Raw genomic sequence first — 56,839 nt, 5'->3', positions numbered from 1 at the left:
CTTCAAAGCAGGATCGCCAAAGGAGAGTTCCGGAATGCGTGAGATCATCTTCGATACGGAAACCACCGGCCTCGACAATCGCCTGGACCGGATCATCGAAATCGGCGGTATCGAGCTCTTCAATCATTTCCCGACGGGCCGGACGATCCATATCTACATGAATCCCGGCGACCAGAAGGTCCATCCGGACGCGCTCGCCGTTCACGGCATCACCGACGAATTCCTCAAGGACAAGAAGGGCTTTGCCGACGTCGTCGAGGAGATCATCGAATTTTTCGGCGATGCGAAGTGGATCGCTCATAACGCCACCTTCGATATGGGTTTCGTGAACGCCGAGCTCGCCCGCATCGGCAGGCCGCCGATCCTGCCGGAACGGGTGATCGATACGCTCTCGCTTGCGCGGCGCAAGCATCCGATGGGACCGAATTCGCTCGACGCCCTTTGCCGGCGTTATGGCATAGACAACTCGCATCGCACCAAGCACGGCGCCTTGCTCGACTCCGAACTGCTGGCCGAAGTCTATATCGAGATGATCGGCGGCCGGCAGACGGCACTGGGGCTCGGCGTTGCGGCGGCGGCCGGATCTGAAAACACCGTTGACGAAGCAGATGACGTCATCTTGGCAGTGCTGGAAAGGCCGCGGCCACTGGCGAGCCGGCTGAGCGAAACCGAAGCGGCGGCGCATGACGCGCTGATCGCCAAGCTCGGGACCAAGGGCATCTGGTCGAAATACGATCGTCCAAACTAAAAATGCCCGGCTTCTGACCGGGCATTTCGAATTTCGTCAGCACAAATCAGATCAGTTCGTCTGAACCTTGGCGCGGGTCTGCTCTTCGGCAACGCGCTGCGCAAACATCTGCGCGAAATCGATCGGGTCGATCATCAGTGGCGGGAAGCCGCCGTTGCGCGTCACGTCGGCAATGATCTGGCGGGCAAAAGGGAAGAGCATGCGCGGGCACTCAATGAAGAGAACCGGCAGCATGTGTTCCTGCGGGAAGCCGGCGATGCGGAAGACGCCGCCATAGACCAGCTCGGTGTGGAATACCGTCTTGTCACCATCCTTGGCTTCCGCGTTCAGCGACAGAACGACGTCGAAATCAGTGTCGGACAGCGGGTTGGCGTTGACGTTGACGCTGATATTGATGGCCGGCGCGGTGTCGCGGGCCTGCAGCGAACGCGGTGCGCCCGGGTTTTCGAAGGAGAGATCCTTCGTGTACTGAGCGAGAATGGTGAGGCTCGGGCTTACTGCACCGGCGCCGTTGTTTTCATCAGCCATTGGATTTTCCTCGAAGGGGCATTTTGATGGTGCCGCCATCTACCATTTCGTGGAAAGGCTTACAACCCTGAGCAAATTCAGCGTTCAGTCGCCAAGCCGCTTGCCCGACCAGGGAGAATTCGGGTCGGGTTGCCGCGTGAAATCGTCCTCGTCGAGATCGACCACCTTGCCTCCGGCAGGGCCGCGGGGACGAAAATCGCCACCCGATCCTGCTGACGCAGTAAAGCCACTGGTTCTGCCGACGACGACGAAACGGCGGCTGACATATTTCCATGCCAGATCGCGCACCGCCGGAATGCAGATCAGAAGAGCGATGATATCAGAGATGAAGCCCGGGATGACGAACAGCAGCCCGGCAATGACAAGCATGGCAGGCTTCAAAAGTTCGCGGCCCGGAGCAACGCCGTTCCGGCCTTCGGCGGACATGCGCTGCAGGATGCCGAGGCCGTGGCGGCGCAGCATCGACATGCCGACGACCACGCCAAGAACCACCAGTCCAAGCGTTGCCAGAACACCGATTGCCTTGCCGACAATCACGAAGCTCGCGATTTCCGCCAGGGGCAAAAGCAGCATGAAACCGGGAAGCATCGTCAATCGCATCGTTTTCAACCCGCAAGCTTGCGGGCTCCTATTTGAATCATCTGTCTATGCGGACTATATGGGAGTAGAAATTTGGGATGTTAACTGCAATCGCGGGACAATATGAGTTCAAACGACTTCATCACGTTATTTTTCCTGGTAGCGGCAGTGCTGATTTTTTTCCAGCTCCGCAGTGTTCTTGGCCGTCGCACCGGAAATGAAAAGCCGCCGCGTGATCTCTACACGCCCCGTGATGCAGCCGGCCAGGAGCCAGCCGATGCCGGAAAGGTCGTGACCCTTCCGCGCCGCGACGGCAATGGCGAGGAAGAAGATCGCTTTGCCGCCATCGATGCCTTCGCTCCGGCAGGCACGCCGCTCAACGAAGCGCTGCGCGCCATGAACAAGGCCGATCCGTCGTTCACGCCGAAGGAATTCCTGAATGGCGCCAAGATGGCCTACGAGATGATCGTCATGGCTTTTGCCGACGGTGATCGCAAAACCCTCAAGAACCTGCTGTCCCCTGAAGTCTACGATGGCTTCGATGCGGCGATCGCCGATCGCGAAGCAAAGGGTGAAAAGGTGAAATCGACCTTCGTCGGCATCGACAAGGCGGAAATCACCAATGCCGAAGTCAAGGGCAGCGAAGCGCAAATGACCTTGCGGATCTCCAGCCAGCTGATTTCGGCGACCTACGACAAGGATGAAAAGTTGATCGATGGCAACGCCGAGGATGTTGCCGAAGTCAACGACATCTGGACCTTCGCCCGCGACACCCGTTCGCGCGATCCCAATTGGAAACTCGTGGCAACCGAATCGGAACATGAGTGACGGTCTGGCAGATTTCACGCTGCACCCCATCAGCTTCGATGAATTGAAGGGCTGGAAGGATGATGATCCTTCCAGCCTTTTTGAAGTCATGGAAGCATGTCGCCGGCAGATCTCCGGCGTAAAGCATTATCGCACCGGTTCGCTAGGCCTGACCGCCGAGGACCTTCTGTCGCTTCTTGAGAAGGCGCGGGATGCCGACGTTTCAAACGCGATGCAGGCGCGCCGCTTCTTCGAACAGAACTGCCGGCCGTTTCTGATCAGGAAGAGTGACGGGATGCCGGGCTTCGTGACGGCGTTCTACGAGCCGGAAATCGCCGTTTCGGCCAAGCCGGATGACGTCTATCGTTTTCCATTCTATCGGCGCCCCGATGATTTGATCGATCTCGACGATACGAACAGGCCAGCTGGGCTTGATCCCTATTACGCGTTCGGCCTGTTGTCGAAGGGCTCGATCAGCGCTTATCCGGACCGGCGGGCAATCGATCAGGGCATTCTCTCCGGACGCGGCTTGGAGATAGCCTGGGCGAAATCGAAGGTCGATGTCTTCTTCGTCCACGTCCAGGGTGCGGCTCGCTTGCGGTATCCCGATGGTACGATGGGCCGCATCACCTATGCCGCAAAGGCTGGACACCCCTTCTCGGCGATCGGTAAGCTTCTCATTGACCGGGGCGAGATCGATCGCAGCCAGATCTCCATGCAGGCGATCCGCGCATGGCTTGCCGCTCATCCAGACCAGGTCGACGAGGTGCTCTGGCACAACAGGTCCTACATCTTCTTCCGCGAGGCGGAGACAGCCGCGGCAACAAGCGGCCCGATTGCCGCCGCCAAGGTTCCGCTCCTTGCCGGCCGTTCGCTTGCAGTCGATCGCCTGATCCACACATTCGGCTTCCCGTTCTTCATCCGCTCGGAAAGCCTTACCCATCTGGATGGCGGACGCGGCTTCGCGCGATTGATGCTGGCGCTCGATACGGGCTCGGCGATCGTTGGACCCGCACGCGGCGATATCTTCACTGGCTCTGGAGATGATGCCGGTGAACAGGCGGGAACGGTCAGAAACGATGCGGATTTCGCCATCCTGATACCCAATGAAGCCGCGGGGCGTTTCCTCTGATGGCTAGGGATCGCAAGCTCAGCACCGACGAGCGCATTCTTTGGGGCAGGGTGGCCCGCAGCACCCGCCCGATGGCGGGCAAGACCGGCGAACTGACCGAACTCGATGCCTTCCTGGCTGCCGCCGAGGCGGAAATCGAAGCGACCGAAAAGCAGCGCATGGCGACGGCGTCTGTAACGCCTCCGGTCCAGCAACCCGCCGCCAAGCCGTCCTCCGGTCAGCACCATCCACTCGAGCGCCCGGTCAAGCGTAAGATCGCCAAGGGACGCCTGGCGCTTGAAGCCCGCATCGACCTGCACGGACTGGTGCAAAGCGAAGCCCATGTCATCCTTCTCGACTTTCTGATCCGTGCCCATGAGCGCGGCATGCGGCATGTGCTGGTCATCACGGGCAAGGGAAGCTCGCTCGGCAGCGAAGGCGCCTTGAAACGCGCCGTGCCGCTATGGTTCTCGAAGCCCGAGTTCCGCTATCTGATCTCGTCCTACGAGTCGGCGGCGCAGCATCACGGCGGCGAGGGCGCTCTCTACATCCGTCTCGCCCGCCGGGCGGGAGATCGCTCATGACGACGCCCTTCGGCGAGGCTGTCCGCAAGCTGCGATCCCGCAAGGGCGTTTCGCAGAAGCAGATGGCGGCGGCGCTGAATGTGTCGCCTGCCTATCTGTCGGCGCTGGAGCACGGAAAGCGCGGCCTGCCGACCTTCGACCTGCTGCAGCGGATCGCCGGCTATTTCAACATCATCTGGGATGAAGCAGAAGAACTCTTCCTTCTGGCGCGCTCTTCCGACCCGCGTGTCGTCATCGATACGTCAGGTTTGCCGCCCGAATATACGGCCTTTGCAAACCGTTTGGCGGGTCGGATCCGCAGCCTTGACGCGCCCGTCCTGGCGGAGCTCAACGCGGTGTTGGAAAAAGGCGGAAAAGCGGACGGAAAACCGTCATAATCCCCTGCTTAATGCCGGATTTCAGGGCTCCGGCATTGGGATTGGCGCGCAAAAACCCTATATTCCGGAATAAGAAACGCCGGTGATTCGCAAGGTCATCCAGGCCGTTACAACAGGGAAATTCAAAGACAGTATGACCGATACACCCGCGACGGAAAACGGCGTTAGCACCGAGTATGGCGCAGATTCCATCAAGGTCCTGAAGGGCCTCGATGCGGTGCGCAAGCGCCCGGGCATGTATATCGGCGACACCGACGATGGTTCCGGCCTTCACCACATGGTCTACGAAGTCGTCGACAACGCGATCGACGAGGCGCTGGCCGGGCATGCCGACATCGTCACCGTGACGCTCAATGCCGATGGCTCCGTCACCGTCACCGACAATGGACGCGGCATCCCGACAGACATTCACACCGGCGAGGGCATCTCTGCAGCCGAAGTGATCATGACCCAGTTGCATGCCGGCGGTAAGTTCGACCAGAATTCCTACAAGGTCTCGGGCGGCCTGCATGGCGTCGGCGTTTCGGTCGTCAACGCGCTCTCTGTCTGGCTCAAGCTGCGCATCCGCCGTCAGGGCAAGCTGCATGAAATGAGCTTCACCCATGGCGTTGCCGATGCGCCGCTGAAGGTGATCGGCGATGCCAGCGAAACCGGTACTGAAGTCAGCTTCATGCCGAGTGGTGAGACCTTCACCATGACGGAATTCGATTATGGCACGCTGGAACACCGTCTCCGGGAGCTCGCCTTCCTGAATTCCGGCGTTCGCATCCTGCTCACCGACAAGCGCCATTCCGATATCCGCCAGGAAGAGCTTCTCTATGATGGCGGCCTCGAAGCATTCGTTGCCTATCTCGATCGCGCCAAGAAGCCGCTGGTCGATAAGCCCGTTGCCATTCGCAGCGAGAAGGACGGGATTACCGTCGAAGTCGCCATGTGGTGGAACGATAGCTATCACGAGAACGTGCTGTGCTTTACCAACAACATTCCGCAGCGTGATGGCGGCACCCACATGGCCGGCTTCCGCGCTGCCCTGACCCGCCAGATAACCTCCTATGCGGATAGCTCGGGAATCACGAAGAAGGAAAAGGTCTCGCTGACCGGTGATGACTGCCGCGAAGGCCTGACGGCGGTTCTGTCGGTCAAGGTTCCCGATCCGAAATTCTCATCGCAGACGAAGGACAAGCTGGTTTCCTCGGAAGTTCGTCCCGTCGTCGAAAACCTTGTCAGCGAAGCGCTGAGCACCTGGCTCGAAGAGCATCCCGCGGACGCCAAAATCCTGGTCGGCAAGGTGGTGGAAGCCGCTGCCGCCCGCGAAGCGGCCCGCAAGGCACGCGAACTGACGCGCCGCAAGGGCGCGCTCGATATCGCATCGCTGCCCGGCAAACTCGCTGACTGCTCCGAGCGTGATCCGTCGAAATCCGAAGTCTTCCTCGTCGAGGGTGATTCGGCAGGCGGTTCGGCAAAACAGGGCCGTTCGCGCGAGAATCAGGCTATCCTGCCGCTGCGCGGCAAGATCCTGAACGTCGAGCGTGCCCGTTTCGACAAGATGCTATCCTCGGCGGAAATCGGTACGCTGATCACCGCACTCGGCACCGGCATCGGCAAGGATGAGTTCAACGTCGAGAAGCTGCGCTACCACAAGATCATCATCATGACGGACGCTGACGTCGACGGCGCCCATATCCGTACATTGCTGCTCACCTTCTTCTTCCGCCAGATGCCTGAGCTGATCGAGCGCGGCCATCTCTATATCGCCCAGCCGCCGCTCTATAAGGTCGCGCGCGGCAAGTCGGTCCAGTACGTCAAGAACGAGAGTGCACTGGAAGACTACCTGATCGGCCAGGGTCTCGAAGACGCTGCGCTGAAGCTTGCAAGCGGTGAGGTGCGCGTCGGCCAGGACGTGCGCGAAGTCATTCAGGACGCTTTGCGCCTGCGCACGCTGCTCGATAATCTTCATTCGCGCTACAATCGCGCCGTTGTCGAACAGGCAGCGATCGCCGGCGCATTGAATGCCGAGGCCGTCAGCGATCGCAGCCGTGCCGAAGGGCTGGCTGCCGAAGTCGCAAGGCGTCTCGATATCATCGCCGAAGAAACCGAACGCGGCTGGGAAGGCGGACTGACGAGCGAAGGCGGTCTTCGTCTCGAGCGTATGGTCCGCGGCGTCAAGGAAGTCGTCGTGCTCGACATGGCGCTGATCGGCTCGCAGGATGCCCGCCTTATCGACCAGCTGTCGGCACGCCTCAAGGAAATCTATGACGTCCCGCCAAAGCTTTCGCGCCGCGACGGTGAAGTCGAACTTGCCGGGCCTCGCGCTCTTCTCGAGACGATCTTTGCCAGCGGCCGCAAGGGGCTGACGATGCAGCGCTACAAGGGTCTTGGCGAAATGAATGCCGAGCAGCTCTGGGAAACGACGCTCGATCCGAACGTCCGCTCGCTGCTGCAGGTCAAGGTTAACGATGCGACCGATGCCGATGGATTGTTTGCCCGTCTGATGGGCGATGAAGTCGAGCCGCGCCGCGAGTTCATCCAGGAAAATGCGCTCAGCGTCGCAAACCTCGATATCTAATTGATATCAAAGAAAAAGGCCGCGCAGCGAGAGCTGCGCGGCCTTTTTTGTTTTGGTTTAGTTGGCGACAAATTTGCCGTTGAAGGTAACTTCTGCCAGCGGCTTGCGCTGGCTTGGAAACTCGCGTGCCTGGTTACGCTCCGAAAGCACGCTTTTGTCCGCAAGGCGGCCAAGCGCGATGCCGGCTTCGACGCGGTAGCCTTCGGGGATAGCAAACGTCGTCATGATCTCGTCGTGCTTGATGCCGCCCATGCCGTGGGCATAGAAGCCGGAGAAGCGTGCCTGCATGGCAAAATGGCCCCATGCGGCACCGGCGTCGAAGGAATGCGTGTAGCTTTTCTTGCCCTCTGAAAAATCACCGCTGAAGCCGCGCGAAACGACGAAAAGCAGGGCTGAGGCGTTCTTGGCCCATTCCTGGTTGGCTTCAGCAAGCAATCCAAGCGCGGTTTCGAAATGCTCGGAACCCTTCAGCGCATAGATGAAGCGCCAGGGCTGCTGGTTGGCAGAGGAGGGCGCCCAATGCGCGGCGTCGAGGATCGTAAGGAGCTGCTCTTCGCTGATGGTTTCGCCGGTGAAAGCGCGCGGCGACCAGCGGTCGAGAAACATGGCTTCGATGGGAAATTGGGATTCGCGGCTATTGCTTGTGGTCATGGGGGGCTCCGGTCCATTCTGCCTATGGTCATATTTCCCGGCCCCCTCACTTGGCAAGCGCCGGTTTCGCGATCGCATGACAGTCTGTTTCCAAAAACAGGGCCTCCCAGCCATGCGAACACGCGGTATCTATTCGCTTCGCGCGATGACGAAGGAGCCGGTGATGCTGGTGAATGGAAAATGGACCGAGGATTGGCAGCCGGTACAGGCGACAGATGCCAAAGGCGGCTTTGTGCGCCAGACATCCAGCTTCCGCAATTGGGTCACACCGGATGGATCGGCAGGTCCGACAGGCGAGGCGGGTTTCAAGGCCGAGGCCGGCCGCTACCATCTCTATGTCGCCTATATCTGCCCCTGGGCATCCCGCACATTGATCGGACGGACTTTGAAGGGCCTCGACGACGTCATCAGTGTTTCCATCGTCGAGCCGGCGCTCTCGAAGCAGGGCTGGCGCTTTGGTGATTATCCGGGAGCGACCAGAGACGCCGTCAACAGCGCCACCTATATGCATGAGATCTATACGAAAGTTGACCCAGATTTCACCGGCCGGGCAACCGTCCCTGTACTTTGGGACAAGCAGAAGCAGACGATCGTCAACAACGAATCGGCTGATATCCTGCGCATGCTGAATAGCGGATTCGGCGATCTCGCGAACAATGCGATCGACCTTTATCCGGATAACAAGCGTCCGGAGATCGATGCCTTCAACGACCATATCTATTCGCGGCTGAACAACGGCGTCTATCGCGCCGGATTTGCGACGACACAGATCGCCTATGAAGAAGCTTTCGCCGATGTCTTTGCCTGCCTCGATTGGGTCGAGCCGCAATTGCAGGGACGGGCCTTCCTCTTTGCCGATCATCCGACCGAGGCCGACATCCGCCTCTTCGTGACCCTGGTGCGTTTCGATCCCGCTTACCACGGCCTCTTCAAGTGCAACCTGCGCCGTGTCGCAGACTATCCCAATCTCAAGGCATTCTGCCGCCGTATGCTGGATTGGCCGGGCATCGCTGCCACCGTCAATATCGATCACATCAAGCGTGGCTATTATTCGATCGAGAAACTCAACCCAACCGGGATTGTGCCGGCAGGCCCAGATTTGTTGGAGATTTTTTAAAGCCTCGTACCGCTTCGGGGAAAACCCGTAATGACATGGTTGGACAACTGGTCCATAGCTCTTTGCGAATTCTTTTCGATGAGGAGGACGTCCCATGAAACTGATGCGTGTAGGCGAAGCGGGTAGCGAGAAGCCGGCGATTCTTGATGCAGACGGCAAAATCCGTGATCTTTCCGCCCATGTTTCCGATATTGGTGGTGCGGCGATTTCTCCCGAAGGGCTGAAGAAGATCGCGGCGCTCGACCCGAAAAGTTTGCCGGAAATCGCGCCGGGCCGTATCGGCGCTTGCGTCGCCGGCACCGGCAAGTTCATCTGCATCGGCCTGAATTTCTCCGACCATGCCGCAGAAACCGGCGCCACAGTGCCTCCCGAGCCGATCATCTTCATGAAGGCGACCTCCGCCATTGTCGGTCCCAATGACGATGTCGTCATTCCGCGCGGCTCGGAAAAGACCGACTGGGAAGTCGAGCTCGGCGTCGTCATCGGCAAGACCGCGAAATACGTCTCGGAAGCCGAAGCGCTTGATTATGTTGCCGGTTATTGCGTTTCCGACGACGTCTCCGAACGCGCCTTCCAGACCGAGCGCTCCGGCCAGTGGACCAAGGGCAAGTCCTGCGACACCTTCGGCCCGATCGGCCCCTGGCTCGTCACCAAGGATGAGATTCCCGATCCGCAGAATCTCGGCATGTGGCTGACCGTCAATGGCGAGAAGATGCAGGACGGCTCGTCGAAGACCATGGTCTATGGTGTCGCCTTTCTCGTTTCCTATCTCAGCCAGTTCATGTCGCTGCATCCCGGCGATGTGATTTCGACGGGCACGCCGCCTGGCGTCGGCATGGGCCAGAAGCCGCCGCGCTATCTCAAGCCCGGCGATGTGGTGGAGCTCGGCATCGAAGGTCTCGGCACCCAGAAGCAGACTTTCGTCGCTGATATCTGACCGAGCCTGTCTCTTAACAATTGAAGAGCATGATGATGCCGGGGATGCGATGCCCCGGCATTTCTTTTGCGGTGCTCACACCTATGTTGCTATGCAACAAAAGCCTGTTAATCTGCGTTGAAGTGCCAGCAGAGATAATGGAAAGAAATGTGTGCCAGCCCCCAAGGCGCCGTCTTTTCCGGTAAAGAAAGGTGGCGCATCTCATGTTTTATCAGCTCTACGAACTGAATCACGCTGCAATGGCGCCGTTTCGCGCTGCCGCCGATGTGATGCGGATGGCCTATGCCAATCCGCTCAATCCCTGGTCCCAGACCCCGTTCGGCCGCACGATCGCTGCCAGTCTCGAAATGTTCGAGCGCACCACGCGCCGCTATGGCAAGCCGGAATTCGGCCTCCCCGAAACCGTTGTCGATGGCAAGAAGATCAAGGTCCGCGAAGAGATCGTCTGGTCGAAGCCGTTCTGCAATCTGCTGCACTTCTCGCGCAATCTGCCCGCCAATCATCGCGATCCGCGAATCCTGATCGTCGCGCCGATGTCAGGCCACTATGCGACGCTGCTGCGCGGCACAGTCGAAGCTCTTCTGCCAAGCGCTGATGTTTACATCACTGATTGGATCGATGCCCGCATGGTGCCGATGACCGACGGCACCTTCGATTTCGACGACTATGTCGATTACGTCATCGAGATGCTGCATTTCCTGGGCCCCGACACCCATGTTGTCGCCGTCTGTCAGCCCTCTGTACCGGTCCTTGCGGCCGCTGCCGTCATGGAAGAAGCAAATGATCCGCTCTCTCCGGCGTCGATGACGCTGATGGGCGGCCCGATCGATACGCGCATCAACCCAACGGCCGTCAACAAGCTTGCGAAAGACAAGCCGCTGGAATGGTTTGCCGACAACGTGATCATGAATGTTCCGTGGCCGCAGCCGGGTTTCATGCGTCCCGTCTACCCGGGCTTCCTGCAGCTCTCCGGCTTCATGTCGATGAACCTTGACCGCCACCTCGTGGCGCACAAGGAGTTCTTCATGCATCTGGTGAAGAACGACGGTGAGCCGGAAAAGCACCGCGATTTCTATGACGAATATCTGGCGGTCATGGATCTGACGGCGGAATTCTACCTGCAGACCGTCGATCAGGTTTTCATCAAGCACGCGCTGCCGAAGGGTGAACTGGTGCATCGCGGCAAGCTTGTCGATCCCAAGGCGATCCGCAACGTTGCCTTGCTCACCGTAGAAGGCGAAAATGACGACATATCGGGCGTCGGGCAGACGCATGCCGCGCAGACGATCTGTACGAACATTCCGGACAGCATGCGCATGCATTATTTGCAGCCGGATGTCGGCCATTACGGCGTGTTCAATGGCTCGCGTTTTCGCAAGGAGATCGCCCCGCGGATCGTCAATTTCGTCAGGGAGCATGCGCGCTCCTCGAAACCTGCGGTCAAACGCGTCATCAAGGGCGGCAAATCCGGCTAGTTAGCTATCGCTGATTTAATCCTTGTCATTCAAGGCATTGTCCGATTTCGCGGGCAATCGTCTTGAAGGGCCGGGGAGCGGTAACCACATCGATTTCCAGCATTCGGTATTCTGCCGGATGCAGAAAGCGAGGATACCGCACGATGAACCAGTCAGCATTGCTTCGCCCGGATTGGACTCCGGCTACCATTGCCCTGATGGTGCTGGGCTTCGTGGTCTTCTGGCCTCTCGGCCTGGCCATGCTTGCCTATATCATCTTCGGCGAACGCCTTCGCGGCTTCAAGCGCGATGCCAACAACGCTGCCGATGGCTTCTTTGCCAGCTGCCGCCGTTCGACGCATGGCCGCCACCGCCCGCATTTCTCGACAGGCAACGTCGCCTTCGATGACTGGCGGAAAGCCGAGATCGACCGCATCGAGGAAGAGCGCCGCAAGCTCGACGAGATGCGCGAAGAGTTCGACAACTACATGCGCGAGCTTCGCCGCGCCAAGGACCAGGACGAATTCGACCGCTTCATGCGCGATCGCAAGAACGCCAAGCGCGACGACAACGGCCCGGTCGCCGAATACCAGACGCCTTGAAGGCTCTGGTGAAGAACGAGCGAACCGGCATCACCGATGCCGGTTTTTCTTTGTCTGGAATTGCCCGAATCGTATAGAAAAGCACCATGTTTCCGCTTCTTTCCAAGCCGCGGCGCCCGTCCGTCAGAAAGCCTGCTCCGCCGGAGACGCGGACGCTTGATGTCGCCGGCCGTTTGATGCCGCTGACGATCAAGCAGCATGATCGCGCCACGCGGATCACGCTGCGGATCGAACCCGGTGGCCGGGCGCTGAAAATGACGGTGCCGCGCGGACTTGCCCAGCGCGAGGTCAACGCCTTCCTCGACCGCCACCAGGGATGGCTGCTGACGAAGCTCGCCAAGTTTTCACAGGACACCGGGCTTCAGGATGGCGGCGAGATCCTCCTTCGTGGCATCCGCCACCGCATCAGGCTTACCGGCAGCCTGCGCGGCTTAACGGAAGCGGTCATCGTCGATGGCGACCATATCCTGAGGGTCAGCGGAATGCCCGAGCATCTCGGCCGGCGGGTCGCCACCTTCCTGAAGAAGGAAGCCCGCGCCGATCTCGAACGCCTGGCGCATTTCCACGCCCGGTCTATCAAGGCGCCGATCAAGTCGATCTCGATGAAGGATACGCGCAGCCGCTGGGGATCCTGCTCTTCCGAGGGAAATCTGAGCTTTTCCTGGCGCATCGTCATGGCGCCGCCTTCCGTGATCGATTATCTCGCCGCCCATGAAGTCGCCCATCTCAAGGAGATGAACCACGGTCCGCGCTTCTGGGCTTTGTGCGAGAAGCTCTGCCCCGATATGGACGATGCCAAGGGCTGGCTGAAGCGCCACGGAAGCCTGCTTCACGCCATCAGTTTCGACTGAGCGGAAACCGCGCGAAATTAAGCCTCCATCGCAAATTGGCTCGACTCTTTTGCCTTTTCGTGTCACTTCGCTGCCATGAAACCGGACATCAAAATCTGTGGTCTGAAGACGGCCGAGACGATCGATCGCGCGCTTAAGCGCGGCGCGACCCATATCGGCTTCATCTTCTTCGAAAAGAGCCCGCGCTATATCGAGCCTGACGTCGCCGGAAAGCTGGCCGATGCCGTGCGCGGCAAGGCCAAGATCGTGGCCGTCACGGTTAACCCAACAAACGACGATCTCGATGAAATCGTTGCACTTTTGCGCCCCGATATTATCCAGCTTCATGGCGATGAAAGCCCGGAACGCGTTTTGACCATAAAGGCCGTTTACGGTCTTCCTGTCATGAAGGCCTTCTCGGTGCGCACCTCCGACGATTTGAAGCGGGTCGAGGCCTATATCGGTATCGCTGATCGCTTCCTCTTTGATGCGAAGCCGCCGAAAGGCTCCGAATTGCCCGGCGGAAACGGGGTTTCGTTCGATTGGAGCCTGCTCGACTGGCTTGACGGAAGCGTCGATTACATGCTTTCCGGTGGACTGAACAAGGACAACATTGCCGACGCGCTGATCATCACCAAAGCGCCGGGCATCGACGTTTCCTCCGGTGTCGAGAGTGCACCGGGCGCGAAAAGCGTCGCGATGATCGATGAATTTTTCGATGCGGTCGAGAAGGCGTATCAGCCTGAAACCGCTTCAGGGAGTTAAGAGTGAACGAGACGCCTAAACCGAATTCCTTCCGTTCCGGCCCTGATGAAGATGGCCGTTTTGGCATCTATGGCGGCCGTTTTGTCGCCGAGACGCTCATGCCCCTCATTCTCGACCTGCAGGCCGAGTGGGACAAGGCGAAGGACGATCCGGAATTCCAGGCGGAACTGAAAAACCTCGGCGCCCACTATATCGGCCGCCCGAGCCCGCTGTATTTTGCGGAACGGCTGACGGCCGAGCTCGGCGGCGCGAAGATCTACTTCAAGCGCGAAGAGCTGAACCACACAGGTTCCCACAAGATCAACAATTGCATCGGCCAGATCCTGCTCGCGAAGCGCATGGGCAAGACCCGCATCATCGCTGAAACCGGTGCCGGCCAGCATGGCGTTGCTTCGGCAACCGTTGCCGCCCGTTTCGGCCTTCCCTGCGTCGTCTATATGGGCGCCACCGATGTCGAGCGCCAGGCGCCGAACGTTTTCCGCATGAAGCTCCTGGGTGCCGAAGTGAAGCCGGTCACGGCTGGACACGGCACGCTGAAGGACGCCATGAACGAGGCGCTGCGCGACTGGGTCACCAATGTCGACGACACCTATTACCTGATCGGCACCGCCGCCGGCCCACATCCCTATCCGGAGATGGTTCGGGATTTCCAGGCGGTGATCGGCACTGAAGCCAAGCAGCAGATGCTGGAAGCCGAGGGACGTCTGCCGGATCTCGTCGTTGCCGCCGTCGGTGGCGGCTCGAACGCCATCGGCATCTTCCATCCGTTCCTCGATGATGAAGGCGTCAAGATCGTCGGCGTCGAAGCGGGCGGCAAGGGTTTGCAGGGTGACGAGCATTGCGCCTCGATCACCGCCGGTTCGCCGGGCGTTCTTCACGGCAACCGCACCTACCTGCTGCAGGATGGCGACGGCCAGATCAAGGAAGGCCATTCGATTTCGGCCGGCCTCGATTATCCCGGCATCGGCCCGGAGCATTCCTACCTGAACGACATCGGCCGTGTCGAATATGTGCCGATCATGGACCACGAAGCGCTCGATGCCTTCCAGACGCTGACGCGCCTTGAGGGCATCATTCCGGCGCTGGAACCGTCGCATGCGTTGGCCGAAGTCATCAAGCGCGCGCCGAAGATGGGCAAGGACGAGATCATCCTGATGAACCTCTCCGGCCGCGGCGATAAGGACATCTTCACCGTCGCCAAGATTCTCGGAATGGATGCTTAAGTCATGACCGCACGTATGGACAAACGCTTTGCCGATCTGAAGGCCGAGGGCCGCCCGGCGCTGGTCACCTATTTCATGGGCGGCGACCCGGATTACGACACGTCGCTCGGCATCATGAAGGCGCTGCCGGAAGCTGGTTCCGATATTATCGAGCTCGGCATGCCGTTTTCGGATCCGATGGCCGACGGTCCGGCAATCCAGCTGGCCGGTCAGCGCGCCCTGAAGGGCGGCCAGACGCTCAAGAAGACGCTGCAGCTGGCTGCGGACTTCCGCAAGTCCGATGATGCGACGCCGATCGTCATGATGGGCTACTACAACCCGATCTACATCTACGGCGTCGAAAAGTTTCTCGACGATGCGCTGGCATCCGGCATCGACGGTCTGATCGTCGTCGATCTGCCGCCGGAGATGGATGACGAACTGTGCATCCCGGCGATCCGCAAGGGCATCAACTTCATCCGCCTGGCAACGCCGACCACCGATGAAAAGCGCCTGCCAGCCGTTCTGAAGAACACCTCCGGCTTTGTCTATTATGTTTCGATGAACGGCATCACCGGTTCGGCTTTGCCGGATACGTCGCTGGTCTCGGGTGCCGTCAAGCGCATCAAGGAGCACACCGATCTGCCTGTTTGCGTTGGCTTCGGCGTTAAGACCGCCGACCATGCAAAGGTCATCGGCGCTTCGGCTGACGGCGTTGTCGTCGGTACTGCCATCGTCAATCAGGTGGCCACAAGCTTGACCAAGGACGGAAAAGCGACAGCTGATACGGTTCAGGCCGTCGCCACGCTGGTCCGCGGTCTTTCATCGGGAACGCGTTCGGCGCGCCTTGTTGCTGCCGAATAGTGTCCCCACATTGGCTGTCGTCAATCAGGAGTTTTCGACTTGAACTGGATCACCAACTACGTACGCCCGCGGATCAATTCCATGCTGGGCCGCCGCGAAGTTCCTGAAAATCTCTGGATCAAGTGCCCGGAAACGGGCGAGATGGTCTTCCACAAGGATCTGGAAGACAACAAGTGGGTCATCCCGGCCTCCGGCTATCACATGAAGATGCCGGCCAAGGCCCGTCTGCTCGATCTGTTCGATAATGGCGAATACGAAGCGTTGGTGCAGCCGAAGGTGGCTCAGGACCCGTTGAAGTTCCGCGATTCCAAGAAATACACCGACCGTTTGCGCGATAGCCGTCTGAAGACTGAGCAGGAAGACACGATCGTCGCCGGCGTCGGCAAGGTTCGCGGCCTGAAGCTCGTGGCCGTCGTGCACGAATTCAACTTCATGGGCGGCTCGCTCGGCATCGCTGCCGGTGAGGCGATCGTCAAGGCATTCGAACGCGCCATTGCCGAGAAATGCCCGCTGGTAATGTTCCCGGCCTCGGGCGGCGCCCGCATGCAGGAAGGCATTCTCTCGCTGATGCAGCTGCCACGCACCACCGTTGCCGTCGACATGCTCAAGGAAGCTGGCCAGCCCTATATCGTCGTTCTGACGAACCCGACGACGGGCGGCGTAACCGCGTCCTACGCCATGCTCGGCGATCTTCATCTGGCGGAGCCGGGAGCGGAAATCTGCTTTGCCGGCAAGCGCGTCATCGAGCAGACGATCCGCGAGAAGCTGCCGGAAGGCTTCCAGACGTCGGAGTATCTGCTGGAACACGGCATGGTCGATATGGTGATCAAGCGTCACGATATCCCCGATACGCTGGCGCGGGTCCTGAAGATCCTGACGAAGAAGCCGGCAAACACCGTCGTTACCAACGGCAGTGCGGTCGCGCTAACAGCGAGCGCCTGATCGATCCAGAACCTGCCTGAGCGGAGGGCCGAATGATACCCAGAGGTCAGACCGTCGTGAGCGAGGCAGCACAGGAAATAGACAAGCTTTTGGGATTGCATCCCAAGGGCTTCGATCTGTCGCTGGAGCGGATCACCCGCCTGCTGGAAGTTCTCGGAAATCCGCAGGATAAGCTGCCGCCGGTAATTCATGTCGCCGGAACCAACGGCAAGGGTTCTGTCACTGCCTTCTGCCGGGCGCTCCTCGAAGCTGGTGGCTACAGCGTTCATGTCCACACTTCGCCTCATCTGGTGAATTGGCACGAGCGCTACCGCATCGGCGTCAAGGGCGGACGCGGAGAGCTGGTTGAAGACGCGGCTTTCGCCGATGCCGTACGCCGCGTTGCCGAAGCCAATGGCGGCCAGAAGATCACCGTTTTCGAAATCCTGACGGCGGTCACCTTCCTGCTGTTTTCCGAACAGCCTGCCGACGCGGCAGTTATCGAAGTCGGCCTTGGCGGCCGCTTCGACGCGACGAATGTCATCTCCGATCCGGCCGTTTCGGTCATCATGCCGATTTCCCTGGATCATCAGCCCTATCTCGGTGACCGGGTCGAGCTGATCGCCGCCGAAAAGGCAGGCATCATGAAGGCGAAGCATCCTGTCGTCATTGGCCAGCAGCCTTATGACGCAGCGCTTGAGGTGCTGATGTCGACCGCCGAGCGGCTGCATTGCCCGACCGCCGTCTATGGCCAGGATTTCATGGCTCACGAGGAATATGGCCGTCTCGTCTATCAGGATGAATTCGGCTTGGCCGATCTGCCGCTACCGCGCCTTCCCGGCCGCCATCAGTATGCCAATGCCGCTGCTGCCATCCGCGCTGTCAAGGCCGCCGGTTTCGTCGTCACCGAAGCGATGATGGAGAAGGCGCTTCAGGGAGTGGAATGGCCCGGGCGTCTGCAGCGGCTGACCGAGGGGCGGCTGATGTCGCACGCACCTGCCGGTGCGGAGATCTGGGTTGATGGCGGACACAATCCCGGCGCCGGCGAGGTGATCGCCGAGGCGATGGCGAACTTCGAGGAAAAGCTGCCAAGACCGCTCTATCTGATCACCGGCATGATCAACACGAAGGATCCCGTCGGTTATTTCAAGGCGTTTGCCGGACTGGCGGAGAAAGTCTTCTGCGTTCCGATCCGTGGAAGTGATGCGATGATCGACCCGGTCATTCTGGCCAATGCAGCCTATGACGCCGGTCTGGTGGCCGAGCCGATGTCGAACGTTGGAGACGCGCTCGATGCGATCAAGGAAATCCTCGATCCGGCCAAGCCGCCGCCACGCATCCTGATGGGCGGCTCGCTCTATCTGGTCGGCGACGTTCTCTCGGAGAACGGCACGCCACCGAAATGAAAAAAGCCCGGTCGAAGCCGGGCTTTTTCGTTGAATGCGAAAGCGTTTTAGGCCGCGCTGGAAATCCAGCTCGAAAGAGCCGTCTTCGGAGCCGCGCCAACCTTGATGTCGGCAACTTCGCCAGCCTTGAAGATCGCCAGCGTCGGGATCGAGCGAACGCCGAACTGAGCAGCCAGTTCCGGGTTTTCATCGATGTTGAGCTTGGCAACCTTGACCTTGCCTGCCAGTTCGGTCGCGATTTCTTCGAGGCTCGGGGCAATCATCTTGCACGGGCCGCACCATTCAGCCCAAAAATCCACAACAACAGGTTCTGCAGATTCCAGAACTTCCGACTGGAAGTTATTGATATCGACTTTCACGGTAGCCATAGGCTGCTCCTTCAGGGGAATTATCGTTGAACCACATGTGATGGTGCGGTGTCATAATTTCAATGTCCGGTATTTCACTTTGTCTTGAGTGCCGCAAGCGCCAATTCAAGGGTCCGCTCGGTGAGGCGGTGAACCGTCGCGTTTTCAGTATAGACGAGCACGCACTCGATTTCCGTGCCGGGATAAAGCGGTTTCAGGATTTCCCGGTAGATCGCGAGCTGCGCCTTATGTGCAAAGGGAACGCTCTCCTCGGTCTCCGGCGGAACACGATTGGTCTTGTAATCGAGGATAACGACCCGGTCTGTCAGTACCGCGAGACGGTCGACCCGGCCCGATACGGCATAGTGCTTTCCGTCGAGGTCCAGCGTGCCCATGATCGAGACTTCAGGTTGCGCATGGGCTGCAAAGACCGGCTGCAGGCTGTCTTCACCCAATAGTTTCAGAACCGAATCGACAAGCCGGCGCCGCTCCGCGTCCGGCCAGAAGCGCGCCGCGCGCCCGGCATAGCGCTCGGCGGCAAGCTGGCGCTCCTGAGGCAGGATGTCAGGCAGCATCTGCAGCATGCGGTGGATCAGCCGGCCTTTTTCCAGCGACCTGTCGGACCGCTCCGGGGTGCTGAACAAAGGCGAGGTCACCAGAAGGTCGTCGGCTTCCTCATCGATGACGGTGCCCGCGCCCGAGGGGCTGAGCGGTCGCGGCAGCGCTCTCTGCGGTGGCAGAGGCTTGAGTATACCAGCTGGCAGGACGTCCTTTTCGCGCTTTTCCGCCACCTGTTCTGCCCGCTCGAAGCTGCGCTCCACCTGCGGAACCCGCCAGGTCACGCCTGGCCAGCTGCCGTCCGGTCCTTCGAATTCGACAGCGTTCACCTGCGGATGGCTTTCGCTCATCGCGGTGGAAATCATCGCATGCCACGTATCGGTATTGGCGCGCACGCCGCGATAGCCGCAAACGATCAGCCGGTCGGCCGCGCGCGTCATCGCCACATAGAGCAGTCGGCGGTATTCCTCTTCCGCTAGCGTCTGGATGCGGGCGGCGTCGGTCTGCGTGCGCGAATTGGCGAGATCGCCGACCGGCACCCAGACCGGCATCGGATCCTCGTTCGCTGTCTCGAGCAACCTCAGTTTCGGCATATGCGTATGAGTAAACGCCTTGCCGCCGCTATCGACCAGAAAGACGATCGGCGCCTCCAGGCCCTTCGAGGCATGCACCGTCATGATGCGCACTTCGTTTCGCCCTTTGTCCTGCTCGCGCTTCACCTCGGGTGCCTCGAGTTCGAGCGTCGAGATGAACGATTGCAGCCCGGGAAGGCCGGAATTCTCGTGATCGAGCGTGAAGGTCAGGAATTCGTCAAGAATATCGCTGACTTCGGTGCCGAGCCGCGCCAAGAACTGGCTGCGGCCACCGTGGACGCCAAGTACACGGGCGTAGAAGTCATGCACGGACAGGCTTCGTGATTGCTCCAGGAAAAGCTCAAGCCGTTTCGCCGCCGCCACGAAGCGCTCGTGGCCGTCGGCGGCGAAGCGCTGTAGATGGCTCCAAACGCTCAGATGTTCGCCTCGAAGCGCCGCCAGTGCAAAGATATCGTCTTCCGTGAGATCGAAGAGCGGGCTTTTCAGCACCGCTGCGAGCGAAAGATCGTCCTGCGGCAGAAGCAGGAAGCGCCCGAGCGCCAGCAGATCCTGCACGGCAATGTGGCTCGTCAGCTTTAGGCGGTCGGCACCGGCGACCGGAATATTGTTTCGCCGTTTCAGCGCCCGCGTCAGCGCGTTGACGAAACTGTCACGCTTTCGAACCAGCACCAGAATATCGCCGGCCTCGATCAGCCGTTCCTTGCCCTTCTCGACGATCGTTTCGCGTCCGACCAGCGCCTCGATCGTATGCGCCATGCGTCGCGCGAGGATCGCCGGCGGTGCGCTCTCGGGCGTGGCATCGAAAGGTGCCGTCCAGTCCTCTTCCTTGACGGCGACTTCGGGCGCTACCATTGCCCAGAGATCGACTGCGCCTGGATGGCCGATCCGGCTTGACCGGTGGATGACCGGCTCGCCCTCGGCGCTCAGCCCACGCGCATTTTCAGGTGGTGTGAAGACATGGTCGACGGCGGCGAGAACGTCGGACGTCGAACGGAACGACAGCGGCAGGCGCACCGGCGTGAATTGCTGGCCGCTGGCCTGCACCTTCCGCTGCGTCCGTTTGCTTTCTTCCGAAAAGCGCTCCGGCCGGGCGCCCTGGAAGGAATAGATGGATTGCTTTTCATCACCGACGGCAAATAACGTCCGGATCACCGGCCGGGCGCTCTCGCCCGAGAAGAAATCCTCCGCCAGCGACTGGATGACGCTCCATTGGATCGGGCTGGTATCCTGGGCCTCATCGACGAGAATGTGGTCGATGCCCTGATCAAGCTTGTAGTGGATCCATGGGCCGATGCCGCTTTTCGTTAGCAGATCGGCCGTGCGCGTGATCAGGTCCTCGAAATCGAGGTGGCTGCGCTGCTTTTTCAGGGAATCATAGTCACGGTTCAGGCGCTCGGCGAGCACGAGCGCCGCATGCGTCGCGGTATACATCCGCATGATTTTCAGGCGGTCACGGCAGGCGACGACGTGATCGCGGGCAGCCACGATCGCCGCTGTCAGTTCTGGCGCATCGGCCAGCATCGCCTTCACGGTGAATTGCGAATCCGTTTTCGGCTGCCCGTCCACCTTCAGGAAGATCTTCTCCAGAAGTTCGGCCCGCTTCGACGCGCTTCGCTCGTTCGAGGTCTGGCGAAGACCGTAGGCAACCTCCTGCGCCTTGGCGCCGCCTTTCTGTGCCGCCAGCGTCATGTAGAGATCGAGCGTTAGCCCGGAAAGCTCCGGTAGCGGCCAGTATTGCTCGTCGATGCTGGCTTCGCTCTCCGTATCGGAAAGCTTCAGGTTCTTGCGCAGTGCCGCGGCGATCCCGCCATTCGCTTCGGCGGCCTGCGTGAAGCGGCGGATGGCGTTGCGATTGGCGACGATCTCTTCGAGCAGCGCTTCCAGCCCGCTTTCGTCGCCGAGGTTGAGAACGTATGAGAACGCTTCGGCAAGCGTCTGATCGTCTTCCGGTCCCGTCGCCGTCAGCAGCGAACGGCGCGCATCCGCGAGAAGGGTCGCCGCTGCCCGGTCGTCGAGAACCGAGAAGTGACCGGCGACATTCGCCTCCAGCGGAAACTGATGCAGCAGCGCCTCGCAGAAGGCGTGGATCGTCTGGATCTTCAATCCGCCGGGCGTCTCCAGCGCCTTGGCAAAGAGCCGCCGTGCTTCGGCGAGCTTGACGCGATCGGGTGTTTCTCCCTCGATCAGCGCGATGCGCTTGCTCAATTCCTGATCCGGCAGAACCGCCCATTCGGCAAGCCGCGCGAAGACGCGGTTCGACATTTCGGAGGCCGCGGCCTTGGTGTAGGTCAGGCAGAGGATCGCCGAAGGCCGGGCACCGGCCAAAAGCAGCCGGATCACGCGTTGCGTCAGGACGTGCGTCTTCCCGGATCCGGCATTGGCCGACACCCATGCCGAGCGTAAGGGATCGGAGGCGATCGCCTGCTGAATGGTCGTCCAGCCGATCCAGACGCCCGGATCGTCGCTATCGGGGAGAGCGGTAATGTCATTCATCGCCGCTGGACTCCTCGTCTTCTGCCGTCGACCATTCCGAGACCCGTGCCAGATGATCGTAGTCGCCGCCGAACTCGAACTGTTGTGCCGGGATAAGCCGCGATGTGAAGCCTCGCTCGCCGGATTGCAGCAGGGAGACAAACTTGACGAGTTGATCGATCGATTCCTCGGCAAGATCGAGCGCCGACTTCGCCTTGTCGCTGCGTGTCGAATTCTCGTTGTTGACGGTATCGGCCCGGAAGCGGCTGCCGGGCCGCAACCGGACGTAAAGCAGATCCTGCGGAATGAGGCTGCCGGCATCGCGGAAGGCACCGGCGCTCAGCGCGGCAGCTTCGAGAGCCAGCTGTGGGTCGAGCAAGGCGCGCGCTTGCGCAGGCGAAGGATTGTAGCCGGTCTTGTAATCGATGATATCGGCAGATTTCGGCCCGGTAATATCGATCCGGTCGGCGACGCCGGTTAGCCGGATGTTGATCGTCTCCAGCTCGACGCTGCCGCGAACTTCGGTCACTGTCTTGCGGATGCCCGGCCGCCGCTCGGCTTCCCACGTCAGGAAGCTGCGGGCCACCTCGCGAAAGCGCGGCCGCCAGACCGCGTCGATATGGGCGGGCAGTTCTTCGCTGTCGAAAAGATCGTTCAGGATAGCCTCCATCGCCCTTTCGCCGTCAGGCGTTCCGGCGATGTGCCCTTCGCGCACGAAGCGGTCGATGATCGCGTGATAGAGCGTGCCGCGTTCTGCGGCACCGGGATCGCGGTTAAACGGTTCGACAGGGTCAAGCCGCAGAATGCGCCGTGCGTAGATCGCATAGGGATCGCGCCGGAGGCGGCCGACTTCGCTGAAGGAATAGGATTTCGGCTGCAGTTCGGAGGGTGGAACCGGCGAGGGGCGCTGCGCCGGCGCCTGGGTCTTGCCGTCATCCAGAAGATTGACCCAGTGCACGAATTTTTCGCCACGGTCCTTCAGCGCGGCTTCGAAAGCGGTGCCGCCCAAAGCCAGTAGACGCTGCAGCCAGCGCGAGGCAACCGTCGGCGTCGAGCCCTGGCGGAGTGCGCGCGTATAGATCAGCTTCCGAGTGCCGCTCGCCATCTCGAAATCGTGGGCCAGCTGCCCGATACGCCGCTCCGGTGGCTCAAGGCCGATCTCCGTTTTCATCATCCGCGAAATGAAGGGGTTGTTGGCCGTCTGCCCCGGCCAGGAACCTTCGTTCAGACCACCGAGCACCAGCGTGTCGACAGCCTGAAGACGGGCTTCCAGCGTACCGAAGATGAAAACCCGGGGATGGCTGAGCGCGCGAGGTTTGGCGGCCTGTCCAGCCGACAGGGCCGTCATGATGTCGATCCACTGCGGACCGTCCGCCTCGATCTGCCCGTTGGTGTCGATTACCTCGCCGAGCAGCGTTGTGAGCGCATCGCCGGCTTCTCCGCTCCAGAGACCGGCAAGGTCGCCGCGGTGATCGCGAGCCACGGCCTCGAGCACGCGGCCGGTCCTTGAGGCCCATTCGGAGAGCTGCAGGTTCACTGTCAGGCTGCGCCCGTCAGGTCCACGCTTGACCATTGCCGATGCCAGCGGCTCGGTCGCCGCTGCGATCCGCTGTGCCAGATCCCGGGCCTGATCGATCGCATCCGATGGCAGCGACTTCCGCCAGTTCGGCGCGTAGCGATCGGCCTGCTGTTCAGCAAGCTGACGCTCCAGCAGGGCCGGTAGCGTGCTGATATCGACCTCGGCAACACCGCCGCGCAGCGCGAGAAGCTCGAGCGCTTCGACGGCACTTGTCAAAATGGTCTTCTCAAGGCTGAAATGCGTGAGCGGATGCTTGAGGAGCGCCACCAGTGCCACCGGATCGCCGGGCCGTAGCGTCGCTTCCAGAACCAGCTGCAGGAAAGTGCCCTGCGGCATCGCAGAAAGCGGCGTACCGGCCGAATCGTCGGCGATAATGCCGAACCGGGCGAGTTCGGACATGACGCGGCGTGCGAGATTGCGATCGGGCGTAATCACCGCTGCCTGGCTTTCGCCGTTGCGGCCCGGCTCTTCCAGGGCAAGGCGCAAGGCGATGGCGATTGCCGTTGCCTCCTCCCGCTCGTTGGCTGCCTCGATCAGCGCCACGTCGGCAAAGCCCGCCGCCAACGCGTCCGCGGGAAGCTCGTTCTTCCACTCCCCCCAGCCGCTTGTCGCCTCCGCCGGTGCAAGCGCCCGCGACAGTACCTCCGCACGCCGTTGCAGGTCAGGCTCGGCGTCGATCAGCGGGGCGACATCATTGCGTGTAAGTTTCAGGTGCTTCAGCAGATGCGACAGACCATATTGAGAGTGGCTGCGGCTCGCAGGATTGGCGGTTCGGCCCGGCTGTGGGTCAGGCGCCACCATCCGCCAATGCTCATCCGGCATCGACAGATCGAGGCCCGGCAGCACGATGACGCCCTCGGGAAGATCGGCAACGGCGGCAATCAGATCGGCGGTCGCAGGCACGGAGCCCGTCGAGCCGGCAATGATGATCGGGCCTACCGGCCGGGACGTTGCAAGACGGTTCGCTTCCGCCCGCAGGATTGCGTTGCGGTGCCGGGCAGGGGATGAGCGCCCGAGTTCGGCCAGCCGTTCCGGCCAGAAAGCGCTGGCAATCTGCAGAAATTCGGCGGTCAGCTGCCACCAGAGTGCATGATCGGAGGCGTCGAGATTGGCAAGCTCCGCCCATTCCCGGCCCTCAGTCTCGATCGAGTCGATCAGCTCGGCCAGATTGCGCGCCAGCCAGATCGCATCGGCCGGGCTTGCCGGGGCTGCGAGAGGCGACTCGGCGTGGATGCGGCGGACGATATCCGGCAGCCTGTTGCGCCAGGCAAGGATGAGCCTTGCAAGCTCCAGCAGGCGGGCAGTGTTGGAAAGTGGCTGCGCAAGGTCGAGGGTCGCAGGCAGCGCCTCCTCGAAATAGCCGCTGTCGTCATCCGTCTCACCGAGCGGCCGGATGACCGGCAGAATGGCCGAGCGGCCGCCGAGCAGATCGACGAATTCGGACCGGAGCACGCGGGCTGCGCGCCTGGTCGGCAAATAGATCGTGACTTTCGAAAGCGATAGTGGATCGTCGGGATCGTGCCGGAAAAGCGGCGTCAGCCGGCCTTCGCAAAGCGTTTGCGCGAGCACTTTCAGAAACGGCGCTCCTGCCGGGATCGTCAGGATGCGCGGCTGATGACGCTCGCTCATCGCCTAAGCAAACGTCCGGAATTGCCGGATCGTTTCCTCTGCTTCATCGACGGCTTCGGGCGTGCCAACAGTCAGCCAGTGCCCGTCCATCATCATTCCGTAGAGCCTACCGCGGCCGATCGCTTTGTCGAAGTAACTGTTGATGTTGAAGGGGTCGCGCGGCGCATCGTCGAGAAATTCGGGCCGCATCGCAAAGGCGCCGGCATAGACGACGGGGTTCGACTGGTCGTCCCGGTAGCGTGTCAGGCGGCCATCTGCTGCCATGCTGAAATCATTGGTGCCATTATGGCCGGTCGTGTTCTCGATGCACACGCAAAGCATCGCCATGTCCATGCTGCCGGCATCGAAGAATCCGGCTAATCGATCGAGATTGCTGGGCGCACCCGGCTGTTCACCGATCCAGAAGAGATCGGCGTTCATCACGAAGATCGTCTCCCGGTCGAGCAGCGTCAGGCCCTTGACGATGCCGCCGCCATTGTTCAGCAGGCCGTCGCGCTCGTCGGAAATCAGGATATCGAGCCCGTGATACGACTTAAGATGCGCTTCCATCTGGTCGGCGAAATGGTGGACGTTGACCGCAGCGCGTTCGACGCCGGCCTGCTTCAGCGAGTCCAGCGTATAGTCGATCATCGGCTTACCGCCAATCTTCACCAACGGCTTCGGCATCGTATCGGTGATCGGGCGCATGCGGGTACCGAGACCCGCCGCCAATACCATGGCTTGTTTGATTGTCATCGTGGTCCGGAACTTATGATTCGCTGATGCCTATTCCAGCCCTTGCGCACCATTCGCGCAAGGGGGCGAGCGCTTCATGCTCAAGAGCGACCTGGAGATAGGCGAGTGTGCGTGGCATATGCTTGAGATAGCCGGGTTTGCCGTCGCGCTGCAGCAGCCGGACCCAGAGCCCGGCAAGTTTGCAATTGCGCTGCGCAGACGTGATCGCCCAGCTCTTCAGGAAGGATGTTTCATCGAAGCCGCCTTGGGCCCGGCGGATCGACAGATAGTCGTCCATCAGCTCCCGGAAGAGCGGTGGCTCGATGGTGACCCGCGCGTCCTGGGCGATCGATGCCAGATCGTAGGACGTCGGGCCGATCATCGCGTCCTGGAAATCGATCAGGCCGATCTTCTGGATCCCCTGCCGGTCGCCGCGCCAGATGATGTTCGGCGAATGGAAATCGCGCAGCAGCAGGTTCTTTTCGGCATCGGCCAGCTGGTCGATGAGATGGTCCCAGATCGCGAGATACGTGTCCCGCTCTGCATCCGGGGCTGCCTGGCCGCCGCGCTTCCACGGCAGATGCCAGTCGAGCACCAGGCGGACTTCCATCTTCATCGCTGTCCGGTCGAAATCCGGGATGTGGTGAATGTGATCCTTTGTAACGGGGATATCCTGCGGGATCTGCATGCCATGCAGATGCGCGAGGCAGGCGACGCTTTCGCGATAACGCTCGACGATCGGCTTTCCGCCGGTATCAAGAACGCCTTCGGTTCCGAGATCCTCAATCAGCAATATGCCCTGGTCATAGTCGACGCCATAGATTTCAGGCGTTGCGAAGCCGCGCTGCCGCAGAGCATCGGCGATGGCAACGAAGGGATAGGCGTTCTCTGCAAGATGGGCGACCTTCGGGTAGGGCTTGCCGTCAAGGACTGCGGGTCCTTCCGGCAGCGGCGGCCAATCCATCAGGATCTTCCGCTCGCCTGTCGCGGGATAGACTGCCTCATAGGCGCGCAACGATGCATCGCCCGTCAGGAAGCGCCGTCCGGCTTCTTCATAGCCGAGACCGGCGAGAAATGTCCGGATGGCCAGGACGCGCTGGATACGCTCGGCTTTCTTCCGCGGCGCCTTGATGGTCAGGCGGCGCCCGGCACCCTCGTGCGTCAGGGTCAGTTCAATCCGATCTCCAGGCATCTCGTCTGCGGCCATCTCGGGCCACTCGACGAGGCAAATACCCGATTGCAGCGCCTCGTCGAAACCAAGTTCTTCAAGCTCGGAGCCATCGGCAAGCCGGTAGAGATCGAAGTGCGCAACCGGAATTCTAAGATCATAGGCTTGGACGAGCGTGAATGTCGGGCTCGGCACTTCCAACGCCGGATCGTCGGCAATGGCGCGGATCAGAGCGCGGGCCAGAGACGATTTTCCCGCGCCGAGATCACCCGACAGCGTCAGGCAGTCGCCCGGCTTAACGGCGAGCGCCAGATCCTCGCCGAGACGGCCGGTTGCCGCCTCGTCTTTCAGAAACAGGGAGATCGCGCCAGCGTCGGCCGTCATTCGGCGGCTGCGATGGCACGCGGCAGGTTGACGGATGGAATCCGGCAAACGACCGTGGTGCCGCGGCCCGGCTTGCTGTCGATCGTTACCTTGCCGTTGTGCAGGCTGACGAAGCTGTCGACGATCGAAAGACCGAGACCGGCACCACCGCGTTTACCACTTTTTGCGCCGGTGGCGAAGCGATCGAAGACAGTAGCGATCATCTCCTGCGAGATGCCCGGGCCACGATCGGCGACAGAAAATACGAAATCGGTGCCTTCGCGATGGCATTCGAGCGCAATCGCCGCGCCCTCGGGCGAAAAATTGGCGGCATTCGATAGCAATTTCAGTAGGATCTGCTTCAAGCGCTGTGAATCGGCAACGATGGTGCCGAGTTGCGACGGCGATGTGATCTCCAGCGTTACGCCGCTTTCCTGCAGCCGGTCGGCGATCTGCATCGAGACGTCATCCAGGAGGTCGCTGAGATCGATCTCGGAATAGTTCAGCCGCATAATGCCTGCATCGACGGTCGCAAGATCGAGGATGTCGTTGACCAGAGTTAGAAGGACAGACGACGATGTCGCGATATGGTCGATATATTCGGCCTGCCTATCGTTCAGCGGACCGACGCCCGGCGTGCGCAGCAGATCGGTGAAACCGATGATGTTGGTCAGCGGCGAACGGAGCTCGTAGGAAACGTGCTGGACGAAATCGTTCTTCAGCTCGTCGGCCTTGCGCAGCGCTTCGTTCTTCTCGGTCAGGGCGCGCTCGGCGCGCACCGAATCCGTCATGTTGACGAAGGTCAACATCGTCTGTGCATTCGGCAGCGGTATCACCGCGTAGTCGAGCACGAGGCCGGAGAACAGTTCCAGCGTGCCCTGGCTCGAACGGCGTTCGTCGTCGAAGCTGGTGATGAGCTCGGCAAAGGTCTTCCAGCCATCCGGCTTGTCATACGACGGAGCACATGCTTCGCCGACGGCGCGGATATGGGTGCCCGGCTTCGCTTCGGCCTCGGTGATGCCCCAGAGGACGCGGAAAGCAGGATTGGACAGACGGATCCGCCCATCAGGACCGAACACCGCGACACCTTCCGAAAGGTGGTCGATCGTCTCGCCCTGAACCTTCACCAGCGTGTTGTAGCGCGTTTCGAGATCGACCTGCTCGGTGAGGTTCTCGAATACCCAGGTAGCGCCGCCTTGTGGATGCGCCGTGGCGAAGACGCGCAGCGTCTGGCCGTTCGGCAGATGCCAGAGGTCGGATTTCGTATCGAGAGCCTGGTAGACGGAAAGCGCTGTTTCCTTCCAGCTCTTCCAGTTCAACTGATCCGGCAGTTTCTTGGCCGCCCGCAGGCGCTCTAGAAGCTCGGCATTGTCAGGCTTGCGCTCGAGGAAGGCGATATCGAGCTCCCAGAGGGTCACGAAGGCCTGATTATAGAATTGCAGCCGCTGCTCGCCGTCGAAGATCGCAACCGGTGTTGCGAGATGATCGAGGGTCTCGGCATGGCTTTTCAGCGTCCGTTCGAGCTCGGCGCGAACCGCCTCGGCATCCGAGACGTCGATGGCGATGCCCGCCGAGCCGGTGGGAACCTTGACATCGACGACATCGAAGAATGTCCGGTTGCCGCTGACGACGGTCGAAATCTTGTCGTGAAAAGGCGATTCGGGCGTTGCCGTGGCGCGGATGCGCTCGCGGGCGATCGTCGTCAGGAATTCACGGCTCTCGTTGATTGCCTGCTGCGGCGACTTCGCCTCGACGGCATCGCCGTAAGCCTGGTTGACCCAGGTCAGGCGGCCCTCGACATCCCGCTGCCAGGCCGGCAGGTCGATGGCATCGAGCAGGCTCTGGAAGGCCGAGATCGACGACATCAGCCGTTCGCGCTCGATCTTCAGTTCGGCGAGTTCGGCGCGTAGATTGTTGAGCGCGACAAAGCGGACAAAGGCGCGGCCGCCGGAAACACGGCCCTGCGCCTCGAGAATTTCATCGCGATTGGTTTCGACCACCATATCGAAGCTCTGGCCTGCTTCGCGCAGGCGGTCGATTGCATGGTCAAGCTCGGACGCGGAACGGGGCTTCAGCCACAGGCCGAATGCCAGGAATTCGTTGTCTTGTGGCGCACCTGTTTCGGCAGGCAGCTGTCCCAGCAGTTCCGGGCGCTCGCTGCCGTCCCAGACGACGATGCGGCGGTTCTTGTCGGCGATCAGTGCCTGATACTGTGAGATGCGCTGCTGCGCGTCCGAAAGCGCCGTGCGGATGTCGCGGCTCTCGGTTTCCAGGTTGCCGCGCTGGCGCACCAGCCAGAGGGTGGAAAGCAGAGCCGCGGAGATGACCCCGATGACGACGGAAACGCCGACGACCTGAGATGAGGTGAAGAGGTGTGCCGATGCAGCAGCCTCGGATTCGACCTGAGCCAGAACCGGACGCGCAAGCGCTGCGATCGCCGTGCCGCCGGCACAAATCTTCGCCAGCCGCGTCAGCGAGCTTTTTCCCTGCTTCACGGCCCGCCCGGCCGCCGCAGGTGTATTGTGTTGTGCTGCCGCTACCTGGCGGATATCGGGCCGAGCGCCGTCATCCACCTGTGCTGGCAGGCTTTTCTCTACGTCCGGCATTCCCGGTCTGTCTCCGTCCTTTAATGTGCCGCATCACGACAAGACATCCCATTTTCGGGCAAACGGACGAGTCCGGGCCACGAATCGAGTTCTAAAACAATACTTCGGATGGGATTCAGCGGGAAGGTAGGAGGCAAAAAATAAGGGCGCCGCAAATGTCAATGCGGCACCCATCAAGATGTTGTGGATACTGGCGATGCGATTAGTATCTGTAGTGGTCAGCCTTGAACGGGCCCTGCGGCTTCACGCCGATATAGGCGGCCTGTTCTTCAGAAAGCTGGGTCAGCTTCACGCCGAGCTTGCCGAGATGCAGGCGGGCGACCTTCTCGTCGAGGTGCTTCGGCAGGATGTAGACCTGGTTGGAATACTGGTCGGGCTTGGTGAAAAGCTCGATCTGCGCCAGCGTCTGGTTGGTGAAGGAGGCCGACATCACGAAGGACGGATGACCGGTGGCGTTGCCGAGGTTCAGCAAACGTCCTTCCGACAGCAGGATGATGCGGTTGCCCTTCGGGAACTCGATCAGGTCGACCTGCGGCTTGACGTTAGTCCACTTGAGATTACGCAGCGCCGCAACTTCGATTTCGTTGTCGAAGTGGCCGATGTTGCCGACGATCGCCATGTCCTTCATCGCCCGCATATGGTCGATGCGGATGACATCCTTGTTGCCGGTCGTGGTGATGAAGATATCGGCCGAAGAGACGACGTCTTCGAGCAGAACGACTTCGTAGCCATCCATGGCGGCCTGCAGGGCGCAGATCGGATCGGCTTCGGTGACCTTGACGCGGGCGCCGGCGCCGGAAAGCGAAGCGGCAGAACCCTTGCCGACGTCGCCGTAACCGCAGACGACGGCAACCTTGCCGGCCATCATCACGTCGGTACCGCGGCGGATGCCGTCAACCAGCGATTCCTTGCAGCCGTACTTATTGTCGAACTTCGACTTGGTGACGCTATCGTTGACGTTGATCGCCGGGAACGGCAGCAGGCCCTTGGCATGCAGCTGATAGAGACGGTTGACGCCGGTGGTGGTCTCTTCGGTGACGCCCTTGATCGCGTCGCGCTGCTTGGTGAACCAGCCCGGCGATGCGGCAAGGCGCTTCTTGATCTGCGCGAAGAGGATCTCTTCTTCCTCGGAATGCGGGTTCGACAGCACGTCTTCACCGGCTTCGGCGCGCGCGCCGAGCAGGATGTACATGGTTGCGTCGCCGCCATCGTCGAGGATCATGTTGGAGAAGCCACCATCAGCCCACTGGAAGATCTTGTCGGTGTAGGTCCAGTAGTCTTCGAGGGATTCACCCTTGATCGCAAAGACCGGGATGCCGGCAGCGGCGATAGCAGCAGCAGCGTGATCCTGCGTCGAGAAGATGTTGCACGAGGCCCAGCGGACTTCCGCGCCCAGTGCCGTCAGCGTCTCGATGAGGACAGCGGTCTGGATCGTCATGTGCAGGGAGCCGGTGATGCGCGCGCCCTTCAGCGGCTTCGACTGGCCGAATTCCTCGCGGCTGGACATCAGGCCCGGCATTTCGGTTTCGGCGATCGTAATTTCCTTACGACCGAAATCTGCAAGACCGATATCGGCGACGACATAATCTTTTTCAGTGCTCATTGAGGTCTCCAGCTGAAAAGCATCTCAAAATCAAACCTGCGCCGCAAATATCGCGCAGCGCCAACACGTGCCTTATGCACGGCCATGCCAGCCGTTTATCAGGCTTCAGGGACCATGGCAATAAAGATATAAAGAAGTCTTTATATGGTTATATGACGGCGCGGATCAGATCTCTTCGCCGAACTTGTTCTGGATCAGCTGATCTAGGGCATCGAGGGCTTCGATCGCCTGGTTGCCGCTGGCGGTGACCAGCACGGTCGAGCCGGGGCTCGCGGCAAGCATCATCAGGCCCATGATCGACGTGCCGCCGACGATCATGCCATCTTTGGACACGGTGATCGCAGCGTCGAACGTATCGACCATCTGGACGAATTTCGCCGAGGCGCGTGCATGAAGACCGCGCTTGTTGATGATGAGGAGTTCCCGGGAGAGCTGCGTCGTGGTCATGAAGGCCCGTTATTTTCCGCTGAGAACGCGGCTCGCGACGTTGATGTATTTCCGGCCGGCTTCCGAAGCTTCGGCCAAGGCCTTTTCCATGTTGTTCTCGCCTCTGACGCCAGCGAGCTTGATCAGCATCGGCAGGTTCATACCGGCAATCACTTCGGTATGGCCGCTGCTCATCACCGAGATGGCAAGGTTGGAAGGCGTACCGCCGAACATATCGGTGAGGATCACCACACCATGACCATCATCGGCGCCGGCGACAGCTTGAAGAATATCCTGCCGCCGCTGATCCATATCGTCTTCGGGGCCGATGCAGACCGTCTCGATGAATTTCTGAGGACCGACGACATGCTCGACAGCATGACGAAACTCTTCAGCCAGCTTGCCATGAGTGACAAGCACAAGTCCGATCATGATTTAACTGCTCCCAATGGCATATCAACGGCGGCCCCAATATCGCAATGCAACAATCGCGTCCACCGGTGGGGGCACATCTTGGCGATCAAAAGCCGAAGTGCAAGACAAAAATGCGGAGATCGCAGGCAATTCTGCCGGATTATGAGGCATTATCGACCGATTTCCGGGGCTTTCGCCATCAGAACCGCGAGCGGCAGCCGGGTATCGCCAAGCAGCCGGATGACCGGGAGAAGAAAGCCGCTGGCGACCTCCATCTGCTCGTTTTCGGGCGGCAGGCGATTTTCGCCGGAGGCGCTGCCGGGCAGGATGGCGAAATGCATGGCGGCCTCGGCAATGCTGTCCAGCGCCACGATGCCGGTGCCTCGAAGTTCGATCAGCCCGGCGATGGAATCCGGCCGCCGGGCGATGATCTGCCCGTCTCGTTTATCGAGAAACACCTGATCGTCGGCAACGAGGACGGCGTCGAGGCCGATCCGTTTCGCCTCGGTCACACAGGTGAAGGCGAGCATCGACTTGCCCCAGCCGGAGGGACCCGAAAACAGCAGTCCGGTGCCGTTGATCCTGATCGCCGTCGCGTGAACGTTGACCGGCGCGCGCATCAGCTATTGGCAGCCGCGGGCAGGGCGAGAATGAAGCGGGCGCCAAGAATCTCGGCACTTTCCGCATCGATAATGTTTTCGGCGCGCAGCGAGCCGCCATGGGCCTCGGCAATCTGGCGGCTGATCGACAGGCCGAGACCGGAATTCTGTCCAAAGCCTTCGGATTCAGGCCGATCGGTATAGAAGCGCTCGAAGATCCGGTCGATATTTTCAGCCAGGATGCCGGGACCATTGTCTTCGATATAGACGAGGCAGCGTGAGCGGGTCCGCACCAGGCGAACGATAATCCGGCCGCCTTCCTGGGGAACGAAGGAGCGGGCATTCTCGATCAGGTTGGTAACGATCTGGCCGATGCGCAGGTCGTGGCCATTGACGACAAAGCGGGTCTTTACCCCCGGCTTCCGCTCGATCACCAGCTCGATATGCACATCCTTGTTCTTGCTGCGAATCTGCCGGGAGACGTCGACGAGATCGGTCAGGAATTTTTCCAGATCGACCGAGCGGGCATCGACGCGCGCCAGTTCGGCATCAAGACGCGATGCGTCGGAGATATCGCTGATCAGGCGATCCAGGCGGCGAACGTCATGCTGGATCACATCCATCAGCCGTTTCTTGGAATCGTCGGATTTTGCCAGCGGCAGCGTCTCGACCGCGCTTCGGAGCGACGTCAGCGGGTTCTTCAACTCGTGGCTGACATCGGCGGCAAAGCTCTCGATCGCATCGATGCGGTCGTAGAGTGCGGTTGTCATTTCACGCAGTGCAATCGAAAGATTGCCGATTTCGTCCTGGCGGGCGGAGAAGTCGGGGATCTCCTCGCGCTCCTTGGCGCCGCGCCGGACGCGGATCGCGGCTGCCGACAGGCGGCGGAGCGGATTTGCGATTGTCGAGGATAGAACCAGCGACAGCAGAACGTTGACGAGTGTCGCGACACCGAAGACACGCATGATCGCCAGACGTTCCGCGTGAACGATGTTGTCGATATCGCCGGCCTGGGTCGAAAGCAGAAGCACGCCGAGAACCGCGCGGAAACGCTGCACCGGCACGGCGACCGAGACGATCAGCTCGCCCTTCTCGGTGGTGCGCACCACAGCGCCGCGCACGCCGGTCAGCGCATTCATCACTTCAGGATAGATCGAGCCGTCGCCACCCGGCGCTTCCTTGTACACCGGCAGATTGCCGGGCTGCAGCGCCTTGTTGAACAGGGTGGTGAACCATTCGCCCCATGTCTGCTTCTCTTCCTCGACTGGCGGAAGATCGAAACGGAGCACCTGTCCGCGGGAATAGAGATGGCGGGAATCGAGCAGCAGATTGGCGTCGGCGTCGAAGATGCGGGCGCGGGTGCGCGTCGGCGAAATCAGCCGGCGAAGAACGGGCGCCACCTTTTCCGGATCGATCGGAAATTCCAGATCCTCGTCGTTCGGAACCGGGGTGATGCTTTGGCCGGCCTGCAGTTCCAGCAGCTTCTGGGGATCGATGGTGATGGAATTGGTATCGACCGATGCCGAAGCGGAGACCGCACCGGCAATGATTTCACCCTGCGTCAAAAGGCTTTCGACACGCGCGTCGATCAGCCCCTCGCGGAACTGATTCAGGTAGAGAATGCCGCCGACGAGGACGAGCAGCGCCGCCAGATTGAAGAACAGGATGCGGCGCGTCAGGCTCGAAAAAACAGCGTTGCCGAAGATCCGGCGGATGATGGTGAAGGGATGCGACCAGCGCCTTCCCCGGACGCGGCGGCCGGTTACGCCATCCGCATCGTCCAGATCCCTTTCCTGCACCAACTGTGCCAACGACAGGCCCTTTCGGAGGGCGCGGCCGGATATGCGGCCAGCGAGCCCTCAACAATACTCATGTGCCCCGCGGTAACGCGTCAGGCTGCTTCGCGGAAGCGGTAACCCACTCCGTAGAGCGTTTCAATCATATCAAAATTGTTGTCGACCATCTTGAATTTCTTGCGCAGCCGCTTGATGTGGCTGTCAATGGTGCGGTCGTCGACATAGACCTGCTCGTCATAGGCGGCATCCATCAGTGCATCGCGGCTCTTGACGACGCCCGGGCGCTGCGCAAGCGAATGCAGGATCAGGAATTCGGTGACGGTCAGCGTCACCGGTTCGGCTTTCCAGGTGCAGGTGTGGCGCTCCTGGTCCATGACCAGCTGTCCGCGCTCCAGCGAGCGGGCAGGCTGGGCTGCACCGGGCTTCGGCGCGGTACCGCTTGTGCCTGCGGCGGCGGCCGCTTCACGGCTCGAGGCGCGGCGCAGCACGGCGCGAACGCGCTCGACCAGCAGGCGCTGCGAGAACGGCTTGGTGATGAAATCGTCGGCGCCCATCTTGAGGCCGAAGAGCTCATCGATCTCCTCATCCTTGGACGTCAGGAAGATGACCGGCATGTCGGACTTCTGGCGCAGGCGGCGCAGAAGCTCCATCCCGTCCATCCGCGGCATCTTGATGTCGAAGATGGCGAGCTGCGGCGGACGGGCGATGAGACCATCGAGCGCCGAAGCGCCGTCCGTATATGTCTCGACCTTATATCCCTCGGCTTCCAGTGCGATCGACACTGACGTCAGGATGTTGCGGTCGTCGTCAACGAGCGCGATTGTCGGCATGGTGTTCGTCTCCGTCATTTATGCGCATCTCCCGGAATTTTTGATGTCCCCAGGCGGCCTCTCCAGCCGGATGCGCTTATGGAGGATAAAGGTGGAACAAATTGTGGCAAAGATAAAGGGGCGGATTGTTCGAATATTGCGGCCGCAATCAAAGGTGGTGCGACATACTGAACCAAACCACTCAGTTCAAACGATTTAAAAATACCGATTCTTATTTAAATCGATTAAATATATGATATCATTACACTTTTCGAATTACACTCTCTTGCTTTTTAAAATTCCCCATCTTAGGTTCGCGTCAGTTTTAACGGCTGTATGCCTGAGCAAAGGGAAGAGCGATGGAAACGTTCGGAGTTCATAACCCGGCGGTAGCGTTGGCGACGATCGGTTTGGAGGGCGCTGCAAGCGTTCGCTATAACTTTACCGCCGCCTCCCTCTATGAGGAGTCGATTCGCCGTGGAGAAGCCGAACTCACCGCCCAGGGCGCGCTGCGCGCATTGACCGGCCAGCACACCGGCCGTTCGCCGCGCGACAAGTTTGTCGTTCGCGATGCCGATACCGAAGCGCAGATCTGGTGGGACAACAACAAGCCGATGTCGCCGGAGCACTTCGCCGTGCTGCATGCCGACATGCTGGCTCACGTGAAGGGCAGGGAGCTTTTCGTGCAGGACCTGATCGGCGGTGCCGATGCCGGTCATGCTCTGCCGTCGCGTGTCGTCACCGAGTTTGCCTGGCACTCGCTGTTCATCCGCAATCTGCTGATCCGCCCGGAGCTCGAAGCGCTGAAGACCTTCGTGCCGAAGCTAACGATCATCGATCTGCCGAGCTTCAAGGCTGATCCGGACCGCCATGGCTGCCGTAGCGAAACGGTCATTGCCTGCGACCTGACCAAGGGTCTCGTGCTGATCGGCGGCACGTCCTACGCCGGTGAAATGAAGAAATCGGTCTTCACCGTCCTCAACTACCTGCTTCCGGCCAAGGGCGTCATGCCGATGCACTGCTCGGCCAATGCCGGGCCGGATGGCGATAGTGCGGTCTTCTTCGGCCTGTCGGGAACCGGCAAGACGACACTGTCGGCCGATCCGGCTCGTACGCTGATCGGCGATGACGAGCATGGCTGGGGCGAAAACGGCATCTTCAACTTCGAAGGCGGCTGCTACGCCAAGACCATCCGTCTCTCGGCAGAAGCCGAACCGGAGATTTACGCGACGACGCAGCGCTTCGGCACGGTTCTCGAAAACGTCGTGCTGAACGAACAGCGCGAGCCGGATTTCGATGATGGCTCGCTGACGGAAAATACCCGCTGCGCCTATCCGCTGGACTTCATTCCGAATGCCTCGAAGACCGGCCTTGCCGCGCATCCGAAGACGATCATCATGCTGACCGCAGATGCTTTCGGCGTCATGCCGCCGATTGCCCGCCTGACGCCTGAACAGGCCATGTATCACTTCCTGTCCGGTTACACCGCAAAGGTCGCGGGTACCGAAAAGGGCGTGACCGAACCGGAAGCAACCTTCTCGACCTGCTTCGGCGCGCCCTTCATGCCGCGTCATCCGGCTGAATACGGCAATCTGCTGAAGGAGCTGATCGGCCGTCACGGCGTCGAATGCTGGCTCGTCAACACCGGCTGGACCGGTGGCGCCTATGGCACCGGCAAGCGCATGCCCATCAAGGCGACACGCGCTTTGCTGGCTGCGGCTCTCTCGGGCGAACTCGCCAAGGCCGACTTCCGCGCCGATGCAAACTTCGGCTTCGCCGTTCCGGTGTCCGTCCCTGACGTCGACAGCGGTATCCTCGATCCGCGCTCGACCTGGGCCGATGCTGCAGCCTATGACCGCCAGGCCGAAAAGCTCGTCGGCATGTTCATCGCCAACTTCGCCAAGTTCGAGGAACATGTCGACGGTGGCGTGCGTGACGCGGCACCGGGCCTGAAGATCGCTGCCGAGTAATCTAAACGGCTGATGATTCACGTGAAACCCGGCGGGCGACTGCCGGGTTTTTCTTTGCGTGTTCCAAAAGTCCGGATGATGTGAGATAGGTCGAGAATGGCCAGCGACGCGCTCTATATCAACGACCGGATTACCATCGCCGGATGGGAGCTGACGGAACAGTTCGTTCTGGCGGGTGGCCCCGGCGGGCAGAACGTTAACAAGGTCTCGACCGCAGTCCAACTTTTCTTCAGCCTGGAGAGCTCGCCGTCCCTGCCGGACCGCGTCAAGGCAAACGCCATCAAGCTCGCCGGAAGACGCATGTCGAAGGACGGCGTCTTGATGATCGAGGCAAGCCGCTTTCGCAGCCAGGACCGCAATCGTGAGGATGCCCGCGAGCGCCTCAAGGAACTGGTTCTCGAAGCCGCCAAACCACCGCCGCCACCGCGAAAGAAGACCCGGCCGACAAAAGGCTCCGTCGAGCGCCGCCTCAAGGAAAAGTCGGGCCGCTCCGAGGTCAAGAAGATGCGCGGCCGGCCGGCAGGAGACTGATATGCTCGAAATCTCCGGCGGAATCAGGCATTTTCCAGGCTATCTCGATCGCCCCGCTCAGGAGACGATGATCGAGACGATCCGCGAGATCGTCTCCGCCGCGCCTCTGTTCACGCCTGTGATGCCCGGCACCGGCAAACCGATGTCGGTGCGCATGAGCAATTGCGGCGAGCTTGGGTGGGTGACGGACAAGGAGCGCGGCTATCGCTATCAGCCGGTCCATCCGCTGACCGGAGAGGCCTGGCCGCCGATCCCGGACGCACTCATGGATCTCTGGAACGACGTTTCCGGCTATCACCTGCCGCCGCAGGCCTGCCTCATCAATTTCTACGCCGACGACGCCAAGATGGGCCTGCACCAGGACAAGGACGAGCAGGATCTCCGGGCGCCGGTCGTTTCCATCTCTCTCGGCAACACCTGCCTCTTCCGCGTCGGGGGAACCGCGCGGACCGACCGCACCCAGTCGCTGAAGCTCGCAAGCGGCGACGTGATCGTCCTCGGCGGCGAGGGTCGCCTCTGCTTCCACGGTGTCGATCGCATCTATCCCGCCACCTCGACGCTGCTGAAAAGTGGCGGCCGGATCAACCTCACTTTAAGGCGTGTGACGCCGTGAATCCGGCTAAAGCTTCCTGAGAGCCACCTGTTCGATCAGGTGGTTTGGTCCCTTGCGCAGGATCAGATCGGCGCGGGGGCGGGTCGGCAGGATGTTCTGGCGCAGGTTCTTCAGGTTGATGTTGGCCCAGAGCCCCTCGGCAATCCCAAGCGCTTCCTTTTCGCTGATCGAGGCATAGCGGTGGAAGTAGGAGTTCGGGTCGCGGAAGGCGGTTTCGCGCAGGCGCATGAAGCGATGCACGTACCAGTTATGGATCTGCTTTTCCTCAGCGTCGATATAGATCGAGAAGTCGAAGAAATCCGAGACCATTGGCACGATCTTGCCATCCGCCGGCAGGTCACGCGACTGCAGCACGTTGATGCCTTCGAAGATCAGGATGTCAGGCCGGTCGATGATCTTGTATTCGTTCGGGATGACGTCATAGACGAGGTGCGAGTAGATGGGCGCCTTGACGTCCGCCTGTCCCGCCTTGATCGCCGAAAGGAAGCGCAGGATCGCTCCGGTATCATAGCTTTCAGGAAAACCTTTGCGCTGCATCAGGTTTTCGCGCTCAAGTACGGCGTTCGGATGCAGGAAGCCGTCGGTGGTGATCAGGTCAACCTTCGGGCTCGACGGCCAGCGGCGCAGCAGCTCTTTCAGTACGCGCGCGGTCGTCGATTTGCCGACGGCAACCGATCCGGCAATGCCTATCACGAAGGGTGTCTTGGCCACGCCCTCAAGATTGAGGAAGCGGTTGCGCTGTTCGAAGAGCAGCTGCGAGGATTCGACATGCGAGGACAGCAGGCGCGATAGCGAGAGATAAATGCGCCTGACTTCGTCGAGGTCGATCGGGTCGCCCATCGAACGCAGCCGCGTGACTTCCTCGCTGGTCAGTGTCAGCGGCGTATCGGCGCGGAACTTCGACCATTCCTCGGAGGAAAAGAAGTGATAGGGCGAATAGGCATTCGCCTGGAAGTGATCGAGCGCCTCGGGCGCTCCGATGATTTGCGACACGATACTCATGAACTCTGCCGGCTGGCCTTTTCCTTGAGGCCGGACTGAGCGGTCCGCCGCTCAAGTTCGGCCATGACATCCTGCAACGGAATGCCTGCAATCTTCAATACGACCAATAGGTGATAGAGGACATCGGCTGACTCGTAGGTGAGGTTGGCCCTGTCATCGGTCACCGCCGCCATTACGGCTTCGATTGCCTCCTCACCCAGCTTCTTGGCTGCTTTCGGCTGCCCGGCCCGGACAAGCTTGGCCGTCCAGGATTCGTCCGGTGAAACCTTCGACCGCTCATCGACGATCTTTTCCAGATCGGAAAGGGAAAATCCGCTCATTCTATCGCTTTCACTCAGTCGAGCCGCATCGCAATGCCGTTTGAATTCATATAGCGCTTCGCTTCGCCGACGGAATAGGTGCCGAAATGGAAGATCGACGCGGCGAGAACGGCCGTCGCATGGCCTTCCTTCACACCCGCCACCAGATCGTCGAGGCTGCCGACGCCGCCGGAGGCGATGACGGGGACGCGAACGCTGTCGGCAATCGCCCGCGTCAGCTCCAGATCGTAGCCGATCTTGGTACCGTCGCGATCCATCGAGGTCACAAGCAGCTCACCGGCGCCGCGGGCAACCATCTTCTGCGCGAACTCGACGGCGTCGATGCCGGTCGCGTTGCGGCCACCATGGGTGTAGATCTCCCAGGCGCTGAGATTGTCCTGGCCGACGGCCTGCGTACGGCGGCGCTTGGCGTCGATCGAGACGACAATGCACTGGTCGCCAAACTTGTCGGCGGCTTCCGCCACGAAATCAGGGTTGTTGACGGCGGCCGAATTGATCGAGACCTTGTCGGCGCCGCAGAGCAACAGCTTGCGGATATCAGCAATGGTGCGAACACCGCCGCCGACCGTCAGCGGCATGAAGCACTGCTCGGCGGTCCGCGAAACGACGTCGAAGATCGTGTCGCGATTGTCTGACGAAGCGGTGATGTCCAGAAAGCAGAGTTCGTCGGCACCGGCAGCGTCATAGGCTTTCGCGGCCTCGACGGGATCACCGGCATCGATGAGATTGGTGAAGTTGACGCCCTTGACGACACGGCCGTCCTTGACGTCGAGGCAGGGGATGACACGGGCTTTGAGCGTCATTGTGCAATCTCCTTGGCGCGGGCCGCATTGATCAGCGAAAGCGCTTCCGCAGGATCGATGCGGCCATCATAGAGCGCGCGGCCGGAAATCGCGCCTTCGAGCTTGCGGGCATCCGGCTGCAGCATTCGCTCGATATCGGCGATAGAGGCGAGGCCGCCCGAGGCGATCACGGGGATGGAGACAGCAGAAGCTAGTTCCAGCGTTGAGGCCCAGTTAATGCCGGCAAGGATGCCGTCGCGGTCGATGTCGGTATAGATGATCGCCGCGACACCGGCGCCCTCGAATTTCTTCGCCAGCTCGATAATGCCGAGCTCCGAGGCCTCTGCCCATCCCTCGACGGCGACCTTGCCGCCCTTGGCGTCGATGCCGACGGCAACGCGGCCCGGAAAAGCCCTGCAGGCCTCGATGACCAGTGCCGGATCGCGAACGGCGACCGTGCCGAGAATGACGCGCGCCAGACCGCGCGACAGCCAGCTCTCGATATGGTCGAGTGTGCGGATACCGCCGCCGAGCTGTACCGGGTTCTTCGTTGCCTTCAGGATCGCATCGACAGCCGCGCCGTTGACGCTTTCACCGGCAAAGGCGCCGTTGAGATCGACGACATGCAGCCATTCGAAACCCTGGTCTTCGAAAGCCTTGGCCTGTGCGGCAGGGTCGGGATTGTAGACCGTCGCCTGGTCCATATCGCCGAGCTTCAGACGGACGCACTGGCCGTCCTTCAGGTCGATGGCGGGAAAGAGGATCATGATGTCTGTCCTTGCTTCGCGCGAGCCTTACGGCTTCCAGCGCAGGAAATTGGTGATCAGGGCGAGGCCAAGCTTCTGACTCTTCTCCGGATGGAACTGGGCGCCCACCATGTTGTCGCGGCCGACAAAGGCGGTCATCGGACCACCATACCCGGTGGTCGCGATGACATCAGACGCGTTTTCTGCCGCCAGATGATAGGAATGCACGAAATAGGCATGCAAGCCGTCCGGTCCGGTCGGGATACCGTCGAAGAGCGGATGCGGATGCCTGAGATCGAGCGTGTTCCAGCCGATCTGCGGGATCTTCAGGGAGGCATCGTCAGGCGTCATTTCCTTGACGTCGCCGGGGATCCAGCCGAAGCCCTTGGTGACCGTCTTTTCCAGGCCGCGCGACGACATCAGCTGCATGCCGACGCAGATACCGAGGAACGGCTTGGCCTTCTTCTCGACCGCCTCGATCAGCACCTCGGCCATGCCGGGCACGGCATCGAGGCCGCGGCGGCAATCGGCATAGGCGCCGACGCCGGGAAGCACGATCCGGTCCGCAGCGGCAACGTCTTCCGCCTTGTCCGTCAGGTCGATATGGGCGTCGATGCCTGCCTCGCGCGCTGCGCGTTCAAAGGCTTTCGTTGCCGAGCGCAGATTGCCCGAGCCGTAGTCGATAATTGCGACGCGCATCAGCGTCCTCCATCAAAACCAAAGAGACCAAGCGAGGTGGCGTTGCCGTGGCGGCCGGTGGAGCGTTGATGTCGCTCCCATTCCGGTGCCGGCACGCCGCTGTCCTGCTCGATGGTCTCGATACCGGAAAAATAGATCTCTTCGGCCGCATCGACGGAGTCGGCCGTAACGACGGCATCTTCGTTCCAGCCCCTGGCGGCAAGGCTGCGGATTCGGAAATTCTGCCCCTCGAGCGCAACGATCAGGCTTGCCGCCAGCGTGATCGCAAAGCCGGCCGGCCACAGACCCTGCCGCTCCATCAGAACGCCGCCGATAGCCTGTGCGAGAAAGGCGGCGGCCGTATGCAGCCAGAGGCGATGCGCCAGCAGCCACAGCCATGGGAAGAAGAAACCAAGAAACGTGAAGCCGTCGCGGATGACGCGCGTCTTCTCGTGGCCGGTATCCGCTCCGTCAGGCGCGGTGAGAAACAGATAGCTGGAAGTCAATGTCGTCAAGCTCCCTTAAGGGGCTCAGACGAGCGTGCCCTTCGTCGAGGGAACACGGCCCGCCTGTCTCGGATCGATCTCTGTCGCCGTACGCAGCGCGCGGGCAACGGCCTTGAAGCAGGTCTCTGCGATATGGTGGTTGTTGGCACCATAATGGTTGAGCACATGCAAGGTGATGCCGGCGTTCTGCGCGAGCGCCTGGAAGAATTCGCGGACAAGCTCCGTATCGAACGTGCCGATCTTCGGCGCGCTGAACGAAACGTTCCAGACGAGGAAAGGGCGGCCGGAAAGATCGACTGCGGCCTTTGTCATCGTCTCGTCCATGGCAAGGTCGATCGAGGCGTAGCGGGTAATGCCGCGGCGGTCGCCGAGCGCTTTCGAAATTGCCTGGCCGATCGCGATCCCGGTGTCTTCGACAGCGTGATGGTCGTCGACATGCAGATCGCCCTGTGTCTCGATCTCCATGTCGATGAGCGAATGTCGCGACAGCTGGTCGAGCATATGGTCGAAGAAGCCGACGCCCGTCGAAATCTTCGACTTGCCGGTGCCGTCGAGATTGACCGAAACCGAAACCGAGGTTTCGTTGGTCTTGCGGGAAACGGCGCCCGTGCGGCTTGCTGCTGTCTCGGCCATATGGCTGCTCCATCGGGGAATGACGCGGGTTCCATATCAGGCGTTCCCTAAAATATCCAGAAGCGGGGCGGCAGAAAAACGGCACCATTTGCAATCGGCCGAAGCCCACTTACATAGGTCTCAACAGGGCCGGTGAGCGGCCTGACCAGAAGCGCCCGGCATCCGGGCAAGGATGTTTTATGACAACGATTATTACAGTTCGAAAAGGCGGCAAGGTGGTCATGGCTGGCGATGGCCAGGTGAGCCTCGGCCAGACCGTCATGAAGGGCAATGCCCGCAAGGTTCGCCGTATCGGCAAGGGTGGCGAGGTGATCGCCGGTTTCGCCGGCGCCACCGCCGATGCCTTCACGCTGCTCGAGCGCCTCGAAAAGAAGCTGGAGCAGTATCCGGGCCAGCTGATGCGTGCCGCCGTGGAGCTCGCCAAGGATTGGCGCACCGACAAGTATCTCCGCAATCTCGAAGCCATGATGCTGGTCGCCGACAAGACCGTCACCCTGGCCGTCACCGGCAACGGCGACGTTCTGGAGCCGGAACACGGCACGATGGCCATCGGCTCGGGCGGCAATTTTGCGCTCGCCGCATCGCTGGCGCTGCTGGATTCCGACAAGTCGGCCGAAGAGGTCGCGCGCAAGTCGCTCGATATCGCTGCCGATATCTGCGTCTATACCAATCACAACATCATCGTCGAAACGCTCGACGCCGAATAGCGGCAACTTAAATCAGAAGGGTTCCCGAAAGCCGGGCCACTACGGACGGCGAGACCGGGAAAGCCGAAAGGACGCCATGACCACCTTTTCCCCCCGCGAGATCGTATCCGAACTCGATCGTCACATCATCGGCCAGCACGACGCCAAGCGCGCCGTGGCGATTGCCCTGCGCAATCGCTGGCGCCGCCAGCAGCTCGACGAGAGCCTGCGCGATGAAGTGATGCCGAAGAATATCCTGATGATCGGCCCGACAGGCGTCGGCAAGACGGAAATCTCCCGCCGTCTTGCCAAGCTCGCCGGAGCGCCTTTCATCAAGGTCGAAGCCACCAAGTTCACCGAAGTCGGCTATGTCGGCCGCGATGTCGAACAGATCATCCGTGACCTCGTCGAGATCGGCATCGGGCTCATTCGCGACAAGAAGCGGGCCGAAGTCGAAGCCAAGGCGCATATGAGTGCCGAAGAACGCGTGCTCGACGCCCTGGTCGGCGCCACGGCCTCGCCTGCAACACGCGATAGCTTCCGCAAGAAACTCCGCACCGGCGAGCTCGACGACAAGGAAATCGATATCGAAGTCGCCGATTCCGGTTCAGGCATGGGCGGCTTTGATATCCCCGGCATGCCGGGCGCCAATATCGGCGTTCTGAACCTGTCCGATATGTTCGGCAAAGCGATGGGCGGCCGTACCAAAAAGGTCCGCACGACGGTCAAGGCATCTTACACCGATCTGATCCGCGACGAATCCGATAAGCTGATCGACAACGAAGTCATCCAGCGCGAAGCGGTTCGCTCCGTCGAGAACGATGGCATCGTCTTCCTCGATGAGATCGACAAGATCGCTGCCCGTGATGGCGGCATGGGTGCCGGTGTGTCCCGCGAAGGTGTTCAGCGCGACCTGTTGCCGCTCGTCGAGGGTACGACGGTTTCGACCAAGTATGGCCCGGTCAAGACCGATCATATTCTCTTCATCGCTTCCGGTGCCTTCCATGTCTCCAAGCCCTCGGATCTTCTGCCGGAACTGCAGGGCCGCCTGCCGATCCGCGTCGAGCTCCGGCCGCTCACCAAGGAAGATTTCCGCCGCATCCTGACGGAAACCGAGGCCAGCCTCATCCGCCAGTACCGGGCGCTGATGCAGACGGAAGAACTGAGCCTCGACTTCACCAGCGACGCGATCGACGCACTTGCCGATGTCGCCGTTCACCTGAACTCGACCGTCGAGAATATCGGCGCCCGCCGCCTGCAGACGGTCATGGAGCGGGTGCTGGACGAAATCTCGTTCAACGCGCCGGATCGTGGCGGCAGCGCCGTGACCATCGATGCGGATTACGTCCGGGAACATGTCGGCGATCTCGCCAACAATACCGATCTCTCCCGGTTCATCCTTTAAATTTCTCAATGCGCGAAATGCTTTGCGTTTCGCGTAGGCGATTTTGACGATCGAACCCTCGACAGCGGGCCGTTTACTTTTTAGTGAAGGGCCCGGTTTCTTTTGCGGGCGCGGCTTTATTAGGACAAGATTCTGGTTCAGTCACCGCGCTTCGCAGACAGGACGACAAACTCGACGGGATAGCGGATCGTGCGACGCCTTTTGACATGCCTTCTGATCGCTGTAACGGCCTTCGCCTCGGCGCCGGCCTATGCCATGCAGACCGTGCCGCCCGGCAATCGCAATGTCGAGCAGCCGCCTGTCCCTGGCGCTTCGGTCCGCCGCACCAAGGGTACCAAGACGACGTTCGATCGCAAGTACGAGAAGATCTATGAGCTTCTGTCGACCGATCACGAGTTGATGGGCAAGATCCGCAAGACCGCCGCCGCCTATGGTATCGAACCGATCCATATCATCGGCGCGCTGGTCGGCGAGCACACCTACAATGTCGATGCCTATGACCGGCTGCAGTCCTATTACGTCAAGGCAGCGTCTTACGCAGGCGAAAGCTTCCGTTTTGCCTATGACGGCGAGGATGTCGACACCTTCATCGGCCGCCCGGAATTTGCCGGATGCAACGGCAAGAGCGATTCCTATCAGCTCTGGAGCTGCCGCGAGGACGTCTGGGAAACCGACTTCCGCGGCAAGACGGTCGGCGGCAAGAAATTTCCGGATAACCGCTTCAGCGCCGTCTTCTTCCAGCCCTTCTATGCCGGGCAGACCTTCGGCCTTGGCCAGATCAACCCGCTGACCGCCCTGATGCTGTCCGATCTCGTCACCCGCGTCTCGGGCTATCCGAAGCTCAGCGAGAAGGATGCCAGTGGCGTCTACAAGGCGATCATGCAGCCGGATATTTCTCTGGCCTTCGTCGCCGCATCCGTCCGCACCTCGATCGACGACTACAAGCGGATCGCCGGCATGGATATCTCGGACAATCCAGGCCTGACGGCGACCCTCTACAATGTCGGCAACTCCCGTCAGCGTGCTTCGGCCATCGCAGCCAAAAACCACGGCGGTGCGACAGTTTGGCCGGAAGAGAACTATTACGGCTGGCTGATCAACGACAAGCTGGACGAGCTGAAGGCACTGAACTAACCTTCTGCCTTGCCGGGAAGGCCCAAATCTTCCACGAAAGGCTGAAATATCATGGACATGCGTCCGGATCCCTTCGTCCCACCCGCACCGGTGCCGCGCAGCGTGCCGCCGTCACGGCTGGAGATCATCCGCACCATCCTGCGCAATCCGTTGGAGCTCTGGGGCGAACCGTCCTACACGCTGCCTTGGATTAAGACCCGCTTCTTCCGTGACAGCACGATCATCGTCAACGATCCCGGCCTCATCAAGCATGTGCTGGTCGACAATGCTTCGAATTACCGGATGTCGGATATTCGCCAGCTGGTGCTGCGGCCAATCCTGCGCGATGGTCTGCTGACTGCCGAAGGGCAGGTCTGGAAGCGCTCGCGCAAGGCGGTGGCACCCGTCTTCACCCCGCGGCATGCGAAGGGTTTCGCCGGGCAGATGCTGCAGCAGTCCGAGCTCTATGCGGAGAAATACGCGGCGGGCGGCAATTTCGATATCGCCGCCGATATGACCGAGCTCACCTTCGCGATCCTCGCCGATACGCTGTTTTCAGGCGAGATCGCCTCGGTCTCGGATAATTTCGCCGGTGACGTCAATGCGCTGCTGCATCGCATGGGCCGCGTCGATCCGATGGATCTGATGCGGGCGCCGTCCTGGGTGCCGCGCGTCACGAGGATCGGCGGCCAGAAGATTCTCGATCAGTTCCGCAACATGGTTCACCGGACGATGGATCTGCGCCTTGAGCAGATGCGTGCCGACCGCGCCGCCGTGCCCGAGGATTTCCTGACGCTGCTGCTTGAGCAGGCCGGGCCGGATGGTCTGACGGCGGGTGAGATCGAGGATAATATCCTGACCTTCATCGGCGCCGGTCATGAAACCACGGCCCGTGCGCTCGCCTGGACGCTTTATTGCATCGCCAATAGCCCGCATATCCGCGACGCGATGGAGGAGGAAATTGACCGCATTCTCGCAGGCGGTGCAGAACCGGTCGAATGGCTGGATCTGATGCCGGTGACCCGGGCAGCCTTCGAAGAGGCGCTCCGTCTCTATCCGCCGGCGCCCTCGATAAACCGTGCGGCCATCTCCGATGACAGCTGGACCGATGCCAAGGGCGAGCGCGTCGATATCCATGCCGGCATGACGGTGCTGATCATGCCGTGGACGCTGCACCGCCACGAACTCTACTGGGAAAAGCCGCGCGCCTATATGCCAGAGCGTTTCCTGCCGGAAAACCGTGGCAAGATCGGCCGCTTCCAGTTCCTGCCCTTCGGTGCCGGTCCCCGTGTCTGCATTGGCGCGACCTTTGCGTTGCAGGAGGCCGTCATTGCGCTTGCGGTGCTGATGAAGCGCTTTCGCTTCGATGTCACCGAGAAAACCAACCCGTGGCCGGTACAGAAACTGACGACGCAGCCGCAGAATGGCCTGCCGATGCGGGTCACCGCTCGCACTGTTTCTCCTTAGGCATAAATCTTTCTAACTATTGAACAATTGACTATGAATGAAAGCGGCGCAAAGTGGCACCATCACCCTTTTCCGTCTGCCGGAGGAATATTGTATGAGCACCATTGAAAAGCACGGCCTGTCGATAGAGCCCGTCCTTCATGATTTTCTCGTCAAGGAAGCGCTGCCTGGCCTTGGCCTCGACGCGGAAGCATTTTTCGCCGGCTTCTCGAAGATCGTCCACGATCTCGCGCCGAAGAACCGCGAGCTGCTCGCCAAGCGCGACAGACTGCAGGCCGAGATCGACGGCTGGTACCGCAAGAACGGCGCGCCCGTTGATATGGAAGCCTACGAGGCGTTCCTGCGTCAGATCGGCTACCTCCTGCCCGAGGGCTCTGATTTCACCGTCTCGACCAGCAATGTCGATGCCGAGATTGCTTCGATTGCTGGTCCGCAGCTCGTCGTTCCGGTCATGAACGCCCGTTACGCACTGAATGCCGCCAATGCCCGCTGGGGCTCGCTCTACGATGCGCTCTACGGCACGGATGCAATTCCCGAGGGCGATGGTGCGGAGAAGCGCAGGGGCTACAATCCGAAGCGCGGTGAAAAGGTCATCGCCTGGGTTCGCGACTTCCTGGATAGTGCCGTACCGCTCGAAGGTGGCCCCTGGAAGGATGTCGGCGGCCTGACGGTAGAGGGCTCGACGCTCGCGATCACCGACGTCGATGGAGAATCGTTGCCGCTGAAGGACGCCGCACATTTCGCCGGCTACCGGGGTTCTGCCGAAGCGCCCACCCACATCCTGCTCAAGAATAACGGCATTCACATCGAGATCGTCATCGACGCATCGACGGCCATCGGCAAGACCGATCCGGCTGGCATCTCGGATGTCTGGCTGGAATCGGCGATCACGACCATCATGGACTGCGAAGATTCGATCGCTGCCGTCGATGCCGAAGACAAGGTCGCCGTCTACAGGAACTGGCTCGGGCTGATGAAGGGCGATCTGCAGGAGGAAGTCTCGAAGGGCGGTTCATCCTTCATCCGCAAGCTCAATCCGGATAGCGCGATCACGGCGCCTGATGGCTCCACTTTCGAGCTGCATCGTCGCTCGCTGATGCTGGTGCGCAATGTCGGCCACCTGATGACCAATCCGGCGATTCACGACCGGGATGGCAACGAAGTGCCTGAGGGCATCATGGACGCGGTCGTGACGGGTCTGATCGCGCTTTACGACGTCGGCCCGAACGGGCGCCGCAAGAACTCGCGCGAGGGTTCGATGTATGTCGTCAAGCCGAAGATGCACGGCCCCGAGGAAGTCGCCTTCGCCGTCGAAATCTTCGGCCGCGTCGAGGAGCTTCTCGGCATGCCCAGGAACACCATCAAGATGGGCATCATGGATGAAGAGCGCCGCACCACGGTCAATCTCAAGGAATGCATCCGTGCCGCGCGGGAGCGCGTCGTCTTCATCAACACCGGTTTCCTCGATCGCACCGGCGACGAAATCCATACCTCGATGGAAGCGGGCCCGATGATCCGCAAGGGGGACATGAAGCAGGCGGCCTGGATCTCGGCCTACGAGAACTGGAACGTCGATATCGGTCTCGAATGTGGCCTGTCCGGCCATGCCCAGATCGGCAAGGGCATGTGGGCGATGCCCGACCTGATGGCGGCGATGCTGGAACAGAAGATCGCTCATCCAAAAGCGGGTGCCAATACCGCCTGGGTGCCGTCTCCGACAGCCGCAACCCTGCATGCCACGCATTATCACAAGATCAATGTTGCCGGCGTTCAGCGCGGCCTGAAAGACCGGGCCAGGGCAAAGTTGTCGGATATCCTCTCGGTACCCGTCGCGCCGCGGCCGAACTGGACGCCCGAGGAAATCCAGCGCGAACTCGACAACAACGCCCAGGGCATTCTCGGCTATGTCGTCCGCTGGGTCGACCAGGGCGTCGGCTGCTCGAAAGTCCCTGACATCAACAACGTGGGCCTGATGGAGGACCGTGCGACGCTTCGCATCTCCGCCCAGCACATGGCGAACTGGCTGTATCACAAGGTCGTCACCAAAGTGCAGATCGTCGAGACGATGAAGCGAATGGCCGCCGTCGTCGATCAGCAGAATGCCGGCGATGCCGCCTACCAGCCGATGGCCGGCAATTTCGATCGCTCGATTGCCTTCCAGGCTGCCGTCGATCTCGTGCTCAAGGGTCGAGAACAGCCGAACGGCTACACCGAGCCGGTTCTCCATCGCCGCCGGCTGGAGCTGAAAGCCGCGCAACCGGCCTGAGACTTGAAAGAATAAAACGAGAAAGGCCGCCGGAAGCAATTCCGGCGGCCTTTTCTTGTAGCGTATCAGGCAAAGCGCTTACTGAATAACGATGACCTTCGAGGTCGCGCGGCCCGGACGGACGCGGCTGTAGAGGTCGATTACGTCCTGGTTCATCAGGCGGATGCAGCCCGACGAAGCGGCGGTGCCGATCGAAGCCCATTCCGGCGTGCCGTGCAGGCGGAACAGCGTGTCCTGGCCCTGCTCGTTGAAAAGATACATGGCGCGGGCGCCGAGCGGATTGGTCAGGCCCGGATCCATGCCGTTTTCGACATACTTGGCGATCTCAGGACGGCGGACCGCCATTTCCTTCGGCGGGTGCCAGTTCGGCCATTCCTGCTTCCAGGCAACGTAGGCGGTGCCTGCCCATGCGAAGCCTGCCTTGCCGACGCCGATGCCGTAGCGCATCGCCTTGCCGCCGGGCAGGATATAGTAGAGGTGCCGCTCGCGGGTGTTGACGATGATCGTGCCCGGGCGCTCGTCGCTCTGGTAGCTGACGATCTGGCGGCGGAATTCCGGCTTCACGCGCTGGATCGGGATGGCGGGCAGTGAGTATCCGGCATCCGTCTTGACGCCATAGGCGTCGTCGAAAATCTGCGCCGTCTGGACAGTCGGGCCAGCGGCCTTATCTTCGACGGAAGCGCTCTCGGAGCTGGTAGAGCAACCGGCGAGGGCAAGTGTTGCCATCAGGCCGAATACAGGGAATGCATTGCGGATGCGCATGGATATCTCTTAAGTTTTTGGGCAATCAGGGAGGGGTCGCCGAACCATCTTTGATTATGGTTTATTTTCGATTAACTTCGGCTTTGCAAGATGCTGCATCGCGACAAAAGTTACCCGCAGCGGCAAATTAAAAGCGCATTGCTTTTTTGCAACAACAAGCACCCTCTTCCGGCGGTTATCCATGACGATTTTGAGCGTTTACAATAACAATCCGTTAATAGATGGCCGGCAATCGGACAGAGCTATGCTTGTGCGCCGCGGGACTCAGATTTTACTTCACGACATGCGTCACGCGCTGCTTCCCGAACTGCCGCTCGCAAGCGGCAGGCGGGCCGACCTGATCACCATCTCCGAGAAGGGCGAAATCTGGATCATCGAGATCAAGACGTCGATCGAGGACTTCAGAGTCGATCGCAAATGGCCGGAATACCGTGCGCATTGCGACCGGCTTTTCTTCGCCACTCACAAAGACGTTCCGCTCGACATCTTCCCGGAGAAATGCGGCCTGTTTCTTTCCGACGGCTACGGCGCGCACATGATCCGCGAGGCGCCCGAACACCGTCTGGCACCGGCAACCCGCAAGTCGGTGATGTTGAATTTCTCGCGCGCCGCCGCACAAAGGCTGATGATGGCCGAATGGGCGAACGGCAAGCCGCTCGCCATCGACGATATCTGAGGACTTTTTCTTAGGCGCGCCTACTTGGGAGCGCGCTTGGCGAGAATGCGCTGCAGCGTCCGCCGGTGCATGTTGAGCCGCCGTGCCGTTTCCGAAACATTGCGCTCGCACATCTCGTAGACGCGCTGGATATGTTCCCACCGCACCCGGTCGGCCGACATCGGGTTCTCCGGCAGTTCGGCCTTTTCACCCGGGCGCTGCGTCAGTGCTGCAAACACGTCATCGGCGTCTGCAGGCTTGGCCAGATAATCGACCGCGCCGAGCTTCACCGCAGTCACAGCCGTGGCGATATTGCCGTAGCCGGTCAAGACGATGATGCGGGTATCGTCGCGGCGCTGGCGGATCGCTTCGATGACGTCGAGCCCGTTTCCATCGCCGAGACGAAGATCGACCACCGCATATTTCGGCGGGTGCGCCTTCGACTTCGCAACACCTTCCGCAACGGACTCGGCCGTCTCGACCGCAAAGCCCCGCGTTTCCATCGCCCGCGCCAGACGCCGCAGAAACGGGCCGTCGTCATCGACGATCAACAGGCTCGCATCCGGCCCGATATCGTGCTCGGAGATTGCAAGGATTTCGCTGGTCTGTTCGTTCATGGTCTTCAATCCCGGCGGTTGCGCGCCCTGATATACGTCAACTGCTCATGTCTTTATGCCGATAAAGTCATTTTGTCGAATGGGCATCTATCAGCATGCGCGGCCATTCGACACGGATCCGGGCGCCCTCGCTTTCGGGATCGCGGTTCTCGAAGACCAGCGCCGCGCCAGAGCGTTCAAGCAGCGTCTTGGCAATGAAAAGCCCGAGCCCCAGGCCGCCTGCGGTGTCTTCCTTCTGCCGCCTGGTCATGTAGGGTTCGCCGATCCGGGTCAGGATGTCGGGTGCATAACCGTTGCCGTCATCCTCGATGATGATCAGGACACGGCGATGGTCGTGTTCGACGGTTATGGTCACTTTCTCGCGAGCATAGTCGACGGCATTCTCGATCAGGTTTCCGAGACCGTACATGATGCCGGCATTGCGCTCGGTCACCGGCTCGCCCTTGCGCGGGCTCTTCTCGATCAGCTCAAGCGTGATGCCGGACTCGCGATAGGGCTCGACGATCTCCTCTACCATCGACGACAGCGGCAGCCGGCGCATATGCGCGTCGCCTTCCGCGGACAGACTCGTCAACCGTTTCAGGATATCGCGGCACCGTTCGCTTTGGCTGCGCAGCAGCTGCACATCCTCGCGAAACCGGTCGTCGTCCTTCAGCTCGCGTTCCATCTCCTTGGCAACGACGCTGATCGTCGCCAGCGGCGTGCCGAGCTCATGGGCCGCCGCCGCCGCCAGGCCGTCGAGCTGCGAGAGATGCTTCTCCCGCTGCAGCACCAGTTCTGTTGCCGCAAGGGCATCAGCAAGCTGGCTTGCCTCCATCGACACGCGGTAGGCGTAGAAGGCCGCAAAGGCCATCGTCGAGGCAATCGAGCACCAGACGCCGAACTGCATGACGTTGTGGACGTTGATCTCGACGCCGTCGAACCAGGGAAGCGGGAAGGGCGAGAAGGCAAGAATGGTGATGCAGACCATCGCAAAGACGATCAGCGCCGTGCTGTAGCGGATCGGCTGCGAGGCAAAGGAGATGATGACGGGGACGCAGACCAGTGCGGCGAACGGATTGGCAAGCCCGCCGGTGATGAAAAGCAGCGCCGAAAGCTGCAGCAGGTCGAGCCCGAGCAGCGCAAAGGCAGCCGGCGGCTCTAGGCGATGTGTCGCCGGGTAACGAATGGTCAGATAGAAGTTCACCCAGGCGAGCGCGGCAATCAGCGAGCAGCTGGCGATCAGCGGCAAAGGAAATTTCAGCCAGAAGGCGACGATGAACACCGTCACTGCCTGACCGGCGACTGCAAGCCAGCGCAATCGCACGATCGTCTGCAGCCGGAGCCTGCGGCTGTTATGCCTGTCTTCCTGCGTCTTGCTGTCGGCGTCATCGACCATCGTCATGTCCTTATGTACCACGCGGCTTCACGCGTGTCGTCGGCGCTGCCTCCTCCGGCCGTTCGGGCCAGGGATGCCGTGGATAGCGCCCGCGCATCTCGGCACGCACGTCCTTCCACGATCCGGCCCAGAATCCCGGCAGGTCGCGTGTCGTCTGGATTGGCCGGTGCGCCGGCGATGTCAATTCGAGAAGCAGCGGCAGGCGGCCGCCGCCGATCGCCGGATGCTCCCGGAGGCCGAAAAGCTCCTGAACCCGGATCGTCAGCAACGGTTCTTCGCCGTCATACTGGATCGGATGGCGCTGCCCGGTCGGGGCCTCGAAATGCGTTGGCGCCAGCCGCGCCAGATCGCGCTGCAGGACGTGCGGCACGAGCGCCATCAAGCCGTTCGACAACGAGCCTGCGGAAATCTCGGCAATCCCGCGGGCCTCGCCCTGGAACGGCACGAACCAGTCGTCGAGCCGCGCCAGCAGCGCGCCATCGCTCATGTCGGGCCAAGGGTCACCAATCGTCCGGTGCAGAAAGCCGATCCGGTCGCGAAGCTGGGCGGCTTCCCTGGAAAAAGGCAGCGGCCCAAGTCCGAGCTGGCGCACGCCGTCGGCCAGCGCTCTGCCGACTGCTTCGCCGCTAGGCCTCGGCAAGGGCGTCTCGTCGAAGACGATGGCGCCGAGCCGCGTTGCCCGCCGAGCCCGCACCTGCTTGCTCGCCAGATCGAAATAGGTCTGCTCGCCGCTCTTGATGGCGCCGGGGAGCTCGGCCTCGACATCGCTTCGCGAGATCTCGGCGGCGGCAAGGATACGTGCCTGCGCAGCCCGTCCCGTCAGGTCGGCAATCACAAGCATCTGGCTGCCGGCCAGCCGTTCGGTTTCGGCAAGCTCCGCGCCGCGGCCATTCGCCATCACATAGCGCCCGCGAGCGCCGCGCTGCAGCGCCACCCGGTCCGGGAAGGCATGTAGCAGCAGCTGTCCGGCCGTCGGCGGCGCGGGGGATGATGCCTTGTCGAGACCGGCAGCCAGCCGCTGAGCCAACCTGCGTGCCGATTCGGCCCGCTCGCCTTTTTCCGTCTTGAACCGCCGCAGCCGGTCCTCGAGATCGAGGCTCGTTCCGCCGAGTCCCTGTTCGGTCATCAGCACGGCGAGCAAGGCCGCTTCCCTGGCATCGCCGTTCTCGCCCGCCGAAACCACCATCGCCGCCAGCCGCGGCGGCAGCGCAAGCTCGCGTATCGTCCGGCCGCGCTCCGTCAGGCTTCCATCCCTGCCGAGCGCGCCGAGATCGGCAAGCAATGTCCGCGCCTCGGCAAGCGTGGTTGCCGGCGGCTGGTCGGCAAAGGCGAGGGTAGCAGGGTCCTGTACGCCCCAATGCGCCAGATCGAGCACCAGTCCGGAGAGATCGCTCGACAGGATTTGCGGCGGCGTAAAGGCGGGGAGGGCCGCCGTCTGGCCCTGGTGCCAGAGGCGGATGGCGATGCCGGGCTCGGTGCGCCCCGCACGGCCCGCCCGCTGGTCGGCGGACGCGCGGGAGACCCGCACCGTCTCGAGCCGCGTGATTCCGGTCGAGGCCTCGAAAACAGGCAGCCGCTGCAATCCGCTGTCTATGACCACACGCACGCCGTCGATGGTGATCGATGTCTCGGCAATCGACGTGGCGAGCACGATCTTTCGTTTGCCTGACGGCGCCGGGCGGATCGCGGCATCCTGTTCCTTCTGGCTGAGATTGCCATAGAGCGGTGCAATCAGCGTCTCGTCGCCAAACCGGCCGGTCAGCCGCTCCGCAGTACGCAGGATCTCGGCCTGTCCGGGAAGGAAGGCGAGGATCGAACCGCTCTCCCTTGCGTGGCAGTCGAGGATCGCTTTGCTAACCGCGTCCTCGATGCGCTCGCCGCCCGGCCGGTCCTGATAGCGGATATCGACAGGGAAGCTTCGACCCATACTTTCGATGACAGGCGGATTGCCGAGCAAAGCCGCGACCCGCTCGACATCGAGCGTCGCCGACATCACCAGGATGCGCAGATCTTCGCGCAGCGCGCCCTGGACGTCGATCGCCAGCGCCAGCCCGAAATCGGCATCCAGCGAACGCTCATGGAATTCGTCGAAGATCACGGTCGAAACGCCGGATAGTTCCGGATCGTCGAGGATCATCCGGGCAAAGACGCCTTCGGTGACCACCTCGATGCGCGTGACTGCCGAGATCCGGTTGTCGAGACGCATGCGATAGCCGACAGTCTGTCCCACCTGTTCGCCGAGCAGCGATGCCATGCGGCTTGCCGCAGCGCGTGCCGCCAGCCGCCGCGGCTCAAGCAGAATGATCTTGCCGTCGCCACGCCAGGGCTGCTGCAGCAGGAAGAGCGGCACCAGTGTCGTCTTGCCGGCGCCCGGCGGCGCCGAAAGCACGGCACGGCGATACTCGCCGAGCGCGCTGCTGATCGCTGGCAGGACGCCGGAGACTGGCAATGTTGGAAGAGACACTATGTCCGTCACCCCTGCGGTCGATCGATCCACTCACCGCCATCCGGTGTGCGACTCTATAAGAAAACTGCCGCGAAATTAGCGATCGCCGGAGGCTGCGCAAGTCGTCCGGCATTCAGGGCGGGCCATCCCTATATAAAGGCGATCCGGAAACCCGGTATTTTCGAAGCAATAATGGGGCTTTGGCGCTCCAGCCTCGAAGCCGCGCAGTGTGAGATCGGTGCCAATCAAACGGATCGCGAGAATCCTCTTTTCAAATCAATCTGTTACAAAAATGTCAAAAAACTTTGTTGGGTGGTGTTGACTGCTCAGCGTTGATGGCCGTATAAGCCGCGTCACTGAACGAGGGCGGCGGCGCTGCAGGCGACGARGTCTTTCGCTCTAGGATTTCTTGAAGGTTGGCCTTTGAGGCTGATTTATTCCCAGGCTTTCGGGTTTGGGTGCGGGAAGTTTTGACCGGGTTATCTGGTCTGTTATTTGACAATTGAAGATGAGAAGAAAGAGAAACGTGGGCGGCGGA

The 56,839-nt window shown here is 61.0% G+C and carries 53 protein-coding genes (1 of these 53 cut by a window edge); 26 read left to right on the top strand and 27 right to left on the bottom strand.

What is annotated here, in order from left to right:
* Together coaE and dnaQ are read left to right on the top strand one after the other, a co-directional pair.
* Window positions 1-42, top strand: partial view of a dephospho-CoA kinase gene (gene coaE / locus AC1DNK_RS10795; protein ID WP_477941400.1) — the 3' portion only. It extends 570 nt beyond the left edge of the window; only the last 42 of its 612 coding nucleotides appear in the window; its start codon lies beyond the left edge, outside the window; it ends in the stop codon at window positions 40-42.
* The gene (gene dnaQ, locus AC1DNK_RS10790; protein WP_477941005.1) at window positions 35-748 is read left to right on the top strand and encodes a DNA polymerase III subunit epsilon; all 714 of its coding nucleotides are present in this window, start codon (window positions 35-37) and stop codon (window positions 746-748) included. Before coaE ends, dnaQ begins: the two co-directional genes overlap by 8 nt.
* A gap of 51 nt (window positions 749-799) precedes the next feature.
* Here dnaQ and secB read toward each other — a convergent pair whose 3' ends face one another.
* Entirely contained in the window at window positions 800-1,276 is a 477-nt protein-coding gene (gene secB, locus AC1DNK_RS10785) for a protein-export chaperone SecB (protein ID WP_112386007.1), read from the bottom strand.
* 84 nt (window positions 1,277-1,360) lie between these two features.
* A complete protein-coding gene (locus AC1DNK_RS10780) occupies window positions 1,361-1,876 on the bottom strand; it encodes an FxsA family protein (RefSeq protein ID WP_477941003.1) in 516 nt (171 codons plus the stop codon).
* A gap of 102 nt (window positions 1,877-1,978) precedes the next feature.
* Here AC1DNK_RS10780 and AC1DNK_RS10775 point away from each other — a divergent pair, with 102 nt between their 5' ends.
* The 5 genes from AC1DNK_RS10775 (at window position 1,979) to gyrB (ending at window position 7,300) form a co-directional block, all read left to right on the top strand.
* A complete protein-coding gene (locus tag AC1DNK_RS10775) occupies window positions 1,979-2,683 on the top strand; it encodes a Tim44/TimA family putative adaptor protein (protein ID WP_112386009.1) in 705 nt (234 codons plus the stop codon).
* Window positions 2,676-3,794, top strand: a complete 1,119-nt coding sequence (gene mltA, locus AC1DNK_RS10770) for a murein transglycosylase A (protein ID WP_477941002.1) — start codon at window positions 2,676-2,678, stop codon at window positions 3,792-3,794. The genes AC1DNK_RS10775 and mltA overlap by 8 nt, the downstream gene beginning before the upstream one ends.
* A complete protein-coding gene (locus AC1DNK_RS10765; protein ID WP_477940998.1) occupies window positions 3,794-4,357 on the top strand; it encodes a Smr/MutS family protein in 564 nt (187 codons plus the stop codon). The genes mltA and AC1DNK_RS10765 overlap by 1 nt, the downstream gene beginning before the upstream one ends.
* Window positions 4,354-4,734 (top strand): helix-turn-helix domain-containing protein, encoded by a 381-nt coding sequence (locus tag AC1DNK_RS10760; RefSeq protein WP_477940996.1) that lies wholly within the window; start codon window positions 4,354-4,356, stop codon window positions 4,732-4,734. Before AC1DNK_RS10765 ends, AC1DNK_RS10760 begins: the two co-directional genes overlap by 4 nt.
* Window positions 4,735-4,867: 133 nt before the next feature.
* Complete coding sequence (gene gyrB / locus AC1DNK_RS10755; RefSeq protein WP_112386073.1) at window positions 4,868-7,300, top strand: DNA topoisomerase (ATP-hydrolyzing) subunit B; 2,433 nt, start codon at window positions 4,868-4,870, stop codon at window positions 7,298-7,300.
* A gap of 57 nt (window positions 7,301-7,357) precedes the next feature.
* Here the strand turns inward: gyrB and AC1DNK_RS10750 are convergent, their stop codons facing one another.
* A complete protein-coding gene (locus AC1DNK_RS10750; RefSeq protein WP_477940995.1) occupies window positions 7,358-7,951 on the bottom strand; it encodes a nitroreductase family protein in 594 nt (197 codons plus the stop codon).
* A gap of 163 nt (window positions 7,952-8,114) precedes the next feature.
* On the opposite strand from AC1DNK_RS10750, the gene AC1DNK_RS10745 reads away from it, so the two are divergent.
* The 10 genes from AC1DNK_RS10745 (at window position 8,115) to AC1DNK_RS10700 (ending at window position 18,049) form a co-directional block, all read left to right on the top strand.
* Window positions 8,115-9,068 carry a glutathione S-transferase family protein gene (locus tag AC1DNK_RS10745; protein WP_477941397.1) on the top strand — a complete coding sequence of 318 codons (954 nt, stop codon included), beginning with the start codon at window positions 8,115-8,117 and terminating at the stop codon, window positions 9,066-9,068.
* Between the two features lie 94 nt (window positions 9,069-9,162).
* Window positions 9,163-10,005, top strand: a complete 843-nt coding sequence (locus AC1DNK_RS10740) for a fumarylacetoacetate hydrolase family protein (protein WP_477940994.1) — start codon at window positions 9,163-9,165, stop codon at window positions 10,003-10,005.
* Between the two features lie 203 nt (window positions 10,006-10,208).
* Window positions 10,209-11,480 (top strand): polyhydroxyalkanoate depolymerase, encoded by a 1,272-nt coding sequence (locus tag AC1DNK_RS10735; protein ID WP_477940992.1) that lies wholly within the window; start codon window positions 10,209-10,211, stop codon window positions 11,478-11,480.
* A 143-nt stretch (window positions 11,481-11,623) separates the two neighbouring features.
* Window positions 11,624-12,061, top strand: coding sequence for a DUF2852 domain-containing protein (locus AC1DNK_RS10730; protein ID WP_112540324.1), 438 nt, complete (start codon window positions 11,624-11,626; stop codon window positions 12,059-12,061).
* An 86-nt stretch (window positions 12,062-12,147) separates the two neighbouring features.
* Window positions 12,148-12,912 (top strand): M48 family metallopeptidase, encoded by a 765-nt coding sequence (locus tag AC1DNK_RS10725; RefSeq protein ID WP_477940990.1) that lies wholly within the window; start codon window positions 12,148-12,150, stop codon window positions 12,910-12,912.
* Between the two features lie 75 nt (window positions 12,913-12,987).
* On the top strand, window positions 12,988-13,656 hold the full coding sequence (locus AC1DNK_RS10720) for a phosphoribosylanthranilate isomerase (protein ID WP_477940987.1): 669 nt from the start codon (window positions 12,988-12,990) through the stop codon (window positions 13,654-13,656).
* 2 nt (window positions 13,657-13,658) lie between these two features.
* Window positions 13,659-14,879, top strand: coding sequence for a tryptophan synthase subunit beta (trpB, locus tag AC1DNK_RS10715; protein ID WP_112386019.1), 1,221 nt, complete (start codon window positions 13,659-13,661; stop codon window positions 14,877-14,879).
* A gap of 3 nt (window positions 14,880-14,882) precedes the next feature.
* Entirely contained in the window at window positions 14,883-15,722 is an 840-nt protein-coding gene (trpA, locus tag AC1DNK_RS10710; RefSeq protein ID WP_112386020.1) for a tryptophan synthase subunit alpha, read from the top strand.
* Between the two features lie 39 nt (window positions 15,723-15,761).
* Window positions 15,762-16,664 (top strand): acetyl-CoA carboxylase, carboxyltransferase subunit beta, encoded by a 903-nt coding sequence (accD, locus tag AC1DNK_RS10705; protein ID WP_477940985.1) that lies wholly within the window; start codon window positions 15,762-15,764, stop codon window positions 16,662-16,664.
* A gap of 32 nt (window positions 16,665-16,696) precedes the next feature.
* Entirely contained in the window at window positions 16,697-18,049 is a 1,353-nt protein-coding gene (locus tag AC1DNK_RS10700) for a bifunctional folylpolyglutamate synthase/dihydrofolate synthase (RefSeq protein ID WP_477940982.1), read from the top strand.
* A 47-nt stretch (window positions 18,050-18,096) separates the two neighbouring features.
* Here the strand turns inward: AC1DNK_RS10700 and trxA are convergent, their stop codons facing one another.
* From trxA to AC1DNK_RS10640, 12 genes are all read right to left on the bottom strand, one after another.
* Window positions 18,097-18,417, bottom strand: a complete 321-nt coding sequence (trxA, locus tag AC1DNK_RS10695) for a thioredoxin (protein ID WP_112386023.1) — start codon at window positions 18,415-18,417, stop codon at window positions 18,097-18,099.
* 74 nt (window positions 18,418-18,491) lie between these two features.
* On the bottom strand, window positions 18,492-22,040 hold the full coding sequence (addA, locus tag AC1DNK_RS10690; protein ID WP_477940981.1) for a double-strand break repair helicase AddA: 3,549 nt from the start codon (window positions 22,038-22,040) through the stop codon (window positions 18,492-18,494).
* On the bottom strand, window positions 22,033-25,227 hold the full coding sequence (gene addB / locus AC1DNK_RS10685) for a double-strand break repair protein AddB (protein WP_477940979.1): 3,195 nt from the start codon (window positions 25,225-25,227) through the stop codon (window positions 22,033-22,035). Before addB ends, addA begins: the two co-directional genes overlap by 8 nt.
* A 3-nt stretch (window positions 25,228-25,230) precedes the next feature.
* On the bottom strand, window positions 25,231-25,962 hold the full coding sequence (locus tag AC1DNK_RS10680; protein WP_477940978.1) for a nucleotidyltransferase family protein: 732 nt from the start codon (window positions 25,960-25,962) through the stop codon (window positions 25,231-25,233).
* 13 nt (window positions 25,963-25,975) lie between these two features.
* Window positions 25,976-27,493 carry a tRNA (adenosine(37)-N6)-threonylcarbamoyltransferase complex ATPase subunit type 1 TsaE gene (tsaE, locus tag AC1DNK_RS10675; protein WP_477940976.1) on the bottom strand — a complete coding sequence of 506 codons (1,518 nt, stop codon included), beginning with the start codon at window positions 27,491-27,493 and terminating at the stop codon, window positions 25,976-25,978.
* Entirely contained in the window at window positions 27,490-30,078 is a 2,589-nt protein-coding gene (locus AC1DNK_RS10670; protein WP_477940975.1) for a PAS domain-containing sensor histidine kinase, read from the bottom strand. Before AC1DNK_RS10670 ends, tsaE begins: the two co-directional genes overlap by 4 nt.
* A gap of 202 nt (window positions 30,079-30,280) precedes the next feature.
* Window positions 30,281-31,681, bottom strand: a complete 1,401-nt coding sequence (gene ahcY / locus AC1DNK_RS10665; protein ID WP_112386029.1) for an adenosylhomocysteinase — start codon at window positions 31,679-31,681, stop codon at window positions 30,281-30,283.
* Between the two features lie 165 nt (window positions 31,682-31,846).
* Window positions 31,847-32,128 (bottom strand): HPr family phosphocarrier protein, encoded by a 282-nt coding sequence (locus tag AC1DNK_RS10660; RefSeq protein WP_477940973.1) that lies wholly within the window; start codon window positions 32,126-32,128, stop codon window positions 31,847-31,849.
* Between the two features lie 9 nt (window positions 32,129-32,137).
* A complete protein-coding gene (locus tag AC1DNK_RS10655; RefSeq protein ID WP_025584219.1) occupies window positions 32,138-32,539 on the bottom strand; it encodes a PTS sugar transporter subunit IIA in 402 nt (133 codons plus the stop codon).
* 152 nt (window positions 32,540-32,691) lie between these two features.
* Complete coding sequence (locus AC1DNK_RS10650; protein ID WP_477940971.1) at window positions 32,692-33,141, bottom strand: HPr kinase/phosphorylase; 450 nt, start codon at window positions 33,139-33,141, stop codon at window positions 32,692-32,694.
* A complete protein-coding gene (locus tag AC1DNK_RS10645; RefSeq protein WP_477940970.1) occupies window positions 33,141-34,931 on the bottom strand; it encodes a stimulus-sensing domain-containing protein in 1,791 nt (596 codons plus the stop codon). Before AC1DNK_RS10645 ends, AC1DNK_RS10650 begins: the two co-directional genes overlap by 1 nt.
* Before the next feature lie 80 nt (window positions 34,932-35,011).
* Window positions 35,012-35,746 (bottom strand): response regulator transcription factor, encoded by a 735-nt coding sequence (locus AC1DNK_RS10640; protein ID WP_477941395.1) that lies wholly within the window; start codon window positions 35,744-35,746, stop codon window positions 35,012-35,014.
* 338 nt (window positions 35,747-36,084) lie between these two features.
* Here AC1DNK_RS10640 and AC1DNK_RS10635 point away from each other — a divergent pair, with 338 nt between their 5' ends.
* The 3 genes from AC1DNK_RS10635 (at window position 36,085) to AC1DNK_RS10625 (ending at window position 38,839) form a co-directional block, all read left to right on the top strand.
* Complete coding sequence (locus tag AC1DNK_RS10635; RefSeq protein WP_477940969.1) at window positions 36,085-37,695, top strand: phosphoenolpyruvate carboxykinase; 1,611 nt, start codon at window positions 36,085-36,087, stop codon at window positions 37,693-37,695.
* Window positions 37,696-37,791: 96 nt separating this feature from the next.
* Window positions 37,792-38,226: an alternative ribosome rescue aminoacyl-tRNA hydrolase ArfB gene (gene arfB / locus AC1DNK_RS10630; protein ID WP_310296668.1), complete on the top strand. Its 435-nt coding sequence runs from the start codon at window positions 37,792-37,794 to the stop codon at window positions 38,224-38,226.
* A 1-nt stretch (window position 38,227) separates the two neighbouring features.
* Window positions 38,228-38,839, top strand: a complete 612-nt coding sequence (locus tag AC1DNK_RS10625) for an alpha-ketoglutarate-dependent dioxygenase AlkB family protein (protein WP_477940966.1) — start codon at window positions 38,228-38,230, stop codon at window positions 38,837-38,839.
* 6 nt (window positions 38,840-38,845) lie between these two features.
* Here AC1DNK_RS10625 and coaA read toward each other — a convergent pair whose 3' ends face one another.
* The 7 genes from coaA to hisB are packed head-to-tail and all read right to left on the bottom strand — an operon-like array spanning window position 38,846 to window position 43,506.
* The gene (gene coaA / locus AC1DNK_RS10620) at window positions 38,846-39,841 is read right to left on the bottom strand and encodes a type I pantothenate kinase (protein WP_477940964.1); all 996 of its coding nucleotides are present in this window, start codon (window positions 39,839-39,841) and stop codon (window positions 38,846-38,848) included.
* Window positions 39,838-40,161 carry a phosphoribosyl-ATP diphosphatase gene (locus AC1DNK_RS10615; RefSeq protein ID WP_477940963.1) on the bottom strand — a complete coding sequence of 108 codons (324 nt, stop codon included), beginning with the start codon at window positions 40,159-40,161 and terminating at the stop codon, window positions 39,838-39,840. Before AC1DNK_RS10615 ends, coaA begins: the two co-directional genes overlap by 4 nt.
* 14 nt (window positions 40,162-40,175) lie before the next feature.
* Window positions 40,176-40,964, bottom strand: a complete 789-nt coding sequence (hisF, locus tag AC1DNK_RS10610; RefSeq protein ID WP_477940962.1) for an imidazole glycerol phosphate synthase subunit HisF — start codon at window positions 40,962-40,964, stop codon at window positions 40,176-40,178.
* Complete coding sequence (hisA, locus tag AC1DNK_RS10605; protein WP_477940961.1) at window positions 40,961-41,710, bottom strand: 1-(5-phosphoribosyl)-5-[(5-phosphoribosylamino)methylideneamino]imidazole-4-carboxamide isomerase; 750 nt, start codon at window positions 41,708-41,710, stop codon at window positions 40,961-40,963. The genes hisF and hisA overlap by 4 nt, the downstream gene beginning before the upstream one ends.
* Window positions 41,711-41,737: 27 nt before the next feature.
* Window positions 41,738-42,388 (bottom strand): imidazole glycerol phosphate synthase subunit HisH, encoded by a 651-nt coding sequence (hisH, locus tag AC1DNK_RS10600; RefSeq protein WP_477940959.1) that lies wholly within the window; start codon window positions 42,386-42,388, stop codon window positions 41,738-41,740.
* On the bottom strand, window positions 42,388-42,873 hold the full coding sequence (locus tag AC1DNK_RS10595; RefSeq protein WP_477940957.1) for a DUF2628 domain-containing protein: 486 nt from the start codon (window positions 42,871-42,873) through the stop codon (window positions 42,388-42,390). The genes hisH and AC1DNK_RS10595 overlap by 1 nt, the downstream gene beginning before the upstream one ends.
* Before the next feature lie 24 nt (window positions 42,874-42,897).
* Window positions 42,898-43,506: an imidazoleglycerol-phosphate dehydratase HisB gene (gene hisB / locus AC1DNK_RS10590; RefSeq protein WP_112540288.1), complete on the bottom strand. Its 609-nt coding sequence runs from the start codon at window positions 43,504-43,506 to the stop codon at window positions 42,898-42,900.
* Window positions 43,507-43,685: 179 nt separating this feature from the next.
* Here hisB and hslV point away from each other — a divergent pair, with 179 nt between their 5' ends.
* The 5 genes from hslV (at window position 43,686) to AC1DNK_RS10565 (ending at window position 50,443) form a co-directional block, all read left to right on the top strand.
* Window positions 43,686-44,213 (top strand): ATP-dependent protease subunit HslV, encoded by a 528-nt coding sequence (gene hslV / locus AC1DNK_RS10585; protein ID WP_310296680.1) that lies wholly within the window; start codon window positions 43,686-43,688, stop codon window positions 44,211-44,213.
* 76 nt (window positions 44,214-44,289) lie between these two features.
* Window positions 44,290-45,597 (top strand): ATP-dependent protease ATPase subunit HslU, encoded by a 1,308-nt coding sequence (gene hslU / locus AC1DNK_RS10580; protein WP_477940955.1) that lies wholly within the window; start codon window positions 44,290-44,292, stop codon window positions 45,595-45,597.
* Between the two features lie 189 nt (window positions 45,598-45,786).
* A complete protein-coding gene (locus tag AC1DNK_RS10575; RefSeq protein ID WP_112386047.1) occupies window positions 45,787-46,731 on the top strand; it encodes a DUF1402 family protein in 945 nt (314 codons plus the stop codon).
* Window positions 46,732-46,782: 51 nt separating this feature from the next.
* The gene (locus tag AC1DNK_RS10570; RefSeq protein WP_477940953.1) at window positions 46,783-48,177 is read left to right on the top strand and encodes a cytochrome P450; all 1,395 of its coding nucleotides are present in this window, start codon (window positions 46,783-46,785) and stop codon (window positions 48,175-48,177) included.
* A gap of 94 nt (window positions 48,178-48,271) precedes the next feature.
* Complete coding sequence (locus AC1DNK_RS10565) at window positions 48,272-50,443, top strand: malate synthase G (protein ID WP_477940951.1); 2,172 nt, start codon at window positions 48,272-48,274, stop codon at window positions 50,441-50,443.
* A gap of 78 nt (window positions 50,444-50,521) precedes the next feature.
* Here AC1DNK_RS10565 and AC1DNK_RS10560 read toward each other — a convergent pair whose 3' ends face one another.
* A complete protein-coding gene (locus tag AC1DNK_RS10560; RefSeq protein ID WP_112386050.1) occupies window positions 50,522-51,205 on the bottom strand; it encodes a L,D-transpeptidase in 684 nt (227 codons plus the stop codon).
* A gap of 181 nt (window positions 51,206-51,386) precedes the next feature.
* On the opposite strand from AC1DNK_RS10560, the gene AC1DNK_RS10555 reads away from it, so the two are divergent.
* A complete protein-coding gene (locus tag AC1DNK_RS10555; protein ID WP_477940949.1) occupies window positions 51,387-51,881 on the top strand; it encodes an MmcB family DNA repair protein in 495 nt (164 codons plus the stop codon).
* 20 nt (window positions 51,882-51,901) lie between these two features.
* Here the strand turns inward: AC1DNK_RS10555 and AC1DNK_RS10550 are convergent, their stop codons facing one another.
* From AC1DNK_RS10550 to AC1DNK_RS10535, 4 genes are all read right to left on the bottom strand, one after another.
* Window positions 51,902-52,477, bottom strand: a complete 576-nt coding sequence (locus AC1DNK_RS10550; protein WP_112386052.1) for an ActR/PrrA/RegA family redox response regulator transcription factor — start codon at window positions 52,475-52,477, stop codon at window positions 51,902-51,904.
* Window positions 52,478-52,544: 67 nt separating this feature from the next.
* A complete protein-coding gene (locus AC1DNK_RS10545) occupies window positions 52,545-53,855 on the bottom strand; it encodes an ActS/PrrB/RegB family redox-sensitive histidine kinase (protein WP_477940947.1) in 1,311 nt (436 codons plus the stop codon).
* A 10-nt stretch (window positions 53,856-53,865) separates the two neighbouring features.
* Entirely contained in the window at window positions 53,866-56,331 is a 2,466-nt protein-coding gene (gene hrpB, locus AC1DNK_RS10540; protein ID WP_477941393.1) for an ATP-dependent helicase HrpB, read from the bottom strand.
* A 265-nt stretch (window positions 56,332-56,596) separates the two neighbouring features.
* The coding region (locus AC1DNK_RS10535) for a hypothetical protein (RefSeq protein ID WP_477940945.1) at window positions 56,597-56,839 on the bottom strand (243 nt) is incomplete at its 5' end.

The organism is Rhizobium sp. 01N424 (genome assembly GCF_056399485.1).
Note: the sequence above shows the minus strand (reverse complement) of the source record. Positions and strands in the feature narration are given on the sequence as shown.

What these genes read in the sequence shown, in the direction of transcription:
- dnaQ (WP_477941005.1), top strand. Translation starts at nt 35, where the DNA reads ATGCGTGAGATCATCTTCGATACGGAAACCACCGGCCTCGACAATCGC.
- secB (WP_112386007.1), bottom strand. Translation starts at nt 1,276, where the DNA reads ATGGCTGATGAAAACAACGGCGCCGGTGCAGTAAGCCCGAGCCTCACC.
- AC1DNK_RS10780 (WP_477941003.1), bottom strand. Translation starts at nt 1,876, where the DNA reads ATGCGATTGACGATGCTTCCCGGTTTCATGCTGCTTTTGCCCCTGGCG.
- AC1DNK_RS10775 (WP_112386009.1), top strand. Translation starts at nt 1,979, where the DNA reads ATGAGTTCAAACGACTTCATCACGTTATTTTTCCTGGTAGCGGCAGTG.
- mltA (WP_477941002.1), top strand. Translation starts at nt 2,676, where the DNA reads ATGAGTGACGGTCTGGCAGATTTCACGCTGCACCCCATCAGCTTCGAT.
- AC1DNK_RS10765 (WP_477940998.1), top strand. Translation starts at nt 3,794, where the DNA reads ATGGCTAGGGATCGCAAGCTCAGCACCGACGAGCGCATTCTTTGGGGC.
- AC1DNK_RS10760 (WP_477940996.1), top strand. Translation starts at nt 4,354, where the DNA reads ATGACGACGCCCTTCGGCGAGGCTGTCCGCAAGCTGCGATCCCGCAAG.
- gyrB (WP_112386073.1), top strand. Translation starts at nt 4,868, where the DNA reads ATGACCGATACACCCGCGACGGAAAACGGCGTTAGCACCGAGTATGGC.
- AC1DNK_RS10750 (WP_477940995.1), bottom strand. Translation starts at nt 7,951, where the DNA reads ATGACCACAAGCAATAGCCGCGAATCCCAATTTCCCATCGAAGCCATG.
- AC1DNK_RS10745 (WP_477941397.1), top strand. Translation starts at nt 8,115, where the DNA reads ATGCTGGTGAATGGAAAATGGACCGAGGATTGGCAGCCGGTACAGGCG.
- AC1DNK_RS10740 (WP_477940994.1), top strand. Translation starts at nt 9,163, where the DNA reads ATGAAACTGATGCGTGTAGGCGAAGCGGGTAGCGAGAAGCCGGCGATT.
- AC1DNK_RS10735 (WP_477940992.1), top strand. Translation starts at nt 10,209, where the DNA reads ATGTTTTATCAGCTCTACGAACTGAATCACGCTGCAATGGCGCCGTTT.
- AC1DNK_RS10730 (WP_112540324.1), top strand. Translation starts at nt 11,624, where the DNA reads ATGAACCAGTCAGCATTGCTTCGCCCGGATTGGACTCCGGCTACCATT.
- AC1DNK_RS10725 (WP_477940990.1), top strand. Translation starts at nt 12,148, where the DNA reads ATGTTTCCGCTTCTTTCCAAGCCGCGGCGCCCGTCCGTCAGAAAGCCT.
- AC1DNK_RS10720 (WP_477940987.1), top strand. Translation starts at nt 12,988, where the DNA reads ATGAAACCGGACATCAAAATCTGTGGTCTGAAGACGGCCGAGACGATC.
- trpA (WP_112386020.1), top strand. Translation starts at nt 14,883, where the DNA reads ATGACCGCACGTATGGACAAACGCTTTGCCGATCTGAAGGCCGAGGGC.
- AC1DNK_RS10700 (WP_477940982.1), top strand. Translation starts at nt 16,697, where the DNA reads ATGATACCCAGAGGTCAGACCGTCGTGAGCGAGGCAGCACAGGAAATA.
- trxA (WP_112386023.1), bottom strand. Translation starts at nt 18,417, where the DNA reads ATGGCTACCGTGAAAGTCGATATCAATAACTTCCAGTCGGAAGTTCTG.
- addA (WP_477940981.1), bottom strand. Translation starts at nt 22,040, where the DNA reads ATGAATGACATTACCGCTCTCCCCGATAGCGACGATCCGGGCGTCTGG.
- addB (WP_477940979.1), bottom strand. Translation starts at nt 25,227, where the DNA reads ATGAGCGAGCGTCATCAGCCGCGCATCCTGACGATCCCGGCAGGAGCG.
- AC1DNK_RS10680 (WP_477940978.1), bottom strand. Translation starts at nt 25,962, where the DNA reads ATGACAATCAAACAAGCCATGGTATTGGCGGCGGGTCTCGGTACCCGC.
- tsaE (WP_477940976.1), bottom strand. Translation starts at nt 27,493, where the DNA reads ATGACGGCCGACGCTGGCGCGATCTCCCTGTTTCTGAAAGACGAGGCG.
- AC1DNK_RS10670 (WP_477940975.1), bottom strand. Translation starts at nt 30,078, where the DNA reads ATGCCGGACGTAGAGAAAAGCCTGCCAGCACAGGTGGATGACGGCGCT.
- ahcY (WP_112386029.1), bottom strand. Translation starts at nt 31,681, where the DNA reads ATGAGCACTGAAAAAGATTATGTCGTCGCCGATATCGGTCTTGCAGAT.
- AC1DNK_RS10660 (WP_477940973.1), bottom strand. Translation starts at nt 32,128, where the DNA reads ATGACCACGACGCAGCTCTCCCGGGAACTCCTCATCATCAACAAGCGC.
- AC1DNK_RS10655 (WP_025584219.1), bottom strand. Translation starts at nt 32,539, where the DNA reads ATGATCGGACTTGTGCTTGTCACTCATGGCAAGCTGGCTGAAGAGTTT.
- AC1DNK_RS10650 (WP_477940971.1), bottom strand. Translation starts at nt 33,141, where the DNA reads ATGCGCGCGCCGGTCAACGTTCACGCGACGGCGATCAGGATCAACGGC.
- AC1DNK_RS10640 (WP_477941395.1), bottom strand. Translation starts at nt 35,746, where the DNA reads ATGCCGACAATCGCGCTCGTTGACGACGACCGCAACATCCTGACGTCA.
- AC1DNK_RS10635 (WP_477940969.1), top strand. Translation starts at nt 36,085, where the DNA reads ATGGAAACGTTCGGAGTTCATAACCCGGCGGTAGCGTTGGCGACGATC.
- arfB (WP_310296668.1), top strand. Translation starts at nt 37,792, where the DNA reads ATGGCCAGCGACGCGCTCTATATCAACGACCGGATTACCATCGCCGGA.
- AC1DNK_RS10625 (WP_477940966.1), top strand. Translation starts at nt 38,228, where the DNA reads ATGCTCGAAATCTCCGGCGGAATCAGGCATTTTCCAGGCTATCTCGAT.
- coaA (WP_477940964.1), bottom strand. Translation starts at nt 39,841, where the DNA reads ATGAGTATCGTGTCGCAAATCATCGGAGCGCCCGAGGCGCTCGATCAC.
- AC1DNK_RS10615 (WP_477940963.1), bottom strand. Translation starts at nt 40,161, where the DNA reads ATGAGCGGATTTTCCCTTTCCGATCTGGAAAAGATCGTCGATGAGCGG.
- hisF (WP_477940962.1), bottom strand. Translation starts at nt 40,964, where the DNA reads ATGACGCTCAAAGCCCGTGTCATCCCCTGCCTCGACGTCAAGGACGGC.
- hisA (WP_477940961.1), bottom strand. Translation starts at nt 41,710, where the DNA reads ATGATCCTCTTTCCCGCCATCGACCTGAAGGACGGCCAGTGCGTCCGT.
- hisH (WP_477940959.1), bottom strand. Translation starts at nt 42,388, where the DNA reads ATGCGCGTCGCAATTATCGACTACGGCTCGGGCAATCTGCGCTCGGCA.
- hisB (WP_112540288.1), bottom strand. Translation starts at nt 43,506, where the DNA reads ATGGCCGAGACAGCAGCAAGCCGCACGGGCGCCGTTTCCCGCAAGACC.
- hslV (WP_310296680.1), top strand. Translation starts at nt 43,686, where the DNA reads ATGACAACGATTATTACAGTTCGAAAAGGCGGCAAGGTGGTCATGGCT.
- hslU (WP_477940955.1), top strand. Translation starts at nt 44,290, where the DNA reads ATGACCACCTTTTCCCCCCGCGAGATCGTATCCGAACTCGATCGTCAC.
- AC1DNK_RS10570 (WP_477940953.1), top strand. Translation starts at nt 46,783, where the DNA reads ATGGACATGCGTCCGGATCCCTTCGTCCCACCCGCACCGGTGCCGCGC.
- AC1DNK_RS10565 (WP_477940951.1), top strand. Translation starts at nt 48,272, where the DNA reads ATGAGCACCATTGAAAAGCACGGCCTGTCGATAGAGCCCGTCCTTCAT.
- AC1DNK_RS10560 (WP_112386050.1), bottom strand. Translation starts at nt 51,205, where the DNA reads ATGCGCATCCGCAATGCATTCCCTGTATTCGGCCTGATGGCAACACTT.
- AC1DNK_RS10555 (WP_477940949.1), top strand. Translation starts at nt 51,387, where the DNA reads ATGACGATTTTGAGCGTTTACAATAACAATCCGTTAATAGATGGCCGG.
- AC1DNK_RS10550 (WP_112386052.1), bottom strand. Translation starts at nt 52,477, where the DNA reads ATGAACGAACAGACCAGCGAAATCCTTGCAATCTCCGAGCACGATATC.
- AC1DNK_RS10545 (WP_477940947.1), bottom strand. Translation starts at nt 53,855, where the DNA reads ATGGTCGATGACGCCGACAGCAAGACGCAGGAAGACAGGCATAACAGC.